The sequence below is a fragment of the Rothia kristinae NBRC 15354 genome, from assembly GCF_001570865.1.
GTDB classification, from domain to species: Bacteria; Actinomycetota; Actinomycetes; order Actinomycetales; family Micrococcaceae; genus Rothia; species Rothia kristinae.
Window position 1 is genome coordinate 169,041 of sequence record NZ_BCSM01000001.1, and the last position, 57,144, is coordinate 226,184.

General features: G+C 72.1%; 48 protein-coding genes and 1 tRNA gene (2 of these 49 running past the window's edge). 14 read left to right on the top strand and 35 right to left on the bottom strand.

Annotation, left to right across the window (positions count from 1 at the left end; genetic code table 11):
* From prfB to glf, 12 genes are all read right to left on the bottom strand, one after another.
* A protein-coding gene (gene prfB, locus KKR01S_RS00795) for a peptide chain release factor 2 (protein WP_058731278.1) crosses the window boundary here: on the bottom strand, positions 1–1,065 show its 5' portion. The gene continues 54 nt to the left of window position 1, outside the view; only the first 1,065 of its 1,119 coding nucleotides appear in the window; its start codon is at positions 1,063–1,065; its stop codon lies beyond the left edge, outside the window.
* 224 nt (positions 1,066–1,289) lie between these two features.
* Complete coding sequence (locus KKR01S_RS00800) at positions 1,290–1,811, bottom strand: pilus assembly protein TadG-related protein (protein ID WP_058743449.1); 522 nt, start codon at positions 1,809–1,811, stop codon at positions 1,290–1,292.
* On the bottom strand, positions 1,808–2,242 hold the full coding sequence (locus tag KKR01S_RS00805; RefSeq protein ID WP_058731276.1) for a hypothetical protein: 435 nt from the start codon (positions 2,240–2,242) through the stop codon (positions 1,808–1,810). Before KKR01S_RS00805 ends, KKR01S_RS00800 begins: the two co-directional genes overlap by 4 nt.
* Entirely contained in the window at positions 2,226–2,696 is a 471-nt protein-coding gene (locus KKR01S_RS00810) for a TadE family protein (protein ID WP_081101431.1), read from the bottom strand. The genes KKR01S_RS00805 and KKR01S_RS00810 overlap by 17 nt, the downstream gene beginning before the upstream one ends.
* Before the next feature lie 2 nt (positions 2,697–2,698).
* Complete coding sequence (locus KKR01S_RS00815; RefSeq protein ID WP_231377069.1) at positions 2,699–2,917, bottom strand: hypothetical protein; 219 nt, start codon at positions 2,915–2,917, stop codon at positions 2,699–2,701.
* 55 nt (positions 2,918–2,972) lie between these two features.
* A complete protein-coding gene (locus tag KKR01S_RS00820) occupies positions 2,973–3,923 on the bottom strand; it encodes a type II secretion system F family protein (protein ID WP_174520359.1) in 951 nt (316 codons plus the stop codon).
* On the bottom strand, positions 3,920–4,777 hold the full coding sequence (locus KKR01S_RS00825) for a type II secretion system F family protein (protein ID WP_058731274.1): 858 nt from the start codon (positions 4,775–4,777) through the stop codon (positions 3,920–3,922). Before KKR01S_RS00825 ends, KKR01S_RS00820 begins: the two co-directional genes overlap by 4 nt.
* Entirely contained in the window at positions 4,774–6,069 is a 1,296-nt protein-coding gene (locus tag KKR01S_RS00830; RefSeq protein ID WP_058731273.1) for a TadA family conjugal transfer-associated ATPase, read from the bottom strand. Before KKR01S_RS00830 ends, KKR01S_RS00825 begins: the two co-directional genes overlap by 4 nt.
* Before the next feature lie 197 nt (positions 6,070–6,266).
* On the bottom strand, positions 6,267–7,046 hold the full coding sequence (locus KKR01S_RS00835) for an ABC transporter ATP-binding protein (protein ID WP_375542932.1): 780 nt from the start codon (positions 7,044–7,046) through the stop codon (positions 6,267–6,269).
* Between the two features lie 15 nt (positions 7,047–7,061).
* Complete coding sequence (locus KKR01S_RS00840) at positions 7,062–7,937, bottom strand: ABC transporter permease (RefSeq protein WP_061225029.1); 876 nt, start codon at positions 7,935–7,937, stop codon at positions 7,062–7,064.
* Positions 7,934–9,979: a glycosyltransferase gene (locus KKR01S_RS00845; protein WP_061225030.1), complete on the bottom strand. Its 2,046-nt coding sequence runs from the start codon at positions 9,977–9,979 to the stop codon at positions 7,934–7,936. Before KKR01S_RS00845 ends, KKR01S_RS00840 begins: the two co-directional genes overlap by 4 nt.
* Complete coding sequence (gene glf, locus KKR01S_RS00850; protein ID WP_058731270.1) at positions 9,976–11,163, bottom strand: UDP-galactopyranose mutase; 1,188 nt, start codon at positions 11,161–11,163, stop codon at positions 9,976–9,978. Before glf ends, KKR01S_RS00845 begins: the two co-directional genes overlap by 4 nt.
* 328 nt (positions 11,164–11,491) lie before the next feature.
* On the opposite strand from glf, the gene KKR01S_RS00855 reads away from it, so the two are divergent.
* Entirely contained in the window at positions 11,492–15,442 is a 3,951-nt protein-coding gene (locus KKR01S_RS00855; RefSeq protein WP_061225031.1) for an FtsK/SpoIIIE domain-containing protein, read from the top strand.
* Here KKR01S_RS00855 and KKR01S_RS10860 read toward each other — a convergent pair.
* Positions 15,380–15,832: a hypothetical protein gene (locus tag KKR01S_RS10860; protein WP_058731268.1), complete on the bottom strand. Its 453-nt coding sequence runs from the start codon at positions 15,830–15,832 to the stop codon at positions 15,380–15,382. The genes KKR01S_RS00855 and KKR01S_RS10860 overlap by 63 nt on opposite strands.
* Positions 15,833–16,112: 280 nt before the next feature.
* Here KKR01S_RS10860 and KKR01S_RS00865 point away from each other — a divergent pair, with 280 nt between their 5' ends.
* Positions 16,113–16,361 (top strand): WhiB family transcriptional regulator, encoded by a 249-nt coding sequence (locus KKR01S_RS00865; RefSeq protein WP_058731267.1) that lies wholly within the window; start codon positions 16,113–16,115, stop codon positions 16,359–16,361.
* Positions 16,362–16,456: 95 nt separating this feature from the next.
* Here the strand turns inward: KKR01S_RS00865 and KKR01S_RS00870 are convergent, their stop codons facing one another.
* The 3 genes from KKR01S_RS00870 to KKR01S_RS00880 all read right to left on the bottom strand — a co-directional run bounded on the left by KKR01S_RS00870 (position 16,457) and on the right by KKR01S_RS00880 (position 20,145).
* On the bottom strand, positions 16,457–18,031 hold the full coding sequence (locus KKR01S_RS00870) for a sensor histidine kinase (RefSeq protein ID WP_058731266.1): 1,575 nt from the start codon (positions 18,029–18,031) through the stop codon (positions 16,457–16,459).
* 69 nt (positions 18,032–18,100) lie between these two features.
* Positions 18,101–19,495, bottom strand: a complete 1,395-nt coding sequence (locus KKR01S_RS00875) for a CpaE/TadZ family protein (protein WP_061225032.1) — start codon at positions 19,493–19,495, stop codon at positions 18,101–18,103.
* The gene (locus tag KKR01S_RS00880) at positions 19,492–20,145 is read right to left on the bottom strand and encodes an SAF domain-containing protein (RefSeq protein WP_058731264.1); all 654 of its coding nucleotides are present in this window, start codon (positions 20,143–20,145) and stop codon (positions 19,492–19,494) included. Before KKR01S_RS00880 ends, KKR01S_RS00875 begins: the two co-directional genes overlap by 4 nt.
* Positions 20,146–20,424: 279 nt before the next feature.
* Here KKR01S_RS00880 and KKR01S_RS00885 point away from each other — a divergent pair, with 279 nt between their 5' ends.
* Positions 20,425–20,646 carry a helix-turn-helix domain-containing protein gene (locus KKR01S_RS00885; RefSeq protein WP_058731263.1) on the top strand — a complete coding sequence of 74 codons (222 nt, stop codon included), beginning with the start codon at positions 20,425–20,427 and terminating at the stop codon, positions 20,644–20,646.
* A gap of 43 nt (positions 20,647–20,689) precedes the next feature.
* Here the strand turns inward: KKR01S_RS00885 and KKR01S_RS00890 are convergent, their stop codons facing one another.
* Positions 20,690–21,259 carry a hypothetical protein gene (locus KKR01S_RS00890; protein WP_061225033.1) on the bottom strand — a complete coding sequence of 190 codons (570 nt, stop codon included), beginning with the start codon at positions 21,257–21,259 and terminating at the stop codon, positions 20,690–20,692.
* 249 nt (positions 21,260–21,508) lie between these two features.
* Here KKR01S_RS00890 and KKR01S_RS00895 point away from each other — a divergent pair, with 249 nt between their 5' ends.
* Entirely contained in the window at positions 21,509–22,447 is a 939-nt protein-coding gene (locus KKR01S_RS00895; RefSeq protein WP_131800563.1) for a hypothetical protein, read from the top strand.
* Positions 22,448–22,569: 122 nt separating this feature from the next.
* Positions 22,570–23,124, top strand: a complete 555-nt coding sequence (locus KKR01S_RS00900) for an Rv3235 family protein (protein ID WP_061225035.1) — start codon at positions 22,570–22,572, stop codon at positions 23,122–23,124.
* A 19-nt stretch (positions 23,125–23,143) separates the two neighbouring features.
* On the opposite strand, the gene secA is transcribed toward KKR01S_RS00900, so the two are convergent.
* From secA to KKR01S_RS00950, 10 genes are all read right to left on the bottom strand, one after another.
* A complete protein-coding gene (gene secA, locus KKR01S_RS00905; protein ID WP_061225036.1) occupies positions 23,144–25,942 on the bottom strand; it encodes a preprotein translocase subunit SecA in 2,799 nt (932 codons plus the stop codon).
* Between the two features lie 259 nt (positions 25,943–26,201).
* A complete protein-coding gene (gene hpf / locus KKR01S_RS00910; RefSeq protein WP_058731373.1) occupies positions 26,202–26,897 on the bottom strand; it encodes a ribosome hibernation-promoting factor, HPF/YfiA family in 696 nt (231 codons plus the stop codon).
* A 187-nt stretch (positions 26,898–27,084) separates the two neighbouring features.
* Positions 27,085–27,909 carry a ComF family protein gene (locus KKR01S_RS11405; RefSeq protein ID WP_061225037.1) on the bottom strand — a complete coding sequence of 275 codons (825 nt, stop codon included), beginning with the start codon at positions 27,907–27,909 and terminating at the stop codon, positions 27,085–27,087.
* A gap of 88 nt (positions 27,910–27,997) precedes the next feature.
* Positions 27,998–29,704: an LpqB family beta-propeller domain-containing protein gene (locus tag KKR01S_RS00920; RefSeq protein ID WP_061225038.1), complete on the bottom strand. Its 1,707-nt coding sequence runs from the start codon at positions 29,702–29,704 to the stop codon at positions 27,998–28,000.
* A complete protein-coding gene (gene mtrB, locus KKR01S_RS00925; RefSeq protein ID WP_061225039.1) occupies positions 29,701–31,434 on the bottom strand; it encodes an MtrAB system histidine kinase MtrB in 1,734 nt (577 codons plus the stop codon). Before mtrB ends, KKR01S_RS00920 begins: the two co-directional genes overlap by 4 nt.
* A 14-nt stretch (positions 31,435–31,448) precedes the next feature.
* Positions 31,449–32,138 (bottom strand): MtrAB system response regulator MtrA, encoded by a 690-nt coding sequence (mtrA, locus tag KKR01S_RS00930; RefSeq protein WP_061225040.1) that lies wholly within the window; start codon positions 32,136–32,138, stop codon positions 31,449–31,451.
* 196 nt (positions 32,139–32,334) lie between these two features.
* Complete coding sequence (locus tag KKR01S_RS00935; RefSeq protein ID WP_061225041.1) at positions 32,335–33,405, bottom strand: hypothetical protein; 1,071 nt, start codon at positions 33,403–33,405, stop codon at positions 32,335–32,337.
* The gene (locus KKR01S_RS00940; protein WP_058731379.1) at positions 33,398–33,790 is read right to left on the bottom strand and encodes a chorismate mutase; all 393 of its coding nucleotides are present in this window, start codon (positions 33,788–33,790) and stop codon (positions 33,398–33,400) included. The genes KKR01S_RS00935 and KKR01S_RS00940 overlap by 8 nt, the downstream gene beginning before the upstream one ends.
* A 10-nt stretch (positions 33,791–33,800) precedes the next feature.
* On the bottom strand, positions 33,801–34,988 hold the full coding sequence (gene mnmA, locus KKR01S_RS00945; RefSeq protein WP_061225042.1) for a tRNA 2-thiouridine(34) synthase MnmA: 1,188 nt from the start codon (positions 34,986–34,988) through the stop codon (positions 33,801–33,803).
* Positions 34,989–35,046: 58 nt separating this feature from the next.
* Positions 35,047–36,252, bottom strand: coding sequence for a cysteine desulfurase family protein (locus KKR01S_RS00950; protein WP_058731381.1), 1,206 nt, complete (start codon positions 36,250–36,252; stop codon positions 35,047–35,049).
* A 184-nt stretch (positions 36,253–36,436) separates the two neighbouring features.
* On the opposite strand from KKR01S_RS00950, the gene KKR01S_RS00955 reads away from it, so the two are divergent.
* A complete protein-coding gene (locus KKR01S_RS00955) occupies positions 36,437–36,901 on the top strand; it encodes a tRNA (cytidine(34)-2'-O)-methyltransferase (protein ID WP_058731382.1) in 465 nt (154 codons plus the stop codon).
* Positions 36,902–37,032: 131 nt separating this feature from the next.
* On the opposite strand, the gene KKR01S_RS00960 is transcribed toward KKR01S_RS00955, so the two are convergent.
* Positions 37,033–38,691: a S1C family serine protease gene (locus KKR01S_RS00960; RefSeq protein WP_061225043.1), complete on the bottom strand. Its 1,659-nt coding sequence runs from the start codon at positions 38,689–38,691 to the stop codon at positions 37,033–37,035.
* Positions 38,692–38,911: 220 nt separating this feature from the next.
* Between KKR01S_RS00960 and KKR01S_RS11410 the strand changes: the two genes are divergently transcribed.
* The 5 genes from KKR01S_RS11410 (at position 38,912) to KKR01S_RS00985 (ending at position 44,653) form a co-directional block, all read left to right on the top strand.
* Positions 38,912–40,984, top strand: coding sequence for a TPM domain-containing protein (locus KKR01S_RS11410; RefSeq protein WP_081101432.1), 2,073 nt, complete (start codon positions 38,912–38,914; stop codon positions 40,982–40,984).
* Positions 40,985–41,117: 133 nt separating this feature from the next.
* Positions 41,118–41,834, top strand: coding sequence for a PspA/IM30 family protein (locus tag KKR01S_RS00970; RefSeq protein WP_058731570.1), 717 nt, complete (start codon positions 41,118–41,120; stop codon positions 41,832–41,834).
* A gap of 88 nt (positions 41,835–41,922) precedes the next feature.
* Entirely contained in the window at positions 41,923–42,861 is a 939-nt protein-coding gene (locus tag KKR01S_RS00975) for an ABC transporter ATP-binding protein (RefSeq protein WP_061225087.1), read from the top strand.
* Positions 42,858–43,745, top strand: a complete 888-nt coding sequence (locus KKR01S_RS00980; RefSeq protein WP_061225045.1) for an ABC transporter permease — start codon at positions 42,858–42,860, stop codon at positions 43,743–43,745. The genes KKR01S_RS00975 and KKR01S_RS00980 overlap by 4 nt, the downstream gene beginning before the upstream one ends.
* On the top strand, positions 43,742–44,653 hold the full coding sequence (locus KKR01S_RS00985; RefSeq protein ID WP_081101433.1) for an ABC transporter permease: 912 nt from the start codon (positions 43,742–43,744) through the stop codon (positions 44,651–44,653). Before KKR01S_RS00980 ends, KKR01S_RS00985 begins: the two co-directional genes overlap by 4 nt.
* Before the next feature lie 190 nt (positions 44,654–44,843).
* Here KKR01S_RS00985 and KKR01S_RS00990 read toward each other — a convergent pair.
* The 3 genes from KKR01S_RS00990 to KKR01S_RS01000 form a co-directional block, all read right to left on the bottom strand.
* Positions 44,844–44,917 (bottom strand) — tRNA-Met (locus KKR01S_RS00990).
* Between the two features lie 162 nt (positions 44,918–45,079).
* Complete coding sequence (locus tag KKR01S_RS00995; protein ID WP_061225046.1) at positions 45,080–48,166, bottom strand: UPF0182 family membrane protein; 3,087 nt, start codon at positions 48,164–48,166, stop codon at positions 45,080–45,082.
* A gap of 230 nt (positions 48,167–48,396) precedes the next feature.
* The gene (locus KKR01S_RS01000; RefSeq protein ID WP_081101434.1) at positions 48,397–49,539 is read right to left on the bottom strand and encodes a YlbL family protein; all 1,143 of its coding nucleotides are present in this window, start codon (positions 49,537–49,539) and stop codon (positions 48,397–48,399) included.
* Between the two features lie 280 nt (positions 49,540–49,819).
* On the opposite strand from KKR01S_RS01000, the gene KKR01S_RS01005 reads away from it, so the two are divergent.
* Positions 49,820–51,241: a zinc-dependent metalloprotease gene (locus KKR01S_RS01005; protein ID WP_061225047.1), complete on the top strand. Its 1,422-nt coding sequence runs from the start codon at positions 49,820–49,822 to the stop codon at positions 51,239–51,241.
* Here the strand turns inward: KKR01S_RS01005 and KKR01S_RS01010 are convergent.
* Positions 51,148–51,819, bottom strand: a complete 672-nt coding sequence (locus KKR01S_RS01010; RefSeq protein WP_081101435.1) for a M48 metallopeptidase family protein — start codon at positions 51,817–51,819, stop codon at positions 51,148–51,150. The genes KKR01S_RS01005 and KKR01S_RS01010 overlap by 94 nt on opposite strands.
* 174 nt (positions 51,820–51,993) lie before the next feature.
* On the opposite strand from KKR01S_RS01010, the gene KKR01S_RS11415 reads away from it, so the two are divergent.
* The gene (locus tag KKR01S_RS11415; protein WP_061225048.1) at positions 51,994–52,755 is read left to right on the top strand and encodes a hypothetical protein; all 762 of its coding nucleotides are present in this window, start codon (positions 51,994–51,996) and stop codon (positions 52,753–52,755) included.
* Positions 52,756–52,872: 117 nt separating this feature from the next.
* Here KKR01S_RS11415 and KKR01S_RS01020 read toward each other — a convergent pair whose 3' ends face one another.
* Both KKR01S_RS01020 and nudC read right to left on the bottom strand, forming a co-directional pair.
* Positions 52,873–54,681 (bottom strand): ATP-dependent helicase, encoded by a 1,809-nt coding sequence (locus KKR01S_RS01020; RefSeq protein WP_081101436.1) that lies wholly within the window; start codon positions 54,679–54,681, stop codon positions 52,873–52,875.
* Positions 54,678–55,799: an NAD(+) diphosphatase gene (nudC, locus tag KKR01S_RS10440; protein WP_081046317.1), complete on the bottom strand. Its 1,122-nt coding sequence runs from the start codon at positions 55,797–55,799 to the stop codon at positions 54,678–54,680. Before nudC ends, KKR01S_RS01020 begins: the two co-directional genes overlap by 4 nt.
* Positions 55,800–55,870: 71 nt before the next feature.
* Here nudC and KKR01S_RS01025 point away from each other — a divergent pair, with 71 nt between their 5' ends.
* Positions 55,871–56,818, top strand: a complete 948-nt coding sequence (locus KKR01S_RS01025) for a phosphotransferase (RefSeq protein ID WP_058731687.1) — start codon at positions 55,871–55,873, stop codon at positions 56,816–56,818.
* Between the two features lie 114 nt (positions 56,819–56,932).
* On the opposite strand, the gene KKR01S_RS01030 is transcribed toward KKR01S_RS01025, so the two are convergent.
* Positions 56,933–57,144, bottom strand: the 3' portion of a protein-coding gene (locus KKR01S_RS01030) for an ATP-dependent helicase (protein WP_061225049.1). It continues 3,430 nt past the right edge of the window; the window shows 212 of its 3,642 coding nt (coding positions 3,431–3,642); its start codon lies beyond the right edge, outside the window; its stop codon occupies positions 56,933–56,935.

The following is a 57,144-nucleotide window of genomic DNA, read 5'->3' on the forward strand; positions in this document are numbered from 1 at the left end:
GAAGTCCTCGATGTTCCCGTCGAACACGGCCGCCGGGTTGCCCTGCTCGTGATTGGTCCGCAGGTCCTTGACCATCTGGTACGGATTGAGCACGTAGGAGCGCATCTGATCCCCCCAGGAGGCCTTGACGTCCCCGGCCAGCTCCTTCTTCTTGGCGTTCTCCTCCTCCCGCCGCTGCAGCAGCAGGCGGGACTGGAGCACGCGCAGGGCGGCGGCGCGGTTCTGGATCTGGGACTTCTCGTTCTGCATGGACACCACGATGCCGGTGGGGATGTGGGTCATGCGCACCGCGGAGTCCGTGGTGTTCACGGACTGCCCGCCGGGCCCGGAGGAGCGGAACACATCCACCTTGATCTCGTTCTCCGGGATCTCGATGGAGTCGGTCTGCTCGATCAGCGGGATGACCTCCACCGCGGCGAAGGAGGTCTGGCGCCGGCCCTGGTTGTCGAAGGGGCTGATGCGCACCAGCCGGTGCGTGCCGGCCTCCACGGACAGCCGCCCGAAGGAGTAGGGGGCCTTGACCTCGAAGGTCGCGGACTTCAGCCCGGCCTCCTCGGCGTAGGAGGTGTCCAGGACCTTGGTGGGGTACCCGTTCTTCTCCGCCCAGCGCAGGTACATGCGCATGAGCATCTCCGCGAAGTCCGCGGCGTCCACTCCCCCGGCCCCGGCGCGGATGGTCACCACGGCCTCACGGGGGTCGTACTCCCCGGAGAGCAGGGTGACGACCTCCAGGTCCGTCAGCGCCTTGGAGATCGAGGCCAGCTCGGTCTCGGCCTCGGCGAGCATCTCCGGGGCGTCCTCCTCCGCGGCCAGCTCCACCATGGTCTCCAGGTCCTCGATGCGCCCGCCCAGTCGGGTCAGCCGCTCCAGTTCGGACTGCTTGTGCGAGAGCTGGGAGGTGACCGCCTGGGCGGCGTCGGGATCATCCCAGAGATCCGGGGCCGCGGCGGCTTCCGAGAGCCGGGCGATGTCCTCGCGCAGGGCCGGGACGTCGCTGACCTGCTCGATCTGGGAGTACGTGTCCCGCAGCTGCTGGATCTCGGCGGTGAAGTCGGTGGAAGCCATAGGGCCCCATTCTAGCCGATGCCGACTGGGCGGGCCCCGAAGACTCCGGGGTCTCGTGGGCGGCCGAGGCGATCAGCACGCTCGTCGAGTCCCCGGCGGGGATCTTTCCGAAGGCGTCATTCACCACCGCCCGTCACCGTCACTGCGAACCGGGATCTGGCGTCGGCGCGCCGGGACGAGCTCACCCGATCCGCTCAGCTGGCCCCTTGCTCCGGAACGACGACTCAGCGGGTGAGCACCACTCGGGCGCTGCTCTCGGCCCGGATCCGCACCCCGTCGGGCACGACCCACCCGACCAGCGGCGGGTGGGCTCGCGCCGTGAGCTCGACCCTCGCGGTGCTCGCGTCCACGGCCCCGGTGCCCGGGGCGATGGCCACGGCATCCACCCCGTGGCCGACTCCTCCGATCACCTCCTGCGTGGCCGTGGTCACCTGTCCCGGATCCAGCATGACCCCGGATTGAGCTCCGTCCGCATCGAAGCCGGCGACCCGAGTGGTGGCGGCGTCCGCGCACTGGTCCGCCAGCAGCTGCAGCTTGCGCTGCTCGATGTACACGGAGCTGACGGCCATGACGGTGACGCTGAGCAGCAGCAGAATCACGCACAGCCCGAGGGCCAGGACCCCGACGGCTCCGCGCTCCGCCTCCTCGCCCCGGGTGCCGGCCCGCCGCCGACTCACCGTGCCTGGCGCCCGCGGTGCTCCGGCACGGCGGCCTCCGGCGGGCGTCATGCGGTCGGTGATGCTCATTCGTACTTCCCTCCCCAGGAGGCCAGCTCCGAGGTCATGGTCATGACACCGCGATCCGAGACCCAGCCGAGCAGCGGGGCATCCACCCCGACGCTGACCCGGACCCGGATGCTGCGCTGGCCCGAGCAGTCTCCGACGCAGGACAGCTCGGCGCTCACCTGCTGCGGGTCCACGCCGTAGTCGCGGGCCGCGAAGCGGGCGGCCTCCTGCGCCGCGGCACCGGAGACCTCCGAGCGATCCCCGGCCTCGATGACCTGCAGGGACTGCTGGGCCGCGGCGACCGCCGCGTAGGCCCCCGACTGGGCGTGGGAGATGGCCAGCAGGGCGTAGACCGTCGGGATCATCAGCATGACGGCGAGGAAGACGAACTCGATGATCGCGTTGCCCCGCTCGGCCGCGTGCCGGCCCCGCGGCTCAGGGGAGGATCGCATGGCCGCTGACCTCGATCCCCTCCGCCGGTCCCCACGGTCCCAGGACGGGCAGGGGCGTGGCGACCGTGATCTGCAGGACGCGCTGCGCGCCGTCGGAGGTCACCGAGGCCCGCACATCCTGGGCGTATCGCTGCGGCAGGGAGGCGCTCAGGATCTCCCGGGTCCGCTCCGCGCCGTCCTGGGGAGTCCGGTCGCGCAGGGCCCCATAGCGCGCGCCCGTCGAGCTGGCGTCCTGCACTGTGTTGCGCACGTGCAGGGCGAAGCCGATCTGCAGGCAGGCCATGAACAGCAGCATCAGCACGGCGCTGACCATGACGAACTCGGCCACGGCCGAGCCGCGCTGCGGGTCACCCGCCGCATCCGCCCCCGGCCCTCCCACACCGCGGCCTGCACGGGGCCGCTGCCCGACGCCGCGGATCCCGCGGGAGGCGGCGCCGGGGCCGCCGCGGACCATGCTCAGCCCACCTTGCTCATGGCGTTGTTGAACATGCCGGTCAGCGCGGGGATGGCGATGGCCAGCAGGGCGGCGACGAGCAGGGCGCTCATCATCGTGATCATCACCCAGCCCGGCACGTCCCCGCGGTCCCGGGATTCCCCGGGCTGGGGACGCAGCCGCAGGCTCAGCGCGTGCACGGCGGCCAGCAGGGTCAGGGTGAGGGTGCGGAGGGTTCTCATGATGTCGTCCTTTCCGGGACAGTCGGGTGATGGATGGGGAAGCTCTGAAGGGGTCTCACAGGCCGATGTCGATCGCTGCGAGACCGGGGAAGACGGCGAAGACCACGGTCAGCGGGAGGATGAGGAAGACGACGGGGGCCATCATCGCGATCTCCTTCTTGCCGGCGACCTCCATGAGGTCGCGCTTGGCCTGATCGCGGACGTCCTGGGCCTGGGAGCGCAGCACATCGGCCAGGGGCGTGCCGCGTTCGATCGCGACGGTGATCCCGTCGACGAAGCGGGACAGGGAGGGCAGGTCGATGCGCTGGGCGAAGGCCTGCATCGCCTCGACCACACCGACCCCCGCCCGGGCGTCGGCCAGCACGCTGCGGAACTCCTCGCTGAGCTCGCCGTCCGAGCTGCGGCAGATCCGCTCCAGGGCCGCCAGCGCGGACTCCCCCGCCGTGACGGACAGGGCCATCAGCTCCGCGATGACCGGGAACTCCCCGAGCATCCGCTTCTCGCGGGCGGTGATCCGGCGGGAGAGCAGGTAATCGCGGATCATGAACCCGCACACCGCGCACACCCCGACCAGGACGAGACCGGGCAGCGCGCCGATCACGTGGTTCGCCCACCCCAGGGCCACCAGGAGCAGCCCGACCCCCGCTGCGGCCGCGGCGCACATCAGCTGCTCTCCGCGGAACTCGACCGGGGAGATCCGCGCCCCGGCCTTGATCAGCCGCCGCTGCAGCGCTCGGGTCTCGGCCGGTCCTCCGCGCAGCAGCCGGCCCGCCGCCAGCCGCTGCACCAGGGGTCGCAGCACCCGGACGAAGGCGTTTCCCAGATCGGAGGCGTCGGGAGCCTCGCTGAGCAGGGAGGAGCGCAGGCCCGCGGAGCGCAGCTGCGGAGCGACGCGCTCCGCGAAGGTGATCCGGCGCCGCTGCGGCAGCCCGGCCCAGATCAGCCCCAGCCCCAGGGCCAGCATCAGCCCCAGCAGGATCAGCGCGGACAGCGGTGTGCTCGTCATCGCAGCACCCTCCGATCCGGGGGCAGCGCTCCGATGCGGAGCATGAGGCGGTAGGCCAGCACGGAGATCCCAGCCCCGCCGAGCATCACCACGTACCCGGTCAGGGAGTTGTAGGCCTGCAGGGCGGCCGGCTGCGTGGTCATGAGCAGCAGCACGATCCAGGGGGCGGCGATGGCCAGTCGGGCGGCGTTGACCGTCCACGATTGGCGGGCCTCCAGCTCGGCCCGGGTGCGGCTGTTCTCCCGCAGGAAACCCGCCAGCGTGCCCAGGAGTCTGCCCAGATCGGTGCCGCCGACCTCGCGGGTGACGCGCAGGGCCTCGACGATGTTATCCGCGATGGGATCCGACATCCGCTCCTTGAAGCGGTTGATGCACCCGTTGAAGTCCCCCGTCGCCCGGTAATCCGTGGCGAAGGCCGCGAACGCCGGCTTCAGCTGCTCCGGACCGCGGTACTGCAGCTGGATCATCGCCTCCGGCAGCGACAGCCCGGCCCGGATCGCGGAGCGCAGATGATCCACCACATCCGGCCAGAGCCGGCGCACCCGGGCATCGCGCTGCCGCGCCTGCCAGGCCACCAGCCCCCACGGGGCCCATGCCCCCAGCACCGCCGCGCAGGCACCCAGGGCATAGATCTGGGTCAGCGCCAGCGCGCCCAGCCCACACACCAGACAGCTTGCGGCGCACAGCCCCAGGAAGCCGCGCACCGAGACCCGATCCACCCCCGCGTGGCGCAGGGCCACGAGGATCCGGGAGGTGCGCACCGGGCGGATCCGCGTCGTCGTCGGGCGCGTCCAGCAGGCGCTCCACACCAGCAGCAGCCCGATGCCCAGCAGCAGGCCGACGGCGGCGCTCATCGGGCCGCCTCCTCGGACAGATCCGCCGCGGGCAGCAGTCCCTCCGTGCCGATCCCGCGGGTCTCGAACTTCAGGGAGCTGGGCACCTCGGCGGCGGTGCACACCAGCTCCGCGGCCATCCCGCCGATCCTGCGGAACATCGGCGAGGTCTCGATGACGCCGTTCTCCACCCGCTGCCCGATCGCCAGGATCTCCTGGACCCGTCGGGTCCCACCCGGTTCCCGCCCGCAGTGCACGACGAGATCGAAGCAGGAGGCGACGGTGGGCACCACGAACTGGCTGCTGATGTTCTCCCCGGCCAGCAGGGGCAGGGTGCAGATCTTGGTCACCGCGTCCCGGGCGGAGTTCGCGTGGATCGTGCACAGCCCCGGCAGCCCCGAGTTCAAGGCGATGAGCATGTCCAGGGCCTCCGCCTCGCGCACCTCCCCCACGATCAGCCGGTCCGGGCGCATCCGCAGCGCCTCCTTGACCAGACGCCGCAGGGGGATCTCCCCGTGGCCCTCCAGATTGGGCTGGCGACACTGCATGTTCACGACGTCGCGCAGCGGGACCTTCAGCTCGAAGATCTCCTCCACCGTGACCACCCGCTCCCGGGCGCCGATGCTGGCCGTGAGGCAGTTGAGCATGGTCGTCTTCCCGGCCTGAGTCGCCCCGGAGACCAGGATGTTCAGCCCCGCCCGCACCGCCGCGTCCAGGAAGCGGGCGGCCTCCGGAGACAGGGAGCCCAGGCCCACCAGATCCTGCAGCCGGCGGGCGCGGGCCACGAACTTGCGGATGTTCACGGACCAGTGCGTGCGGGTGATGTCCGGGATGGCCACGTGCAGCCGGGAGCCGTCCGGCAGGGAGGCGTCCACGAAGGGGCTGGACAGGTCCAGGCGCCGTCCCGAGCTGTTGAGCATCCGCTCCACCAGGTGCCGGATGCCCTCCGGGCTCAGCTGCATCCCGGTCAGCTGCGAATCCCCACCCCGGGAGACGAAGACCGAATCCGGCGCGTTGATCCAGATCTCCTCGACCGTCGGGTCATCCAGGTAGGGCTGCAGCGGCCCGAACCCCGTGATCGCGTCGTTGAGCCGGCGCTGGGCCTCCTCCGCCTCGCCCAGCGGCGGCAAGGTGCTCATCGCCGCCTTCTCCTCGTACTCGCGCACGGCCGTGCGGATCAGCTCCCGCACCCGCTCGGCGTCGCCGAGGGGATCCAGCCCCTGACGGCGCACCATCTCCCGGACATCGGCCTCGACGAGGCCCAGGGCCTCACCCGAGCCCCGGCTCTGAGCTCTGACGGCGGCAGCGACCATGACCTCCCCCTTGTGTCGCCTGGATCACTTGTAGAGAGAAGATACAGGAGATCCGCCGACATTCAAGGGGCCGGTCTCATACCTGTGGACAGTGATCCGGGCTCGACCTCCCCCGTGAGACGGCATCGGGCCCGGCCCCTCCAGCGGGAAGGGGCCGGGCCCGAGAGGCCGTGGCGGCAGCGAAAGGCGCGGGAGGATCAGCCGCGCAGGTGCTTCACCGCCTCCTCGATGGCGCCGTCCTTGACCACGTGGCCTTTCTCCAGGACCACGCCGCGCTCGCACAGCCGGGAGACCATGTCCAGGTCGTGGGAGACCACCACCAGCGTCTTCCCCCGCTCGGAGAGCTCCTTGATCTTGCGGATGCACTTCTTCTGGAAGGGCTCATCGCCCACCGCGAGGATCTCATCCACCAGGAAGATCTCCGGATCCGTGTGCACCGCGACCGCGAAGGCCAGGCGCAGGTACATGCCGGAGGAGTAGAACTTCACCTCGGTGTCGATGAAGTCCGCGATCTCGGAGAACTCCACGATCGAGTCGAAGTTCGCGTCGATCTCCTCCTTGGTCATCCCGAGGATCGCCCCGTTCAGGTACACGTTGTCCCGCCCGGTCAGGTCCGGATGGAATCCGGCGCCTACCTCGATCAGCCCCGCGATGCGCCCGCGGGTGCGGATGTCCCCCTCATCGGGATGCATGACCCCGGAGATCAGCTTCAGCAGGGTGGATTTCCCGGAGCCGTTCAGGCCCAGCAGCGCGACCCGCTCCCCCTGGTGGATCTCCAGGGAGACCCCGTCCAGGGCGCGGAACTTCTCCGAGAGGTCCCCCTTGCGGCCCTTGATCAGCCACACGAAGGCCTCCTTCATCGACCGGGTGTGGCGCAGCACGAACTTCTTGACCACGTGCTCGATGCGGATGACCACCGGCTCGGTGGAGGGGGAATAGGGCTCCCGGGGCGCGGACAGCTCCGGGTCGTCGTCGATCCAAGACACAGCGAATCAGAGCTCCTGGGCGAAGTTGCCCTCGAAGGCCCGGAAGAGCAGGTCCCCCAGGAACACGAAGGCGAAGGCGATCACGAAGGCCACCGGCGTCCAGACGCTGAGCAGGTGCGGATACACGTACCACGACGCCGGATCCGGCCCGTGCAGGGTCGCGCTCCAGAAGGCGTAGTGGAACAGCTCCACCGAGATCGTGATCGGGTTGACCATGTACAGGTGCAGCAGCCAGGCGCTGGCCTTCTCCTGGACCATCGTCCAGGAGTACATGATCGGGGACAGCCAGGTCAGCATCATCACCAGCAGATCCACGATGTTCTCCGAATCCCGGAAGAACACGTTGGCCACCCCGAAGATCAGCCCCAGCCCGTAGGAGAACACGGAGATCAGCACGATGCCGGCCAGCGCCGCGCCGATCTGCTTGGGGCCCGGGTGCCAGCCCACCGCGAAGCAGGCGATGAGCAGGACCAGCAGCTGCGGGACGAAGTGGATCAGCCCCACCCAGATGGTGGAGACCGAGAACAGCTCCCGCGGCAGGTAGATCTTCTTGATCAGCGCCCCGTTGCCCACGAAGCAGCGCGCCCCGTTGCCGAAGGCCTCACCGAAGAAGTTGATGAGGATGATCCCGGAGAACAGGTAGACGGCGTAGTTCTCCAGTCCCTTGTTCAGGCCCAGGAACACCCCCAGCGCCAGGTAGAACACCAGGAACTGGACCCCGGGCTTGATGTAGGACCACACGATCCCCAGCACCGAGCCGCGATAGCGGACCTGGATCTCCTTGTCCACCAGGAGCTTGAGCAGGAATCTGTTCTTGAACACGTCCATCAGCCCCCGGCCGCGGCCGGGGGTCTGGAACTCGCGCGCGCTGATCTCGGTCATCGGGTGATCTCGGAGTCCGTATGCTCGTCGAAGGTCTTCTTCCACGCCTCGAAGGAAGTGATCCGGGGCGCGGCCTCGCGGTACTGCTCGCGCAGCCGGGGCCACTGGCACAGGATCTGGGCGTGCAGGCGGGTGGCCTCGGTCAGCTTGGTGCGCAGCTGCTCCGGCCGACGCCGATACCAGGACACGGCGGTGCCCTCCGCGTTGGAGACCAGCGCGGAGTCGTACTGGGACATCCGCCACCAGCGGTTGTCCTGGTGGGCCACGTGCGCCTGCGGGTGCTCCCGGGTCTCCGGGTCCACCGGCTTGATCAGCTGCTTGGCCACGGTCTTGAGTGCCCACGGCACCAGCGTCTTGTAGGACGGCGCGGAGAAGCCGCGGCCGTTGCGCGGGGGCTTGGCCATGCGCGGCTCGGGGAAGGAATCGATGTCCTCGCTGAACTGCGCGTCCGAATACTCCTTCATCACCGCGCGGATCTGCGGCAGCCGCTGCGGCTGGATCTCGTGCAGCCGATCCGGTCCGGCCAGCACGTCGCGCAGGGCCATGATGCGGCCCTCCTCCGTGAAGTACTGCATGGAGATCAGGTGCTTGACGTCCTGATAGGAAGACTCGCGCAGCAGGCGTCCGCCCCGCTCGTAGGGCGAGTGCAGCAGCGCCGCGATGATGCGGTTGCGGATGTGGAAGTACGCCTGCCAGCCGACGAGGTCGTCCTTGTCGATCCAGGACACGTGCCACACCGCGGCACCCGGCAGGGAGACCGTGTGGTAGCCGGCCTCCTTGGCGCGCACGCCGTATTCGGCGTCGTCCCACTTGATGAACACCGGCAGGGACAACCCGATCTCCCGGATCACCTGGGTGGGGATCAGGTCCATCCACCAGCCGTTGTAGTCCACGTCCACCCGCCGGTGCAGCCACGGCGTCGAGCGCAGGTTCGCGTGCAGGAAGTCATGGCCCAGGACCTGCTCGGCCACCGGCTGATCCGGCTGGAACCGGTACTTGTTCACGATCTCGCCGAAGGTGTGCAGCACCGTGCGGTTGTACAGGTCGAACATGTGCCCACCCACGATGGTGGGCTTGCGGCACAGGTCGGCGAAGGTCAGCATCCGGATGATCGACTCGGGCTCCACCACGACGTCGTCATCCAGCAGCAGCGCGTAGTCCGAGCCGTTCTCCACGGCTTCGTACATGCCGCGGGCGAACCCGCCGGAGCCGCCCAGGTTGGCCTGGTTGATGATGCGCAGCTTCCCCTGCAGGGCGGCCGCGACCTCTTCGAACTCCGCCTGGTCCTGCACCTTGCGGGTGCCCTGATCCACGATGAGGATCTCCTGCAGGTGCTCCAGGATCTGGGGGTTGCTCCCCAGCGAGCGCAGGTTGTTCAGGCAGTAGTCGGGTTTGTTCAGGGTCGTGATCTCCAGGGTGATCCGCCCCGGTGCGCGCCCGATGCTCTGCGCCGTCTGCCATTCCGCCCCGCGCAGGGTCAGCGGCTGCGCCCCGGCCGCGAGGTCGAACCAGTACCAGCCGCCGTCGCCGAAGGGCTTCAGCGGCAGGTCGAAGGTGGACGACGCCGTGCCGGAGACCCGCCGTGAGGCGACCCGCTGCAGCGAGCCGCGGGCGTTGGACTTGTACACGATGATGGTGCCCTGGCCCTCCGTCTCCACGGCCAGGCGCACGTCGGTGACCGTGGTCCACCGCTTCCAGTAGGAGGCGGGGAAGGCGTTGAAGTACGTGGCGAAGGACAGCCGGGTACCCGGTCGCACCAGGGTGGAGCGGCGGTCGATGAAGTCCTCGGCGTGGGCATCCGAGCCCGACCCGGCGGCGGGTGCCGACCCGGAGGACGCCGGAGCCTGCTTGCCGGCGGACTCCGTGCTGCCGAGAGAACCGTTCATCGTGGACAGCTGCACGCCGGCGGTCTGCCCGGAATCCACATACAGGGCGACGGTGTCCATCTGCTCCGGAGCGGGGAAGATGACCCGCTGCAGAGTCGTCATCGGCTGTGCTGCGCGGCGCTTGTGAGCCGCGCCGGACGTGGTTGACTCGCTCATGCCTCGATCCCTCCGCTGACCAGCTTCTGCCCGCCCGAGAAGTGCGGGCGGATCTTGTTGTCGAACATGGACAGGGCCGAGCCGATGGCCATGTGCATGTCCAGGTACTTGTAGGTGCCCAGCCGCCCACCGAACAGCACGTCGGACTCGCCGGCGGCCAGATCCCGGTACTTCAGGAGCTTCTGCCGGTCCACCGAGGTGTTGATCGGGTAGTACGGCTCATCGCCCTTCTCGGCGAAGCGGGAGAACTCCCGCATGATCACCGTGGCGTCCTTGGTGTAATCCCGCTCCGGGTGGAAGTGGCGGAACTCGTGGATGCGGGTGAAGGGCACGTCCGGGTCCGGGTAGTTCATGACGGCGCAGCCCTGGAAGTCCTGCATCTCCAGGACCTCCTCCTCCAGGTCGATGGTCCGCCAGGACAGGTCGCCTTCGGCGTAGTCGAAGTACCGGTCCACCGGGCCGGTGTAGACCACGGGCACCTGGCCGAGCACCTTGGTCCGGGAGAACTCGTGGTCCTCATCGAAGAAGTCGGTGTCCAGGCGCACCTCGATGTTCGGGTGGCTGGCCATGCGCTCCAGCCACGCGGTGTACCCGTCCACGGGCAGGCCCTCGTGGGTGTCGTTGAAGTAGCGGTTGTCGTAGGTGTAGCGCACCGGCAGCCGCGAGATGATCGAGGCCGGCAGATCCTTGGGGTCGGTCTGCCACTGCTTGCCGGTGTAGTGCTTGATGAAGGCCTCGTACAGGGGGCGCCCGATCAGCTGGATGCCCTTGTCGTTGAGGTTCTGCGGGTCCGTGCCCGCCAGCTCCCCGGCCTGCTCCTGGATCAGGGCGCGTGCCTCGGCGGGCCCGTAGGCCGCGCGGAAGAACTGGTTGATGGTGCCCAGGTTGATGGGCATCGGGAAGACCTCATCGTTGTGGCGGGTGTAGACCCGGTGCACGTAGTCGGTGAACTTGGTGAAGCGGTTGACGTACTCCCAGACCCGCTCGTTGGAGGTGTGGAACAGGTGCGCGCCGTAGCGGTGCACCTCGATGCCGGTGCGCTCCTCCTTCTCGCTGTAGGCGTTGCCCCCGATGTGGGAGCGGCGGTCGAGGATGACCACCTTCAGCCCCAGTTCGGAGGCGGCCTGCTCGGCGATGGTCAGGCCGAACAGGCCGGACCCCACGACCACTAGATCTGCGTTCACGCGAAACTCCTGTCGCTCTGGCTGCTCCGGGCACGTCCCCCGCCCGCGAAGAGGTGGGAACCCGCCGGAGGCCGGTGTCTTCCGTCCCTGTCCCGTCCGACCGCGCACCGGGGCGCGGAGCAGGACAGCACTCCTACACGACTCTAATGGACCGGGCCGCGTGGGTCTTCCCGGGCGCCTGCGCCCCGCAGTTATCTCCCATCCCGGATGCCGGGCGTCATCGCAGCCGGTGGAGGAGGACACCTGTCAGCACGGGTCATCCACACCGGGCCCGGGCGCCCACCGACAGCCTGCCTCTCGGGGCCGCGCGGTGTGCTCCCCTGGTCCCATGCAGCTGCATCTGACGACCTTCGATCCCGTCTCCGCCCGCTCGGTGCGCCTGCGGGTGCAGGCCCCGCCCGCCTGCTCGGGCGCCGCGCTGGCCGAGGCCCTCGACGCCCATTTCGGCACGACCGGGGACTGGTCGGCCGACGGACGGATGCTGCGGCACCTGCAGGTGGGGACGGAGCCGCTGGTGGACGGGGCCGTGGTGACCCGCGGCCCGGCCGAGACCCTCCCGGGGGACGGACTGCTGGCGGTGGTCACGGAGGGCCCGGCCACGGGGGCCCACGCGACGCTGAGACGCGGCGTCCTGGAGATCGGCAAGGACGCCGCCCGGCTGTGCCTCGAGGACCCCTCGCTGCGTCCCGTGGAGGGCAGGCTGCGGGTGGATCCGGACGGTGTGGCCTGGGAGGACGCCGACGGCCGACGCCGCGTCCTGACCCCGAAGGACTCCTGCCCGATCGGCCGCTCCCGCCTCACGCTGACGGATCCCCGCGCGCCCGCTCCCCAGCGCACCCGCCGGGGCCCGATGCCGGTGCGCCCGGTCGAGCTACACCCGCCCGGCTCCGGATGGCGCACCCTCGCCGTGACGATGGCCCTCCCCCTGCTGATCGGGGGTCTCATGGCGTGGCTGCTGGACCTGTGGATAATCCTGATCTTCTGCGTGATGAGCTCCGCCATGGCCGCGGCGCACTGGCTGAGCCGGGGCAGCTCGACGGCGAAGAACCGACGTCTGTTGGAGCGGGCGTGCGCACGGGACCTCGGCGACTGCGCCGCGGCCGCCCCGCCGTGGGGCGCCCGCCTGTTGCCGGGCGTCCCGGCACAGCCGCCCGAGGAGGGTCCTCCCTGGGTGCGCTGGGGTCGCGGGCGCCGCGCCGCGCACCTGCGCCCCGAGGGACAGCGCCACCAGCAGGTGCCCCTGATGGAGGCCGTGCCCATCCTCTCCCGCCTGGACCGACCTCACGTGCTGCTGGGCCCGCCGGCGGTGCAGGACGCCCTGATCGCGCAGATCCTGCTGGCCGGCTGGGAGATCCAGATCCGCACGCGCCACCCGATGCCCTCCTCCCACCCGCTGCTGCGGTGGAGCGCGCACCCCGGCGTCGCGGTGGTCCACGCCGAGGCCCCCGAGCCGTCGAGCCCCCGGACGGTCCTGGTCCTCCTGGAGGCGGCCCCGGCCCCGAGCACGGCGCTGCCGCGCGTGCGCATCGCCGACCCGGCCCGCGGGGTCAGGCTGCCTCCGGAGCCCGAGGCCATCACCGTGCGCCAGGAGGAGGCCGGGCTGCGACTGAGCGGACCCGAGGCCGCGGCGGAGAGCCTGCCCGGGCTGCTCGGGGAGCACCCCGTCCTGTGTACCCGCCCCGATGGCCTGGCCCGCAGCGCCCGAGCCGAGCTGATCCGGCGAGCCCGCGGGCGAGGACTGGCGGGATCCGAAGGCTCGGCGCTGCTGTCCGCGCGGGAGGACCTGTGCCTGGAGGCCACCGCCGACCGGTGGCAGAGGAACCTGGACAGCTGGGCACTGGTGGCCGAGCTGGGCCGACGCACCGATGCGGCGCCCGGGGATGATCCTGCCCTGCGGGTGGATCTGAACGAGCACGGCCCGCACTGCGTGATCGCCGGCACCACCGGCTCCGGGAAATCCGAGTTCTTCCGGGCCCTGCTGGCCGGTCTCGCCCTGCGCTACAGCCCCGAGCGGCTGAGCATGGTCCTCATCGACTTCAAGGGCGGGGCCAGCTTCGGGGAGCTGGCCCGCCTGCCCCACGTGCACGGCCTGCTGACCGATCTGGAGGAGGCCACCGTGACCCGGGACCTGACCTACCTGCGCGCGGAGCTGCGCCGCCGCGAGCAGCTGTTCCGGGAACTCGGGGTCGGGTCCTGGATGGAGTTCGTGCGCGGTCCCGCGCACCGGGATCTGAGCGAGCCGCTGCCGGAGCTGCTGATCTGCGTGGACGAGTTCCGCATGCTCGTGGAATCCCTGCCGGAGGCGATGCAGCAGCTGCTGCGCATCGCGACCGTGGGTCGCTCCCTGGGGGTGCATCTGGTCATGTCCACCCAGCGCCCGCAGGGGGCGATCTCCGCGGACATCCGGGCCAACGTCGGCATCGACGTGTGCCTGCGCGTGGCCTCGGAGGCGGATTCGATGAACGTCATCGGCTCCGGGGAGGCCGCGCGCATCCCGAGCACCCGGCCGGGTGCCGGATTCCTGCGCGCCGACGGCGCGCTCTCCGCCTTCACCAGCCTGTTCGTCGATGCCTTCCCGCGGCGCCGTCTGGACACCGGCCTGCGGATCCTGCCCGAGCAGATCCTCGAGCCGGCGCAGCCGGAGTCCCCGGGCCGCGGAGAGCCGGGGACGGGTCTGCGCGAGGACATCCGGCGGCTGCGCCGGCTGCATCCCGGCACACCCCCGGTGGTGCCTCCCGCGCTGGGCGAGATCCAGCTACCCCCGGATCCCGACGGCGGGCTGGCCCTGGGCCCGGCCGAGGTGCCCTCCCTCGGGTGGCAGGGCCATCTGTCCTGGCGGCCCGAGCGCCACGGACCGATCGACGTGCGCGCCGGCCTGCCGGAGCAGCGTCGGTGGATCCAGCACCTCGTGGATGAGGCGCGGGCCAGCGGCCTCCCGGTCTACGCGCTGGTCGCGGATCGCTCGGCGCTCGAGGATCTCGTGCGGGCTCAAGCGCAGGGCCTGGATCTGCGCGGGCTGGCCGGTGCCCCGCATCGGGAGTTCAGCGCCGAGCTGATCACCGGGCTGCTGGCCGTGCTGCGTCGGAACCAGCAGGAGGCCGGGCCCCTGCCCCCGGCCCTGCTGATCGTGCAGGGCACGGAGAAGATCGTCGAGGACCTGGCCCGCTCGGGGGCGGCCCCGGAGGCGGCGGTGGAGGAGCTGCTGGCCCTGGCGGGTCGGTCCTGGCACCTCTGCCTGCTCGGCGCCAAGGCTCCTCCGCGCACCCTGCAGGGGCTGTGCCCCAATCGGGTACACCTGGGCGACGGTCCCCGCGCCGAGTTCCTGCTGTCCCATCCCCGTCAGGCCAGAGACCTGGTCGGCGGACTGGCGATCGTGGAGGGCCCGCTGGCCCCGGGCAGCGAACCCGCCGGACTGCTGCCCCCGGGAGTCGGCCCCGATCGATCGACGTCGGACCTTCCGCGACCGGGCTCGGCTCTGCCCTCCCCAGGAGCCGCACGGCGCCGGCGCCCGGTCGACGGCCTGCCGCGATTCGTCGATCTGCCGTCACGGCTGCAGTGGCCGGTCGGCGAGGCCGCGGATGGGCATCAGCGCCAGATCCGGCCCTCGCGCCACGTGCTGACCCGGCGCGACCGCTGGTTCGCGGTGCTGGGCGTGCAGGCCCCCTCGGGGGCCGAGGCTGGACTCGAGATGCGCCCGGGCGACGTCGTGGGGATCTCCTCGCGCTCCGCGGCCGAGTCCGAGGCGGCGCTGGCCGCCCTGCTCTCCTTCAACCCCCACCTGGGCTTCCGTGTGCACCGGCCCCCGGGCCCGGGTGATCCGACGGCAGCGCCCCGCGGCCCACGCTCCCGCCCATCGGCCTCCCCCGACCCGCACAGGCCGGAGATCGCCGTCGTGTGCGATGCCCACCTGTGGCCGAGCTCGCTGTGGCCGGCGCTGGAGGAGACGGTGGACGCGGCCGACGCCGCGGTGCTGCTGTTCGATCCGGGGCGCTTCTCGGCCTCGCGCACCCCGTGGGCTGCCCGGCTGCGGGCGGCGCCCTGCGGCGTCGTGCTCGGCCCGCGCAGCGGCTTGGAGGCGGACTTCCGCGCCGAGGTCTGTCCGCCGCACCCTGGCACACCCCCGGCGCTGACGGGGCTGCTGCTGCGACCCGACGGGGTCGTGCGCCTGCGCCTGGCCCAGCCGGTGCCCGCGGAGCGGGAGCCCGCGGGGGCAGGATCAGTCGCGCTCGGCCTCGGCGTCGCCGCCGATGCCGGCCAGCAGGTGGCGCTGGACCGGTGAGGAGAACAGCAGCATGAGGATCACCGCCCCCAGCACCCCGAGGAGCACCGCCAGGAGGCGGGAGGACGGGAAGATCAGCTGGATGGACACGAGGATCAGGAAGACCTGGGTGAGCAGGATCAGCGCGCGGGACCACAGCCTGCCGGCCCGCAGGCCGCGCGCGGCCGCCATCAGCCACACCCCGTAGCCCAGGTAGAGCAGCCCCATCAGCACGATGGCCCCGGCGGGCATCACGTGCGGGGAGAGGAAGGCCTGCACCGCCTGGATCAGGCCGACGACGATCAGCGCCGCCGCCTCCAGGGCCACCAGCGCGCACAGCAGCAGCACGGTCCGCGGCGGTCGGACTCGGGGGGCGTCGGCGGCTGAGGGGGTCGGGGGCGAGGTGTTCATGGATCCAGCCTAATCAGCCCGCCCCGACCGCCGACGACCCCCCGCTCCGACGAGCCTCGGCGCCGCTTTGCTTGTGCTGTCAAGGAAAAACCGATGTGAGATAAAACATCCGAGCGCATCGCCCGACCCTGGGCACACCCCTTGTTCACGCACTGTTTACGTGCGAACCTGTAACGAGTCACCGCACGAGGCCCCCGACCTGGCTTGGGGGCACTTCTGTCTGCCCTCCCGCCGCGCATCGCCTCCGTCGGGACGGCGTCTTCACACAAGGAGCGTTCATATGGATTGGCGCAGTCGCGCAGCCTGCCTCGACAAGGATCCCGAGCTGTTCTTCCCGGTGGGCAACACCGGACCCGCCCTCCTGCAGATCGAAGAGGCCAAGACCGTCTGCCGCAGCTGCACCGTCATGGACACCTGCCTGCAGTGGGCTCTGGAGACCGGCCAGGACTCCGGGGTGTGGGGTGGGATGAGCGAAGACGAGCGCCGCGCCCTCAAGCGCCGCGCAGCCCGCGCCCGCCGCGCCTCCTGAGATCCGCCCACCTGCATCGGGCAGTCTGAGGGCCGCCGACGGTCACCGCAACCGTCGGCGGCCCTTCGCGTCCGTCCGGGCCCTGCCCGGGCGGCTCAGGTCCCAGCCTCCCCCGGCACCTGCGCCGTGATGGTCACCGTCGTGCCGCCCCCGGGACGCGGCTGCCAGCGGATCGACCCGCGCAGCTCGCTGGCCACCAGGGTGCGCACGATCTGCATCCCCAGCCCCTCCCCGCGCTGCGGCGGGCGGTAGGCCGAGACCCCGGATTCCTCGATGGGCGCCTCGCCCATTCCCACGCCGTCGTCGCTGACGGTCACCACCAGCTCGGCCTCCTCCCCGGGGAGCTCCCGACGTCGGCCGTTCAGGGTGACGGTGCCGGACTCCCCGTCCAGACCGTGCTCCACCGCATTGGCCACGATCTCGTTGATGATCAGCGCCAACGGCGTCGCCAGCTCGCTGGGCAGCTGGCCGAAGCGGCCCTCCTTGCGCGTCGTCACGCTCTGCCCCGGGGAGGCCACCTCCGCGGCCAGGCGGAACTGTCGGGCGATCAGTTCGTCGAAGTCCACATCCTGGCTCAGCCCCTGGGAGAGCACCTCGTGCACCATGGCGATCGTGGCGACCCGCCGCATGGCCTGCTCGAGGCCCTCCCGGGCTTCCGTGGAGGTCATCCGCCGCGCCTGCAGGCGCAGCAGCGCGGAGACCGTCTGCAGATTGTTCTTGACCCGGTGGTGGATCTCGCGGATCGTCGCGTCCTTGGTCATCAGCTCCAGCTCGCGACGCCGGATCTCCGTGACGTCCCGGCACAGCAGCAGCGCTCCGAAGCGCTCCTCCCCGCGGCGGGTCTGCCTTTTCAGCGGGATCGAGCGGAAGGTGATGCTGACCTTGGCCGTGGCCAGCTCGCTGCGCCACGGCATCCGCCCGGTCAGCACCAGAGGCATGACCTCATCGGCTTTGTCGGTCTCCGGCAGCAGCCCCCGGGTCATCTCCGCCAGCGCGGCCCCGATCAGCGGGCCGGAGTATCCCAAGCGGCGGTACACGGACACGGCGTTGGGGCTGGCGAAGGTCACCCGCCCCTCGGCGTCCAGGCGGATGACGCCGTCGGAGACCCGCGGGTTGCCGTGCGTGGCGCCCACGGGCGCTGCGAATTCTGGCCAGGCTCCGCGCGAGACCATGCTCAGCAGCTCCCGCGCGGTCTCCCGGAACACCGAATCCAGCCGTCCGTACATGCGGGAGGCGAAATCTCCGCTGTGCAGGGTCAGCACGGCGATCGTGCGCCCGTGGCGCACCAGCGGATACACCACGACCTTCTGCAGGAACTCCCCGCCCCATTGGATCTCCTCCAGGGACTGCACGGTCTGGTCGAACCAGCACCGCAGCGCCGCCTCGCCGATCTGCGGGTCCATGGGTCGGCCCACCATGTCCCGGTCGAAGACGGTCTGGGCGCTGGAGGGCCGCACGTGGGCCAAGCCCTGGAATCCGCTCAACGGAGCCGGCCCGCCCTGGGCATGACCCGACAGGTCCACCGAGACGAAGTCCTCCGGGAACCACAGCACCAGGTCCCCGCGTGCCAGATCGGCCACCAGCTGCCAGTCCCCGACCAGCAGATGCAGCCACTCGGAGTCCCCGGGGCCGAATTCGCCGGTCTTCAGAAGCGGTTCTGCAAGCGTCATGGGAGCCTCGCTGACGGTGGTCTCGTGGCGATGGGGTGGGCCCTCCCATCGTAGGCACGGCCGGTGCGCTCAGCGCCGATGCCGCCGCGGCCTGCGTTGCCCGGCGCCGCGACGACCCCCGGAAGCCCTCGACTGCTCGGCGGCCTCGGATGGGGTCTGGCCACCGGTACCCTCCGGCAGCGGGCGGACCAGGGCCGCCAGATCGCGCAGGTCCGCCGTCAGCGGCGAGCGCGGGGCCTCCTCCGTGAGGGTCCTGCCGCGCATCAGGGCCCGGTCACAGGCCGGAGGGTCCCACCGCAGGAACGCAGCGATCGGCTCCCCCGGTCCGAAGCGCGCCCAGGCCCGGCCGATCTCCTCCGCGGCGCGCTCCTCCGCGGCACCGGCGGCCTCGGCGCGCAGCTTGTTGACCACGACGGTCGGGGACGGCATGCTCGGCTCGAGCTCACGCAGCCGCTGCAGGTCCTCGACGCCGCGCACCAGCCGGGGCAGGCCGATCGGATCCGCCTGCCCGACGGCCAGGATGCGATCCGCATCGGCCAAAGCAGTCAGCGTCGCGGTGCTGCGCTGCGGCGCCCCGGGGTCCAGGACCCAGGACTCCTCCTGCTCCAGGCTGTAGCCGACGTCGACGATCACCGCGTCGTACTCCTGCCGGGCCAGGCGCAGCACCTTCAGCAGGGGTGCCCGGCGCACCTCGATCCAGCGTTCGGGCCGGGTGATCCCGGTGAGCACCTCCAGCCGACGTCGGCCGATCCGCACGACGTCGACGCATTCGGTCAGGCTCCCCGCGTCCAGCACGTCGCGTTCGGCGGCCCGGCAGGCCCGGGAGAGTCCGGAGCTCTCCTCGAGCAGGCCGAGGAAGGCCGCGATGCCGGCGCCGAAGGTGTCCGCGTCCACGAGCAGGGTGCGGTGCCCGGCCGCGGCCAGCTCGGCCGCGATCCCGACGGCCGCCGTCGTCGTGCCCGGGGCCCCGAGCGGCCCCCACACCACGGTGCTCTCGCCCCGGGCAGGGCTCTCCCGCTCCGCCGCGGGCATCTCGGTCGAGGAGCTCGCCGCGGCCGGCTCGGACGGGAGCAGATCCTCGGAGCCGAGGTCCTCGGGCACCGCGGGCTCGGCCGTGGCCGAGGCGATCTCCGGCACCGGGGTCTCCAGGGCTTGGCGGATCACTTCGGCGGAGGCGGAGGCGGGGATCGTGACCAGCCCCCAGTCCCCTTCCCCGGCGTCGGCTCCCATGAGCACGACGGCGGCCCCGGCAGAGCGCAGGGTCTGGACCAGGGAGAGGGTCAGATCCGGGGTGGGGCCCACGATCAGCACGGCATCGGCCAGGCCGCCGGAGACCGTGGCCAGGACCTCCGAGAGCTCGAAGCAGCTGCGCACCACGGTCAGCCCGGAGCGGCTGTCCTCGATGCGCGCGAGCACCTCGCCCTCGTCGTCACCGAGCAGGACCACCGACCATCGGGCGCTCACGGCAGGCTCCGGTACGTGGGCACGAGGGTCACCCGGGCATCCGAGGCGGAGGCCCGGATCAGCGAGGGCAGGTCCTCCTCCTCGACCAGGACCTGCACGGTGACCTGGTCGGATCCGCCGATCGCGGTGTCATCTCGGGTGATGCGCGCGATCTCCGATCCGGTGACCGCCCGGGCGGGATCGGGGGTGTCCTGGCCGGCCTGCGCCTGATCGGTCACCCACACATCCACGCTCTGCCCGACCTCCAGACCGCCGGTCTGGTCCCGGGGCAGCGTCAGGGACATGGGTTTGCGGTGCAGGGCGTCGGCGGCACCGATGCTGCTGCGCGGGATGAGCTGGCCGGTGAAGATCGGCTGCGTGGCCACCGCCCCCTCGGCCAGCTGGGCATCCCGGGGCAGATAGCCCTCGCCGGCGTCGGCGAGGCTGACGTCCACGGTGCGCAGATCCTCCGGTTTGACGGTCTCACCGACCCGGATGTCGTGCGCGGCGGCCAGATAGGCTTCGGTCCGATCCCCGGCCCGCACGATGCCGACGACCGCGATGACGGAGACGAGCACCAGCAGGATGCCCACGAGGAGGCGGGGATCCCGCCAGGTGGGTCGCTGCAGGCGCGGGGAGAGGGCGGCGGTGGGAGTCGGGTGATCGGGCACGGGATGGTCCTTCGCTCGGTCGGTGCCGGACAGGGGCGCCCGGACTCACCCGGGCGGCGCGGGGTGTGTCCCCTTGCCCGGCATCCTAGCGGGTATGTGAGACCGGACACCGTTTTCGTCCACAGGCTGGGTCGGTCCGCTCCTGGCGCCTCCGGTCCTTCCGGTCCGGCCCAGTCCAGCGCCCGGGCTGTGGATGGACGGCGACTAGACTGGGGAGCCGTGCGATGATGGGGCCCAACCCGGGCCCGACCGGAGACCGGTGAGAAAGGACTGCCAGCCGTGAGCGCTCCTCGCTTCCTGACGCTGACCGACGTCGCGGAGACCCTGAACATCTCGATGTCCCAGGCCCGCGCGATGGTGCGCTCCGGAGAGCTGCCCGCGATCCAGGTGGGCGGGCGCGGTCAGTGGCGGGTGGAGAAGTCCGTGCTGGAGGATTACATCGAGCAGGCCTACCGTCGCACCGCGGCGAGCATCCGCGAACACCAGGACACGCAGGGCTGACGCGGCAGACGACGCCGCCGGCTCGGCATCTCCTCTGCCGGGCTCAGCGCCCATCGGCCTCGGTGCCGCGAGCGGGCACCGCGAGCGCAGCGATCGCGCGGAAGGGATAGACCCGCCGACCCCGACCTGACCGGGTCGCGCCAGCGTGCTCGGCGCTGAGCCTGAGGATCAGGTGGTCGGCGCCGACCCGCTCGATCACCCCCTCGCACTCGACCTCCTCGGCCCCGCGCAGGCTCAGCAGCCGCACCGGCTCCCGGTGCGCGGCCAGCGCCCGCAGCGCCGTCGTGAAGCGCAGCGCACCACCTGAGGCGCCGCGTCGGGGCGGTGAGGCGGGCTCCCACCAGGTGATCGCGCGGATCGGGATCAGGTGCTCCTCTCCGCGCTGCAGGACCAGCACCCAGTCCGCCCCGACGCTCTCCAGCACCCCCGCGACCGTGCGGCCGGTGGCGGTCATGAGTCGCAGCGCCGCACCCTGATGGGCGCCCAGCAGCTCGGTCATGGTGGTGCGCGCGACGATGAGCCGGGATTCCTCCGCCGCATCCTCCTCGATGCCGCGCTGGCGCTGCGCGGCCCATCGGCTCTCGAAATCCTCGAACAGGCGCTGCCATCTCATGGACCGATCCTAGGGCCCTCCGCCCCGTCCGCGCCCGCCTCGAGACCCGACGACGGAATCGGGACAGCCGACCCCTTGACAGCCTCTCGACCCTGGGAGAGACTTCCAAACATCACCAAACGTCATCAAATGGAAGCATCGGTGATCATCATGGAACGTCTTCAGGGTTCCGGACCCCGTGGGTTCTGGCGCGTCGGGACGCTGCTGTGCCTGTTCGGGGCCATAGCAGCCGCGTCCTCAGCCGCACTGGTGAGCCTGCTGGGAAGCCTCTCCTGGGCCGAGCTGGCCTCCCCCGCCGCGGATCCGGAGCGTGTTCTGGTGCGATTCCTGCTCCTGGCGGCGCTGAGCCTGGTGCTGTGGTGGTCCTGCGGCGCTGTACTCCTGGCGGTGCGCGGCCTGCGCGCCCGGGACCCGGGCAGCCCGGATCTGCGTCCGGCCCACCACCGCCTCCCGCGCCCCGTCGCCTTTCCGGGGCCGGTGTACCGGGTGGTGCTGCTGGCCCTGGGGATCAACGCCGCGCTGCTGCCGGCGGCCCACGCCCAGCAGGGCGAGGCGAGTCCCTCGATGCTCCCGCAGCCTTCCGGGGCCGCGGAGCCCTCCGGGCCCACGGACCCGGTCGAGACCCCGGAGGCCGGGACCTCCGCTCCGAGCACCTCCGCCGATGCCGCCGCGCAGACCGCCGCGGATGCGCCCGCCTCGACCCCGTCCGAGGGCCCGGAGACGCAGCTGAGCCCGCTGTTCCCGGCCACCGCCGCGATCCTGCCGGCGGCTCAGGCCGAACGGCTCGCGGCCCCGAGCACGGCCTCCCCCGTCGCCGTACGCGAGGCCGCCGAGCTCACGCCCCTATTCGGCGCCGCCCGCGCCGATACACAGTCCAGCAGCACCGACGTCGAATCCCCTGCGGACCAGGCGCCCCCGAGCTCACCGGACCGGACGGCGGCCGAAGCCGCCGACGAGGCTCTTCCAGCCTCCGACTCCTCGGTCTCCGGTGACGCGTCCACGTGGGTGGTGCTGCGCGGACACACGCTCTGGCAGATCGCCGCGACCTGCACCGGAGACCAGGACGATGCCCGCACGGCCCGCGCCGTGCAGCGGATCTACGCCGCCAACGAGCACATCCTCCGGGACGGACCCGACTTCCTGCTGCCCGGCCTGGTCCTCACGATTCCACCGGAGGTCGCCGGCTGAACCGCCGAACGCCCCCGCCTCCCCGCTCCCGACCGAATGCTCAGCGGAGCCGACCGCCGCCGTGACGGATCCGGTCGGGCTCCCCACCCCGACGACGACCACCCATCGAAAGGACTCCCGCCATGTCCGCCACCCAGCTGCCCGCCCCGACCATCAGCCCGCGCACCACCGCCCCGATGCCGAGGGTGCCGCACACCGGCACGGTCCTGTCCATCCGCTCCGTGCCCGGGACTCCCGGGGCACATCCTGCCGGGCCGCCCCCGTACTACCAGTGGCGGCGTCGGACCGTGGATCCCGAGGAGGAGCTGCGTCGCGTGCACGCGATCGCCGGCGCGGTCGGGGCCGCCATCGCGGAGGTCGTCGCCGGGCGGCGCCAGCTGCACCAGCTCTCCCGCTGGGTGCATCCCATGATCATGCATCGGATCAGGGAACGGCGCGACCTGGAGGCTGGGACCCCGGTGGCCCCCAGCCCCACGATCGTGGCGCTGGAGCAGGTCCCGCGCGGGTCCCGCTTCGCCTCCCCCGCCCGTCCCCAGCGGGTCCGGGCGGTGTGCGCGGCCCCCGACGAGTACGAGGCCGCCGTGGTCGTGCGGGTGGAGGATCGCTGCCGGGCCCTGGCCCTGCGCATCCACCGAGTCCGCGGTCAGTGGCAGATCGTGGCCGCGGAGATCGGCTGAGGCGCGGGGCCTCCGGCACTCACCGGCGTCGTGTGGAGCGTGCCGAACCGCGGCGGGCCCGGCGGGCCGCGCGGTTGCCGGTCGGCTGGCCCTCGCTGGCCTCCCCGTCGGCGGATCCGGCAGACCCGGAGGCATCCGCCCCGGCACCGGCGCCCTCCGACGCGGCGCGGTCGGCACCCGCAGCCTTGCCCGCCTGCTCCTCGGCAGAGCTCTCGCCGGTCGCCTCGACGCGGCTGAGCTGCTCCCCGGACTCCCCCGGGGCGGTGAAGCGCAGGAACTTCGGCTGCTGCGGCACCTCCAAGGCCTGTGAGGACATGCGCGTGCGCTGCTTGGACAGGTCCAGCTTGAACAGGTAGGCGACGGTCTCCTCGCGGATCGCGCCCATCATCTCCTGGAACATCGCGTAGCCCTCGCGCTGGTACTCCACCAGGGGGTCGCGCTGGGCCATCGCCCGCAGCCCGATGCCCTCCTTGAGGTAGTCCATCTCGTACAGGTGCTCGGGCCAGTGCCGCCCGATCACCGAGAGCACGACGCGCCGCTCGATGGTGCGCATCGCCTCCGAGCCGACCTGCTCCTCGCGCTGCTCGTAGATCACGCGGGCATCGGAGAGCACCTCGTCGATGATCATCTGCTGGGTGATCTTCCCGCGCCCACCGGCGGCCTCCTCGAGGTCCGCGACGGTGATGCTGATCGGGTAGATCCCGGCCAGCAGCTCCCACAGCTGCTCCAGATCCCAGTCCTCGGCGTGGCCATGGGAGGTCTTGTCCTCGATCGCGGAGGTCAGCACCTCGGTGACGAACTTCTGGATGTTCTCCGCGATGTCGTCGTCCTCGAGGATCCGGGCCCGATCGGCGTACATGGCCTCGCGCTGGCGGTTCAGGACGTCGTCGTACTTGAGGATGTTCTTGCGCTGTTCGGCGTTGCGCGCCTCCACCTGGTTCTGCGCCGATGCGATCACCCGGGAGACGATCCGGTGCTCCAGGGCGGTGTCGTCCGGGGCACCCGCCATCAGTCGGGCCGCCGCCGCGCCGTTGAACAGGCGCATCAGGTCATCCGAGAGGGACAGGTAGAACCGGGATTCCCCCGGGTCCCCCTGGCGCCCGGAGCGTCCGCGCAGCTGGTTGTCGATGCGCCGGGACTCGTGCCGCTCCGTGCCCAGCACGTACAGCCCCCCGAGCTCCTTGACCTCCTCGTGCTCCTTCTTCGTGGCCTCCTCGCAGGCGGCCAGGACCTCGGGCCACTTCGCCTCGTACTCCTCGGGCTTCTCGGCCGGATCCAGACCGAGCTCGGCCATCTTCTCCACGGCGTCGAACTCGGCGTTGCCGCCGAGCATGATGTCGGTGCCGCGCCCGGCCATGTTGGTCGCCACGGTCACCGCGCCCTTGCGCCCGGCCTGGGCGACGATGGCGGCCTCCCGGGCGTGGTTCTTGGCGTTGAGCACCTCGTGGCGCACGCCCTGCTTGGCCAGCAGCTTGGAGAGGTACTCGGACTTCTCCACGGAGGTGGTGCCCACCAGCACGGGCTGGCCCTTCTCGTGGCGCTTCGCGATGTCCTTGACCACTGCGGCGAACTTGGCGACCTCGTTCTTGTAGACCAGGTCCGGCTGGTCGATCCGCTGCAGCGGCTTGTTCGGGTCGATCACGGCGATGCCGAGGTCGTAGGTGTTCACGAACTCGGCCGCCTCGGTCTCGGCGGTGCCGGTCATCCCGGAGAGCTTGTCGTAGAGGCGGAAGTAGTTCTGCAGGGTCACGGTGGCCATGGTCTGGTTCTCCGCCTTGACCTCCACCTTCTCCTTGGCCTCGATGGACTGATGCACGCCCTCGTTGTAGCGACGTCCGGGCAGGATGCGCCCGGTGTGCTCGTCGACGATGAGCACCTCGCCCTTGAGCACCACGTAGTCCTTGTTGTTCGCGAACAGCTCCTTGGCCTTGATCGCGTTGTTGAGGAACCCGATCAGGGGGGTGTTCTCCGACTCGTAGAGGTTGTCGATGCCGAGGTGGTCCTCGACCTTCTCGATGCCGGGCTCCAGCACGCCCACGGTCTTCTTCTTCTCATCGACCTCGTAGTCGCGGTCGCGCACCAGGTCGCGGGCGACCCGGGCGAACTCCCCGTACCAGCGGTTGGCCTCCCCCGCGGCAGGACCGGAGATGATCAGCGGGGTCCGGGCCTCATCGATGAGGATCGAGTCGACCTCGTCGACGATGGCGAAGTGGTGTCCGCGCTGCACCCGCTCGTCCACGGACCAGGCCATGTTGTCGCGCAGGTAGTCGAAGCCGAACTCGTTGTTGGTGCCGTAGGTGATGTCCGCGGCGTACTGCTTGCGTCGCTGCTCGGGGGTCTGCTGGGAGAGGATGACCCCCGGCTCCATGCCCAGGAAGCGGTACACCCGCCCCATCAGGTTGGCCTGGTATTCGGCGAGGTAGTCGTTGACGGTGACCACGTGCACGCCCTTGCCGGTCAGGGCGTTGAGATAGGCCGGCAACGTGGCCACCAGGGTCTTGCCCTCGCCGGTCTTCATCTCGGCGATGTTGCCCAGGTGCAGGGCGGCCCCGCCCATCAGCTGCACGTCGTAGTGGCGCTGGCCGAGGGTGCGGGCGGAGGCCTCGCGCACCGCGGCGAAGGCCTCGGGCAGCAGTCGATCCAGCTGCTCGCCGTCCTCCAGACGGGCCTTGAACGCGTCGCTCTCGGCACGCAGCTCGGCGTCCGTGTAGGCCTTGAAATCCTCTTCGAGGGAGTTGATCGCCTCGGCGTAGACCCGCAGCTTCTTGAGCAGCCGCTTGTCTCCGGTGCGAAGGATCTTTTCCAGGAAGGATGCCACGAGCGATGAACTCCTAGTCACGACGGCGGATGAGGGCGCCGGGAGGCACCCGTGCGGCGGGCGCTCGCCCGCGGTCCCGGGTCCGTGCGCGGCGTCGGCCGCCGCGGGGCGGGTGTGCCGGGCGGACCCATCAGCGCAGTCTACGCGATGCGCCGCACCGCGTCCGGTTCTCGCGCATGGGAATCCGCTGGGAGCGCGCGAACGGGGCCCGGGGAGGCGCCAGCCGCACCCCGGGCCCCGCGAACACGGTGACGGGTCCTCAGGAGGCCTGGTAGACCCGAGTCTCGGTGGTGCCCTCCTCGGGCGCGTCCTCCCCGAGGGTGATGACCCCGTAGGTCCAGCCCTTGCGACGGTAGACGGCGGCCGGACGGCCCAGCTCCTCGTCGATGAACAGGTAGAAGTCGTGGCCGACCAGCTCCATCCGGTCCACGGCCTGGTCCACGCTCAGCTGCTCCGCCGGGAAGGTCTTGCGCCGGATCTGCACCGGGGAGATCTCCGCGGTCAGCGGGTAGTCCTGGTCGAAGGCCGCCTCCTCCACGGGGACCTCCTCGGCGGAAGCCTCCTCCGCGGGCAGCTCGATGCGGGCCTGCTGCTGCCCCGCCTCGATCACGGGCAGGGCGCCGGTGGCCTCGGAGACCGACTGGGGGCGGGCATGCCCGCGGCGGATCTTGCGCCGGTCACGGGCGCGGCGCAGGCGCTCCAGCAGCTTGCCGTAGGCATCGTCGAACACGGCGAACTTGTCCGCGCCGGTGGCCTCGGCCCGCAGCACCGGGCCGGGCCCGTGCACGGTGATCTCGACGGTGATGGACTGGGGCCCGCTGCCGACCTTCGCGACCTTCACGTCGATGGATTCCACCCGGTCGTTGAGCTTCTCGAACTTCTCGACCTTCTCCTCGACGTATTCGCGCATGCGCTCGGGGACCTTGACGTTGCGGCCGTAGACGGTGAGTTCCACGATGACCTCCCTGAGGGAAGAGGCGGGGTGCGGTCGGCCTGCCAGGGGCCGTCACGCCGGACCCGACAAGGGCCGCCGCACGAGGAGCGGATCTGACCGACTCCCTGTCCCCACCCTACCCGGGCGACGTCGGGCAGGTCACACCATGACGCCGCGAGATCCACCGCCCCGAGCCGCAGGAGGCGCCTCAATCGGGCAGACGGACCGCCGCGACCACGGCCGCCCCGAGCACCACGCCCCCGGCCTCGAGGATCGCCCGGCGGGCTTCCTCCAGGCTGGCCCCGGTGGTCAGCACGTCGTCGACCAGCACGCAGCGGGCACCGTCCAGCCGCACCGAGAAGCCGCACCAGGACCACGGCGGGCTGACGGCGGCGACCATGGAGTGATGGACCCGGGCCCGACGCTGCCCGGCCCCCAGACCCTTCTGCCCGCCGCGGGCGGCACCCCATGCGAGCTTCCCCGGGGGCCGCCCCCGACGGCGCAGGCACGGGACCAGTCGCAGGCGCACCCCGTCGGGACCGCCGCCGCGCCGCAGCTCGGCCAGCGCACCCCGCGCGAGGGCCTGTGCCGGGACGAAGCCGCGGCGGCGGAACGCCGCGGCGGAGGAGGGCACGGGCACGATCAGGACCTCGCGCGTTCCCGGCGCATCCGCCAGGGCCTCGGCCAGGGTCGCGGCCAGCGCGCGGGCCAGGGCCCGGGCGAGCACCGGCTGGGCGTCCGTGCGCCCGCCGTTCTTCCACGCCAGCAGCAGCCGTGCGGCCTCGTGGCGGTAGGCCCCGGCGGCCGCACAGGGCAGCGCATCCGGCCACCGCGGGGCCCAGGCCGCGGCATCGCACGGACGGGCCGTGAACCGGTGGAACAGCGCCGAGCACACCGGACACAGTCCCCGGATCCCCACGCCGCAGCAGGCGCAGGAGCGGGGCAGCAGCGCCTCCAGCGTCTGCCCGACCCAGTCCCCCGCCCGCAGGGCCCAGGCATCCAGGCGGCGCGAGACCGCAGCGTCATCGTCCATGCACCGAGACTGTGCCGCATCGACGCACCCCGGACAAGCCCTGCCGGCTCGCCTGTGGATGACCCCGCGGATCCCACCGGGGGCGGGCTCAGCCGGGGTAGGCCAGGTCTCGCACCGCCGTCTCGACGCGGGACCACGAGGCGCCGGAGAGACGATAGACGTCGGAGGAGGTCTGGGCGTAGACGCTCTGCACCCCGTCCCCGCCGCTGATCGCCTCGATCCCGGACAGCCCGTCCAGCTGATCCGAGCGGCCGGTCAGGTGCATGACCTCCACCCCGTCTCCGGCCGTGTCGGCGATGACCGCGGCCGAATCCGAGATCCACCGGGCTTGGGCGGGGTGCACCGTCGTGGAGACCCGCAGCGGATCGAGCAGGCGGGTGGGCGCCCCATTCTCCTCTCGCACGACGCCGGCCACCCACAGCCGGGCGGCAGAACCCTCCCCTGTGACCACCAGGGCCCGGGTGCCGTCCCGGGAGATCCGCAGGGAGGAGACGCTCTGACCCCGCAGCCAGTCGGCGGTGACGGTGCGCGGCTGCTGCCCATCCCGATCCCCCAGCACCGCGTGCACGGTGCCGTCGGCGGAGGCGGTCCAGACCCACCGTCGGAAGTCGATGCTGGGGCGGGTCAGCCGCCCCGGCAGGTCCAGGTCCAGGGCAGTGCCGTTCTTGGCGCGCACCCCGAGGTGGCCGCGGTCCTCATCCAGGTAGGCGTAGACCGAGCGGCTCGGATCCGTCCCCGGCTGGCGCGGTGCGCTCAGCGGCGCCTGCAGGTCGGAGATGGCGCGGACCTGGTCCGGCGCGTAGGAGACCAGCTCGTCCTCGCGCACCCCCACCTGCTGCTCGCCGACCTGGGGATCCTTCTGGGGCTCGCGGTAGTCGGAGACCTGGCCGACGTCGATCTTCTTGTCGTCGATGCTGATCGCCGCGTCCGAGATCGCCGTGATCCCGGAGAGGGTCTGGCGCAGCTGGGAGTGCATCCGCTCCAGGGTCAGCTGCCCGGCCTTCGAGATCTCACCTCCGGTCAGTCCCACCTGGGCCACACCCCCATCGACCGGCACCGAGGCTCGCTGCAGGGAGGTCCCCGCCGGGATCGGGGAGACCACGGCCCCGGTCAGGTAGGGGGCGGGACCCTGCAGCAGAACCCGCACCAGGGAGGTCGCCACGGTGGGCCGGCTGACGAACCAGCGGATGTCGGGCACCGCGTAGGTGTAGGTGGGGTCGTAGAAGTAGAGGGAGAAGGAGCGGAACAGCCGCTCGAACTGCGTGCGCGTCAGGGCCGTGCCGTTCGGGATGCTGCTGATCCGCCACTGCCCGTCCACCCGGGTGAAGCCCACGTGCAGGGTGCGGGTGTCCGGCTCGTCATAGGAGGTCGCGATGCCGCGGTCATCCACATGGGTGGCCACCGGGATCTCGGCTCGGAGCCGGTCCTGACCGCCGTCGCCCTCCACGGTGATCCCGTCCCGATACACCCAGGTCTCGTCCTCCGGGGACCAGCTGGCCGCCAGGTCCCGGGTCAGGAAGGAGCGTGCTACGGCGTAGTCGTCCTCCACGCCGGTGCCTGCTTCGAAGAAGCCGCGCAGGATCTGCTCCGGATCGTCTCCCTCTCGGGGCCCGGCGGGACTGTAGGCCGGGGTCGGGGTGGCGCTGGAGGTCTCGCCTTCCGCGTAGTGGTAGACCTGCCCGTCCGTGGGGATGCGGCCGCAGGCGGTCAGTCCCAGGATCAGGGCCAGCAGGGCCAGCAGGATCCTCCGGACACGCGGACGGCGTCCTGTCGGGATCGGGCGGGCGGTGATCATGCTCGGTCCTCCGTTCCGGGGTCGACGGGGCTGGAGTCGACGGGGCTGGGATCGTGAGCGGCCCCGCTCGCGGCGTCGGCCTGCGCATCTGCTGGGTCCGCCGTAGCCGACGGCGCAGGGTCCGGGATCCCATCCGGGGGCAGGCCCAGCGGGGAGTCGCCGGCCGTCTCGCCCTGGTGCAGCGGCAGGGTGAGGCGGAAGCAGGCGCCCTGACCCGGCTCTCCCCAGGCTTCCAGCCGGCCGCCGTGCAGGCGCACGTCCTCGGCCGCGATGGACAGCCCGAGTCCGGTGCCGCCCAGCGTGCGCTTGCGCGAGGGGTCGGCCCGCCAGAAGCGGTCGAAGACCCGCTGGGACTGCTCCGCGGTCATTCCGATGCCGTGGTCGCGCACCGCCACGGCGGCGTCGTGGGTCCCGGCGGCCAGCCAGATGTCCAGGGGCCGGCCCTCGGAGTGCTCGATCGCGTTGACCAGGAGGTTGCGCAGCACCCGCTCGATCCGCCGGGGATCCATCTGCACCGCGCAGCGCAGCTGCTCCCCGTGCAGGCGCACCGTCAGACCGGCGCGGTCCAGGTGCGGGCGCACGGATTCGATGGTGTCCTCCACGAGATCGGCCAGGTCCACCGTGGACACGTCCAGGGTCGCGGAGCCTGCGTCGAAGCGGGAGATCTCCAGCAGATCAGCCAGGAGGGATTCGAAGCGGTCCACCTGGTGGTACATCAGCTCGGTGGAGCGCTGGAAGGACGGCTCCATCCGCTCGCGCCCGTCGTAGAGTAGCTCCGCGGCCATCTTCACGGTCGTCAGCGGGGTGCGCAGCTCGTGGGAGACGTCGGAGACGAAGCGCTGCTGCATCTTGGACAGGGTCTCCAGCTGCTCGATCTGGTGCTGGATGGAGTCGGCCATCTCGTTGAACGACGCGCCGAGCACGGCCGCCTCGTTCTCCCCGCGGATGACGACGCGATCGTCCAGGTCCCCGTCGGCCAGACGCTCGGCGGCCGCCGCGGTCTGGGAGATGGGGCGGATCACGGAGCGGGTCACCCACCAGACGATCGTGGCGACGAAGACCAGCAGGATCGCGAAGCCCACGGTGATGACGAACTGGATGTAGTCCAGGGTCTGCTGGGAGGAGGAGAGGTCGTAGACCAGGTACAGCGCATACCGATCCCCCTGGTTCAGGTGCACCGTGGACCCGACGATCAGCACCGGCACCGGGGTGCCGTGCTCATCCACCGGCAGCGAGGCGGACTTCCAGAACACCCCGTCGCCTCCGGTGACCTCCTCCTGCAGGTCCTGCGGCACGCTGGAGGGGCTCATCCACCGGTTCTGCGCCTGGGCGCCCACACCGGCCTGATCCGAGCCTGCGCCGACGGGGATGAGGATCCATTGGCGCTTGGCGTCGGCCCCGTGGGTCTCGAGGATGGTCAGGGAGCTCTGGATGAGCTTCTGGATCTCCGCCTGGCTGGAAGCGTCCGAGCTGTTGAGGATGCCCTGCACATCGGAGAAGCCCTTGGAGGACTCCTCCAGCGCCTGGCTCTGCGACTCCCGGAACAGGCTGCTGGCGATCTGCGTGGACAGGAAGGAGCCGGCGAACAGGAAGGCGAGCAGGGACAGGGAGGTGGCCACCACGACCGCGGAGAACTGCAGGGAGGTGCGCCAGCGCTGGCGCAGGGCGCGCCAGAGTGCGGGCACGACGCCGAGGACGCGGCGCAGCGGGCGGCTGAGGTGACGGGCCATGGGGCGGGCGGCGGTTAGCGGCGGACCTGGTGGGCGTTGGCTTTGTAGCCCACCCCGCGCACGGTCTGGATCAGCTCCGGATTCTCCGGGTCCTTCTCGATCTTGGCGCGCAGACGCTGGATGTGGACATTGACCAGGCGGCGGTCGGCATCGGAGTCTATGCCCCAGATCCGATCCAGGAGCGTGTCCCGGGAGAGCACCTGCCCGGGCTCCTGGGCGAGGTTGACCAGCAGGTCGAACTCCAGGGGGGTCAGGCGCACGGTCTGCCCCTCGCGGGTCACGGCGCGTCCGGCCAGGTCCACGTGCAGGTCCCCGATCTCCAGGCGGTCCGCGGACCGGGTTTCCCCGATGCGCAGCCGGGTGCGGATGCGGGCCAGCAGCTCGGCCGGTTTGAAGGGCTTGGCGATGTAGTCATCGGCGCCTGCCTCCAGCCCCCGCACCACGTCCTCGGTGTCGGACTTGGCGGTGAGCATGATGATCGGCACATCCGAGGTCTCCCGGATCTTCTCGCACACCTGGATCCCGGTCATCCCGGGCAGCATGAGATCCAGCAGGATCAGGTCCGGGTCGTAGCTTTCGAAGGCGGAGACGGCGCGGTCCCCGGTCTCGCAGAAGGTCGGCTCGAAGCCCTCGTTGGACAGCACGATCCCGACCATCTCGGCCAGAGCCTCGTCGTCGTCGACCACCAGAATCCGCGCTTTCACTCGCGCCCCTTTCCCGCTCGATGCCGCTGTCGCCTCCCGGCCGCGGCCTGGCCCGGTTCCGCGGCGCACGGGAGCACTCCAACCCTACGTGATCCGCAGGGCTGACTCGGTACGATGCCGTGCCGAGACCGCTGCGGCGACGGCGCTCAGATGACGGCATGCGATAGCGACGCGAGAACCGCTGGCTGCGGATGGCCTACGCGGCGTCCTCGGCGGCCAGCTCCGCCAGGATCTGCGCGGTGCGCGCCCCCACGTCCAGCAGCGACGCGACCCGTTCCGGGGCCACGGGATCCAGATCCGCCCGCTCCTCCAGCGCGATCCCCCGCAGGTGCTCCTGCCCCAGGCCCAGGCTGCGCCAGGTGCGCCACAGGGCTGCGGCCTCGCGCCCCGGGTCCGGCAGCCGTCCCCGGGTGTCCGGACCGGTGAGCACCCCCAGGCGCAGACCGAGACCGGTATCGTGCGCGGCGGCCGCGGCTTCCCAGTCCCGCGGGTCGGTGCTCGCCGGACGCACGGCCACCGCATCGAATTCCGCCCGCAGGTCCGGATCGGGTACGGGCCCGCCCTGATCGAGGATCGTGCCCAGGCCCAGCGACCGGGCCGCCAGGGCCAGCTCGCTCAGGGCCGCGCGGGCCTCCCCGCGGGGCACGGCGCGCAGGGTGCGCAGACCGGAGGCGGTGGGCACCCGGCCCGCCAGCACCTGCTCGGCGCGGAGCTCGCGCACCCGCAGGACCAGGTCCTCCCCCTCCACCGCGGTGCGCAGGGCCCGGACGTACTCGGCCAGACCGGCCCGCTGGGCCTCCCGCAGATCCCGGCGCGCCCCGTGATCGGCCAGGACGGCCCGCCCCTCCCCGAGGTGCAGCTCCGCGGCCAGGCTCAGCGGCCCGATGAGGTCCACCACGGTGGTGCCGCGGTGCCCGGCGGATTCCGCGCCGATCGCGTCGGCCAGTGCCTGCACATCCGAGCTCAGCCGCGCAGCGGCGGTGCGGGCCTCCCGGCCCGGGCTCTCCCGCAGCCGCCACCCGGCAGCCTGCAGGTCAGCGGACAGGCCGCCCAGGGTGGCCACCGTGCGCGCCAGGCGGGTTCCGGCCCAGCCGGTCTCCGGCAGCACGGGCAGCGCCCCCTGGTGCGGGTCACCCAGCTCCCCGCGCAGCATCCGCAGGGACTCGGGCATGTCGGTGCCCGGCAGGGATCCCCGGGTGCCCGCGCTCAGCCGCGCCGCGTCCAGCCGAGGCAGCGGGTCGGTCTCGGTCGGACCGGGTTCAGTCATTCCGGGCGCGCTCCTTCTCGTGCTGCTCCGCGATGCGCTCGTGGTGGCGGATCACCTCGCTGACGATGAAGCTCAGGAACTTCTCGGCGAAGGCCGGGTCCAGGTGGGAGTCCTCGGCCAGGGCCCGCAGGCGCCGGATCTGGGCGGCCTCCCGGTCCGGGTCCCCCGGAGGCAGGCGATGCTCGGCCTTCAGATGCCCCACCCGCTGGGTCGCGCGGAAGCGCTCGGCGAGCAGGTGGATCAGGGCGGCGTCGATGTTGTCGATCGTGCCGCGCATGGCCAGCAGCTCCTCGAAGACCTCGGGATCGATGTCGCTCAGGGAGCTGGCCCGCTCGTCGAAGGCGGGGGCGGCGGGGGTCTCGTCCTCGGTGTGGTGCGCGTTCATGCAGGGCAGTCTACGGGGCCGGAACCACGTCGGGCCGGTCCAGGGAGTAGGCGCGGTGGATCGTCGCCTGACCCAGCACCCGGGTGCCCTGGTAGATCACCAGGGTCTGCCCGGGGGCCACCCCGCGCAGCGGGCCGCGCAGGCGCACCACCAGCTGCACGGCCGTGCGCCCGTCCACCTCGGCCTCGCGCAGCCGGGCCGTGGCCGGCACCGGATCCGCGTGGGCGCGCACCTGCGCCATGACCTCGAAGGCCTCGGAGGCCTCCGGGGCCTCCCCGCGCGCACGGGCCTGCAGGAAGGCCTGCGCCTCGGGCACGGGGCGTCCGGCCCAGCTCTGCCGGATCCCGAGGATCTCCTCCACGGCCAGCATCTCCTTCGGCCCGACGACGACCTCGTTGGTCTTCGGGTGGATCTCCAGGACGAAGCGGGGCTTCCCGTCCGGGGCGGGCCGCCCGATCGCCAGGCCCTTGCGCTGGCCCACGGTGAAGGCCCGCGCCCCACGGTGGGTGCCCAGCACCTGCCCGGAGGTGTCCTTGATCGGCCCTTCCTGCAGGTCGATGCGCTCCTTGAGCCAGCTGCGGGTGTCCCCGTCGGGGATGAAGCAGATGTCGTGGGAATCGGCCTTCTTCGCGATCGCGAAGCCGCGCTCGGCGGCCTCGGCGCGCACCTCGGCCTTGGTGGGGGTCTCGGCCAGGGGGAACATCGCGTGCTCCAGCTGGGCCTCGGTGAGCACGCCGAGCACGTAGGACTGGTCCTTGGCCCAGTCCGCGGCCCGGTGCAGCTCGGGGCGTCCGTCGGGATCGCGCACGATCCTGGCGTAGTGCCCGGTGCACACGGCGTCGAATCCCAGCGCGAGAGCCTTCTCCAGCAGGGCCGCGAACTTGATCTTCTCGTTGCAGCGCATGCAGGGGTTGGGGGTGCGTCCGGCGGCGTACTCGCCGATGAAGTCATCCACCACGTCCTGCTTGAACCGCTCGGAGAAGTCCCAGACATAGAAGGGGATGCCGAGCTTGTCGCAGATGCGCCGGGCGTCCATCGAGTCCTCGATGGTGCAGCACCCGCGCGAGCCGGTGCGCAAGGTCCCGGGCATCCGGGACAGGGCCAGGTGCACCCCGACGACGTCGTGCCCGGCATCCACCGCGCGCGCGGCCGCCACCGCGGAGTCCACTCCCCCGCTCATCGCCGCCAGGACCTTCATGCTCCGCTCCTCCTCATGCTCGTCCGTCAGTTCCGCTGCCTATCTCTCAGACCCGGCCTCACCAGGCGCCACCCGGGACATGATCGGCCATCCCGGCGGCACTGGCCTGCCGATACGCCTGGGGCAGGGCCTCCAGGAGGGCCCGCACGTCCTGCTCGGTGCTGGTGCGGCCCAGGGTGAACCGCTGGGCCCCGCGCGCCTCGGCCTCCGTCAGGCCCATGGCCAGCAGGACCTCGGAGGGGCGGGGGACCCCGGCGTTGCACGCGGAGCCCGTGGAGGTGCGCACCCCGGCCATGTCCAGCAGGAACAGCAGGGAGTCCCCCTCGCAGCCGGGGAAGGTGAACAGGGCGTTGCCGGGCAGGCGGGAGTCCGCCCCGAGGTCCGCGGGTCCGCGCAGCACGGCCTGCGGGACGCGCTCGCGCACCCCGGCCACCAGGCGATCGCGCAGGCCGCGGATCCTCGCGGCCTCGGCCTCCAGATCCGCCAGCCCGGCCGCGGCGGCCCCGAAGCCCGCGGCACCGGGGGCATCCACCGTCCCCGAGCGCACCCCGCGCTCCTGCCCGCCGCCGTGGATCAGTGCCTGCAGGGGGGCGGTGCGCACGGCCACCAGGGCGCCGACGCCGGAGGGCGCGCCGATCTTGTGCCCGGACACCGCCATGGTGGTCGCGCCCACGGCGCGGAAGTCCACGGGCAGGCTGCCGTAGGCCTGCACGGCGTCGGTGTGGAAGGGCACCTGCGCCGCGGCGGCGATCTGCGCGAGCTCGGCGACCGGCTGGATGGTGCCGACCTCGCTGTTGGCCCACATCACCGCGACCAGCGCGTGCTGTCCCGGGTGGGCGGCCAGGGCCTCGCGCAGGGTCTGCGGGTGGACCCGACCCTCGGCGTCGACCTCCAGCCAGTCCAGTGCGGCACCCTGGTGCTCGGCCAGCCATTCCACGGTCTCGCGCACCGCCTGGTGCTCCACCGCGGAGACCGCGATGCGGGTGCGGCGGGGGTCCTGCTCGCGCCGGGCCCAGTACATGCCCTTGACGGCGAGGTTGTCGGCCTCCGTGCCGCCGCCGGTGAGGATGACCTCGGCCGGATCCGCCCCGAGGCTGGCGGCGATCTGCTCCCGCGCGGTCTCCACGGCGGAGCGGGCCGATCGCCCGGCCCCGTGCAGGGCGGAGGCGTTGCCGCCGGCGCGCAGCTGGGCGAGCATGGCCTCCAGGGCGCGCGGATCCACGGGCGTGGTGGCGGCGTGGTCGAGGTAGGCCTCCCGGACCATGGCGGGCTCCTTCCCGGCGGATGCGGCGTGTGCGGCGGGTGCCGTGGATGCGGCTGGTGCGGTGGATGCGACGGATGCTTCGGCGACGCCGGGGGCGCCGCGGCGGACACCCCATGCTACGCGCGCCGTGCGCGTCCCGGGCAAGAGCCCTGCGTCACCGGGCGGGGGCCTAGACTGTGGGACCGTGTTCGACATCCTCTTCCACACCCCGGAGATCCCCGGCAACACCGGCAACGCGATCCGCCTGGCCGCGGTGACCGGGGCGCACCTGCACCTGGTGGAGCCGCTGGGCTTCGACCTCTCGGATGCGCACCTGCGCCGCGCCGGCCTGGACTACCACGACCTCGCGGTGATGACGGTGCACCCGGACCTGGATTCCGCGTGGGCGGTGCTGGCCGGGCGCCGGATCTTCGCCTTCTCCACCACGGCCCGGGTCAGCTACGCGGACATCGCCTATGAGGAGGGGGATGTGCTGATGTTCGGTCGGGAGTCCGTGGGCCTGCCGCGGCAGGTGCAGGAGGATCCGCACGTCACCGAGCGGGTGCGCATCCCCATGCTGCCCGGGCGCCGCTCCCTGAACCTGGCCAACTCCGCCTCCATCGCGATCTACGAGGCCTGGCGCCAGCACGACTTCGGCGGGGTGCTCTAGCGCACAGTCCCGCGGGCCCGCATCCCTCGGGGTGGCCCCGCAGGGTTCGGCCGCGCACGCGAGACGACGCCGCGCCGGCCCCGGAAGGATCGGGGCCGGCGCGGCGTCGTCGGGTGAGGTCAGCCGCCGGCTCAGCGGCTGGAGGAGGAGCTGTCCGAAGCGCTGCCCAGGGTGACCTCCGCGGTCTTCTCGCTGCCGTTGCGCTGGTACTTCACGGTGACCTTCTGCCCGGCCGCGGCCTCGCGCACGCTGGCGGTCAGGGATTCGGCGTCGGTGATCTGGCGCCCGTCCAGCTCGGTGATGACGTCGCCGGTGGACAGCCCCGCCTGCTGGGCCGGGCCGTCGGAGCTCAGCCGCTTGATGACGGCGCCGTCGCTGAAGGTCTGGGACTTGTCCCCATCCGCGGGGCTGGAGGCCACCGAGGCCCCCAGCAGCCCGTGGGTCGCGTGCCCGTCGTCGATGATCTCCTGGGCCACCCGCTTGGCGTAGTCCACGGGGATGGAGAAGCCGACGCCGATGTTGCCGGTGGAGCCGCTGGATTCGGAGCCGCTGCTGGACCCGGCCGAGGCGATCGCGACGTTGATGCCGATGACCTCGCCGTCCTTGTTGACCAGGGCCCCGCCGGAGTTGCCGGGGTTGATCGCGGCGTCGGTCTGCAGCACCGCCAGAGAGATCGTGGAGTTGGACTGGGTCGTCTGGGTGCGCCCGTTCTTATCCGGGAACTGGAACTGGAAGGGCGAGCCCTGGGATGAGTCCTCGGTGTCGCCGCCCTCAGGGGCCGCGGAGGAGGCCACGGAGATCGTGCGGTTGAGGTTGGAGACGATGCCGTCCGTGACGGTGCCGCTCAGGCCCAGCGGGGAGCCGATGGCCACGGCCGTGTCCCCGACGTTGAGCTTGCTGGAGTCGCCCAGGGTGGCCGGGGTGAGGTCCAGGCCGTTCGCGTCGATCTTCAGCACGGCCAGATCCGAGGTGGGATCCGTGCCCACCACCTGCGCGGAGCGCACGGAGCCGTCGGACAGCTGCACCTCGGCGGTCGCGTTCGCGGTGGCCCCGTCCAGGGTGGCCACGTGGGTGTTGGTGAGGATGTGGCCCTGTTTGTCCAGGATCACCCCGGAGCCGGTGCCGGACTCCCCGCTGCCGGTGACGGCGATGGTCACCACGGAGGGCGAGGCCTTCTGCGCCGCGGCGGTGACCTCGTTGACCGAGCTGTGGTCGTTGACGATGGTCGTGCCGCCGCTGCCGGAGGAGGAGCTCGTGGAGGCGGAGTTCGCCTCGATCAGCCCCGTGGTCCCTGCAGCAGCACCCCCGCCGATCAGCGCGGCCACCGCCATCCCGGCGATCAGGGTGCCGGCGCCGAACCGGCGGCGATCCCGCCGCGGTGAGGCGGGCTGGTAGATGGGCTGGCCCGCGGTGCCCCAGCCGCCGTCGCCGCCGCCGTATCCGCCCTCGCCGTAGCCGTATCCGTAGGCCGCGGGCTGGGCCGCGGTCTGGGTGGCCTGGGTGGGCTGCTCGGCGGTGGCGGCCGCCTGCTCCTGGGTCCTCGCCCCGGAGGCCTGCCCGGCCCAGGTGGGGTAGGCCGCGGTGCTCTCCTGCGCAGTGCCCTCCTGCCCGGAGCCTGCCGGGCGGGTGCCTTCCTGTGTGGTGCCTGCGGGGCGGGTGCCCTCGATGCGCTGCGCGCCGGCGTCGGCGCCGATCGGGCGGGTGGACGGCTCCTGTTCGGCCCACGGGTGGGGCCGGGTCCGGTCCTCGTGACCGTCGGGCTGGTGGGGGTCCTGGGGCGGGGTGGTCATCCTCGAGCCTTTCATGCCGGGTCCTGCTGATGGGGGGGGCGGTGCGACCGCGCCGGTGCGCACGGCGCCCCGATGCTCGCTTCCACTGTGCTCCGCTCGGCTGTGCCCCCTGTGTGCGGATTCTGGACGTTTCCTGATCGTCACCTTGCCGCGTCGGCCTCGTCTGCGCCGACGGTGGATAACCCGTGATCCCCGCGCCGCCGTGGCCTAGTCTGGTGCCATGGAGCATCCAACCCGCCCCACCGCCGAGAGCCGAGGACGCCACCGGTCCGCCCTGCTGGTGCTGGCCGCCGTCGGCGCGAGCACCGCGCTCGGCGCCGCGCCCGCTCTGGCGCAGGCCCCGATGGATGTCTCCCCCGGACAGCGCGTGGTCGACGAAGCCGGGGTCCTGGGCTCGACCCAGACGCTGGATTCATCGATCGACCGGCTGGCCGAGGACCAGCACCTGACCCTCTACGTCATCACGGTGGATGAGTTCACCGACCCCTCCGGTGCCGATGCCTGGGTGAGCCGCTTCTCCGAGCTGAACGACCTCGGCGCCACCGACGCCGTGCTGGTCATCGCCACCCAGGCCCGCCAGGCCAAGTTCGAGGCCAGCTCCTCGGGCCCGATCACCCAGGAGCAGCAGCAGCGGATCTACCAGGATCGGATCTTCCCGAAGCTGCGCGACACCGACTGGACGGGTGCCGCCGAAGCCGCGGTGGACGGGATGCGCGAAGCCGCGCAGTCCTCGCGCGCCTCCAGCGGCGGGGGCGGCGGCAGCCAGGGACTGATCAGCGGCGGCTGGCTGCTGGCCGCCGGCGGCGCGGGGGCCGTGGGTGTGTGGGCGTGGCGGCGGCGTCGTCGGCGCGCCAACGGAACGAGCGCCGGCACCCCCGGCACGCCGTCTCAGGCCGCGGGTGCCCCCGGTGCCGCCCGGGTCCCGGGCGCTGCCCCCGCGGATCCGCTGGACGCGATGGACCTCGCGCAGCTGCGCGCCGAGGCCGGACCCCTGCTGGTGGCCGCGGACGACGCCGTCGCCCGCAGCGCCGAGGAGCTGGAGTTCGCCCGCGCCCAGTACGGCGACGAGGCTGTGCGACCCTTCGAGACCGCCCTCGCCCAGGCCCGGGAGAGCCTGACCCGCAGCTTCCAGCTGCAGCAGCAGCTGGACGACGACATCCCCGACACAGAGCAGCAGCAGCGCTCCTGGCTCACCGAGATCATCCGCGGGTGCCGCGCCGCCCAGGCGAGCCTGACGGCCAAGCAGGAGGAGTTCGCCCGGCTGCGCCGACTGGAGGACTCCCCCGCCGAGGCGATCTCCGCGGCCGGGAGCGGCGTCGAGCAGGAGCGCGCCCGGCTGGAGCGCACCCGCCCGAGGATCCGCGAGCTGACCGGACGGTTCGCCGTCGGCGCGGTGGAGCCGATCCTGGACTCCCTGGACGAGGCCGAGCGGCGGCTGGAGCTGGCCGCGGAGTCCGTGGGTCAGGCCCGCACCCACCTGGAGGCCGGGGAGGTCTCCGCCGCCGCGCTCGCGGTGCGCGGCGCGGAGGAGGCCACCGGGCAGGTCCGCTCCGTGATCGCCGCGGCCGAGCGCTCGGCCGGCGAGCTGGAGCAGGCCCGGGCCTCCCTGGAGGAGGCGCTGGAGCAGGCCGAGGCCGACGTCGCCGAGGCGCAGGCCCTGCTGGGCCGGGGCGGCTACGCGGATCTGAGCGGGGCGGCGGCCCGCGTGCGCCAGGCGGTCTCCGCGATCCGCGCTGAGCTGGCCGCAGGCCCCGTGGATCCGCAGGCCCAGGCCCGGCGCCTGCGCGAGGCCCGCGTGCAGCTGGATGAGGGCCTGGCCAGCGTGCGCGATGCCCACGCCCGGGATCGCTCGGCCCGCCAGACCCTCGCCCACACCCTGATCTCCGCGCAGACGGCCGTCGCTGCGGCCACCGACTACGTGGCGGCCCGCCGCGGCGGCGTCGGCCAGCAGGCCCGCACCGCCCTGCACGAGGCGCAGCGGCACCTGGCCGAAGCGCAGCGGCTGCGCGACGCCGAACCCACCGCGGCCCTCACCGAGGCCAACCAGGCGCTGCTGCGGGCCCAGCAGGCCCAGTCCGGGGCTGATGCGGACGTGCGCAGCTTCCGCACCGGCCCCGGGGCCGGCGGATCGAACCGGAACTCCGCCCTGCTGGGCGGGCTGCTGCTGGGCACCCTGCTCGGCGGCGGGAACCACGGCGGCTTCGGCGGCGGTGGCTCGGGGGGCTTCGGCGGCGGCAGCTTCGGCGGCGGCGGGGGCGGCTTCGGCTCCGGCGGGGCCGGAGGAAACTTCTGACACCAGCTCCTGAGCCGAGCTCCGGACCCGAAGGGACTCTCGACCGAGGACCCGCCGCGGAAAGCACCGAGGTTCCGCCCCACAGACCAGCACACAGAACACAGCCACCCACCACGACCAGGAGGAACATCCCATGGTGAAGCAGTCCATCTTCGGCCGGATCGCGCAGCTGGCGAAGGCCAACGTGAACGCGATGATCGACGCGGCCGAGGACCCGCAGAAGATGCTGGACCAGATGGTCCGGGACTACCGGAACAACATCGCCGAGGCGGAGCAGGCGGTGGCCCAGACCATCGGCAACCTGCGCCTGCTGGAGGAGGACCACGCCGAGGACCTGAAGGAGGCCCAGGAGTGGGGCCGCAAGGCCCTGGCCGCCTCCCAGACGGCGGACCGGCACCGGGAGCAGGGCGATGCCGCGAGCGCGGACAAGTTCGACGGCCTGGCGAAGATCGCGCTGCAGCGCCAGCTGGCCGCGGAGCAGGAGGCTCAGGCCGCCGAGCCGCAGATCGCCGCGCAGACGGAGGCGGTGGACAAGCTCAAGGACGGGCTGAACCGGATGCGCTCCAAGCTGGATGAGCTGACCCGCAAGAGGGATGAGCTCTCGGCCCGGCAGAAGTCCGCGGCCGCGCAGAACCAGGTCAACGACGCCCTCAAGGCCTTCGACGTCATGGACCCGACCAGCGAGGTCAGCCGCTTCGAGGAGAAGGTGCGCCGGGAGGAGGCCCGGGTGCGCGGGGCGCAGGAGCTGTCCGCTTCCTCCCTGGACGCGCAGTTCGAGTCCCTGGAGGATCTGTCCCGGGAGTCCGAGGTGGAGGCGCGCCTGGCCGCGCTGAAGAAGTCCCAGGGCTGAGTGGCGGGGCCGGCGTCGCGGCCGACGGCCTCCGGCGCGTGCCTCCGGGCGGGTGACGCCGGGATCATGGTCGGCTATGATGTGGATCATGCCTGCCCCCGCCCCTGCCGCCGTCGCCTCCGGTCTGACCAAGGCCTTCGGGCGGTTCACGGCGGTGGACGGCATCGACTTCCGGATCGAGGCCGGGGAGGCCTTCGGGCTGCTGGGCCCCAACGGGGCGGGCAAGTCCACGACCATGAAGATGCTCGGGGCCACCTCCCGGCGCACGGGCGGGCACCTGGAGGTGCTCGGCGCGGACCCGGACGTTCAGGGGCCCAGCATCCGGACGCGCATCGGCGTCGTCCCGCAGGAGGACCGGCTGGACCTGGACCTGACGGTGGCCAAGAACATGGCCGTGTACGGCCGGTACTTCGGTCTGCCCCGGTGGTACCTGCGGGAGAAGATCCCCGAGCTGCTGGACTTCGCGCAGCTGACCGACAAGCGCGACGTGCGCGCGGATGACCTCTCCGGCGGGATGAAGCGGCGCCTGACCATCGCCCGGGCGCTGGTCAACGAGCCCCGGCTGCTGATGCTGGATGAGCCGACCACGGGCCTGGATCCGCAGGCCCGGCACCTGCTGTGGGAGAAGCTGTTCCGACTGCGCGAGAGCGGGACCACCCTGCTGCTGACCACGCACTACATGGACGAGGCCGAGCAGCTGTGCGATCGGATCGTGGTGATCGACCACGGCCGGATCATGGCCGAAGGCTCCCCCGCCGCCCTGATCCGGGAGCACGTGAGCCGGGAGGTGCTGGAGCTGCGCCTGGATCGAGCGGTCCTGGACGAGCAGGCCGCGCTGCTGCGCGAGCGCGGCGGGTTCCGGCGGGTCGAGCGGCTGCCGGACCGGCTGCTGATCCACGCCGAGGACGCCGATGCGGCCCTGACCCGCAGCCACGACCTCGGGGTCCCCGTGCGCTCCAGCCTGGTCCGGCGCGCCTCCCTGGAGGATGTGTTCCTGACCCTGACCGGACGGAGCCTGATCGAATGAAGGACGCCGTCGCGGATCCGCAGCCCACCGCGCAGTCGTACTCCCCGGCGGCCCGACGAGCCGGCCTGGACGATCCGCAGGTCGCGGCCCGACGCCGCCGCACCGCCTTCTGGGGGGTGACCGAGCACATGCTGTGGGTGTACTGGCGCTACCGGCTGACCCTGCTGACCTCCGCGCTGGGTGAGCCGGTCCTGTACCTGCTGGGTATGGGGCTGGGACTGGGCGCCCTGATCAGCCACGGCACGGGGGCGGACACCTACGGGGTGTCCTACGTGGTGTTCGTCGCCCCGGCCTTGCTGGTCTCGGCGGCCGTGATGGTGGGCGTGGAGGAATCCACCTACCAGGTGCTCGGCGGCACGCAGTGGGACGCCAAGACCTACTACACGATCTACCAGGCCGCCGTCTCCCCCGGGCAGCTGACCCTCGGGGTGCTGCTGGCGATCCAGGTGAGGGTCGCCGCGGTGGCGGGGCTGTACTGGATCGCGATGCTCGTCTTCGGGGTGCTCCCGCAGCCGGGCACGGGGCTGGCGATCCCGCTGGTCGCGATGCTCGGGGCCCTGGCCTTCGGGGCGCCGGTGGCCGGGTACTTCGCCGGTCTGGACCGGGAGGGCGGCAGATCCACCATGGTGCGCCGCTTCGTGCTGATGCCGCTGGTGCTGTTCTCCGGGGTGTACTACCCGCTGAACGTGCTGCCGTGGGGCATCCAGTGGATCGGATGGATCTCCCCCGTGTGGCACGCCGCCGAGCTCTCCCGCGGACTGGCCTTCGGCCATGCCGAGCCGGCGTGGCTGGTGGCCGCGCACCTGCTGGTGCTCCTCGGACTGTCGGTCCTGGGGATCCTGTGGCTGCGCCGGTCCTTGACCCGGAAGCTGGAGGACCGATGAGCCGCCCGCCCGCCCACATCCCCGGCATACGCTCCCGCGCCGGTTCCCGCTCCCACGGTGTGACGTCGGCCCCCGCCCGGCCCGCAGCGGGGGCCCAGACGCTGCTGGCCCACCGGCGTCCGGCGCCCTTCGCCCAGACCGTCTACTCCGGCAACGCCCGCTCGGTCTTCGAGCACGGGCTGGCCACCTCCTACGGGTCCAACTGGCTGATCATGGTCTCCGGGGTGCTCGAGCCGATGCTGTACCTGCTGTCCATGGGCATCGGCGTCGGCGCCCTGGTGGGGGCGGTGCAGTACCAGGGGCAGGACCTGCCGTACCCGGCGTACATCGCCCCGGCCCTGCTGGCCACCTCCGCGATGAACGGGGCGATCTACGACTCCACGTGGAACGTGTTCTTCAAGCTGCGCTTCTCCAAGGTGTACCAGTCCATGCTGGCCACGCCGCTGGGGCCGCTGGACGTGGCCCTGGGCGAGATCTCCTCGGCGCTGTTCCGCGGGATGCTCTACTCCTGCGCGTTCATGGCGCTGATGAGCGTGCTGGGCTACAGCCTGGCTTGGACTGCCGTGCTGGCGATCCCGGCGTGCCTGCTGATCGCCTTCGGCTTCGCGGCCCTGGGCATGGCCGTGACCTCCTACTGCCGCACCTTCGTGCACATGGACTGGATCATGGTGGTGCTGCTGCCGATGTTCCTGCTCTCCGCGACCTTCTTCCCGATCACGGTGTACCCGCCGGCCCTGCAGTGGGTCATCATGGCCTTCCCGCTGTGGCACGCGGTGGAGATGGTGCGGATGCTCAGCACCGGGCTGCTCACCCCGGTCTTCGCGGTGCACGTCGGCTACTTCGCGGTGCTGGCCGGCGTCGGCATCGTGCTGGTGACCCGGCGGCTGAGTGCCCTGTTCCTGCGCTGACCCGCCCCGTCCCTCGGCCGCGGCCAGCCGCGGCCCGGCCGGTTTGGGAGGGGTTTCGGTGTGTGGGTGTGTCCTCGGGGCTCCCAAACGCCGAAACCCCTCCCAAACCGGCCGGGGGGGGCGGGGCGAGGCCGCACATGCGACGAGGCCCGGTTCCTGGTGATCCAGGAACCGGGCCTCGTGCTTCTCGTTGCGGGGGCAAGATTTGAACTTGCGACCTCCGGGTTATGAGCCCGGCGAGCTACCGAACTGCTCCACCCCGCGGCGACCTGTTCAACTATACGGACCCGCCCCACCCTGCGCAACTCCGATCGGGCATCTGTGGCGCAGAACATAGAATGACGCCGCGGCCGCCCCTCCGCGAGGGAGGGTGCGTCCGCGGCGTCGGCCAATCACGCGGCCCGGACGATCAGCGCCCTGGCCGGCTCACCGGTCCGCCGAGGCGCTGGCGGACGGCGACGGGCTGGCCGAGGCCGTCGCGCCCTCGGCTTCCATGGCCTCGTCCAGGGCCTTCTGCAGGCGGTCCTGGGCCTCGCCGTACTTGGCCCAGTCGCCGTCCTTGCGGGCCTGGTCGGCGTCCTTCATGGCCTGGCTGGCCTTCTCCAGCGCGGAGCCCAGATCCCCGGAGGCGCTGCTCCCGGAGCCCTGCTGGCCGCTCTCGCCGTCCTGGGCGTCGGCCTCCTGGGCGTCCACCCCGGCGTCCTGGGTGGTCTGCGCTCCGGAATCGCCGCCGAACACCTGGTTCAGCGCCTCGTCGAGGGTCGGGGCGTAGCCGACCTTCTCGCCGAAGCCCACGAGCACGCGGCGCAGGGTCGGGTAGGCCGAATCCCCGCTGGACTGCACGTAGACGGGCTGGACGTAGAGGATGCCGTCACCGACGGGCAGGGTCAGCAGGTTGCCCTTGACCACCCGGGAGCCGCCCTGGCTGAGCAGGTTCAGCTCGGAGGAGACCTCGGTGTCCGAGTTGAAGTTGTTCTGCGCCTGACCGGGCCCGGGCACCACGGAGGAGCGCGGCAGCTCCAGCAGCCGCAGCTTCCCGTAGTCCGGGGAGCGCTCCCCGTTCTTGCCGGTGCCGGCATCCCCGTTGGCCGCCAGGTACCCGTACATCACGTTGCGGGTGGAGCTGTCCGACTGCTGCGGGATGAAGGAGCTGGTCAGGGAGAAGGAGGCCTTGTCCTCCCCCGGCATCTGCAGGGAGAGGTAGTACGGCGGCAGCTCGGTGTCCGAATCGGTCGTGGGATCGTTCGGGACCTTCCAGACGTCGTCCCCGGCGTAGAAGGAGTTGGCATCCGTCACGTGGTAACGGTTCAGCAGCTCCCGCTGCACCTTGAACAGGTCCTCCGGGTAGCGCACGTGCGCCATCAGGGCCGCGGACATGTCCTTGTAGGACTTCACGGTGTTCGGGAAGACCTTCTGCCAGGACTTCAGCACCGGGTCGTCCTCGTCCCACGCGTACAGCTGCACCGAGCCGTCGTAGGCGTTCACGGTGGCCTTGACCGAGTTGCGGATGTAGTTGACCTTCTCATCCGGCAGGGCCTGGGCCTGCCCGTTCTGGGTGCGCGAGTCCTGCGTGGCGCTGCCCAGGGAGGTGGGCGCGGAGTACGGGTAGGAGGACGACGTCGTGTACGCGTCCACGATCCACTGCACCTTGCCGTCGATGATCGCCGGGTACGGGTTGCCGTCCACCGTCAGGTACGGGGCGACCTTGCGCACCCGCTCGGCCGGGTCCCGGTCGTAGAGGATCTGGGACTCCGGGCGCACCCCGTCGGAGAGCAGCAGGTCGGAGGACTGGTACTTGATGGAGTAGGCCAGGCGGTTGAACCAGTTGCCGACGTTGGGCCCGCCGTTCCCGCTGAAGGTGGTCTTGGCGTCGTTGGAGTCGGAGTCGTCCGTGGTCTGCGGGCGGTCCAGCTCCAGGTGCTCGTCGCCTTCCGAGCCGCCGACGATCGAGTACTCGGGGGAGGACTGGCCGAAGTAGATCCGCGGCTCGTAGTTCTCCGAGATCTCGCCGGTGGCGTTGATGCCGGACTGCATGAACTTGGGCTTGCCGTCGGCCTCCACCTGGTTGCCGTAGGCGGCGACGACGCCGTAGCCGTGGGTGTAGACCACGTGCTGGTTGTACCAGCCCTGGTCCTGGTTCTGCCCCGGGTTCAGCTCGCGCGCGGAGATCACGGTGTCCTGGGTGGTGCCGTCGATGTCGTAGCGGTCCACGGACAGGGTCTTGCCGAACTGGTAGTAGGGACGGAACTGCTGCAGCTGGGCGAAGGCGGAGGAGACCACGTTCGGGTCCAGCAGGCGGATGTTGGAGATGGACTGCGAGTCGTTGCGCAGCGCGCCCTTCGCGGAGTCCACCGTGGCGTCGTAGTTGGTGGATTCCAGGTCCGAGAGCCCGTAGGCGTCCCGGGTCATGTCGATGTTGCGCTGGATGTACGGGTTCTCCATGGACTGCTCGGTGGGCTGGACCTGGAACCGCTGCACGATCCACGGGTACAGCCCGCCGGCCACGAGGGAGACCACCAGCAGCATCGCGGTGCCGATCATCGGCAGGCGCCACCGGCCCACCACCGCGCCTACGATGCACATCACCGCGACCAGCACGGCCGCGATGGCCAGGATCGCCTTGGTGGGGATCACGGCGTTGACGTCGGTGTACATCGCTCCGGTCCAGTCCCCGGAGTCGTTCTGCAGCGTCGCGTAGCGGCCCAGCCAGAAGTTCGCGCCCACGACCAGGAGGATCGCGGCGGCTGTGATGCCCATCTGCACGGTGAAGGCGCGCGAGACCCGCAGGCCCCGCTCCCCCACCGAGATCCCGCCGTACAGGTAGTGCACGACCAGCGCGGCCAGGCCCGCGAAGATCAGGGTGGTCAGCACGAAGCCGGTAACCAGGCGCAGGAACGGCAGGGTGAACATGAAGAAGGACAGGTCCAGGCCGAACTGCGGATCGGTGCGCCCGGAGGGCTCCTGGGCGAAGAACAGCACGACGGTGTCCCAGCGGGTGAGGAACGTGGCCGCGCCGAACAGCCCGATGACCAGGGGCACCGCGATCAGCAGCACCCGGCGCATCGGCTCCAGGGCCTGCTGGTAGCGGGCCATGTTCTGTTCGAAGGCCGCGCGCAGATCCGCCATCGGATCCTGTCCGGCCCCCTCCCGGCGGGCCTGCTCCCGGGCGGCGTCGCGCCCGGCCCGCGAGCGTCCGGCGGCCGGACGCGCGGGACGGTGGCGCCAGGCCAGGCGCATGCTCAGCCACACGACGAAGGCCATGAGCACCGCGGCGGCGAGGAAGACCCCGACCTTGATGCCGTTCTCCCGCAGGAACACGGTGAGGTAGCCGACCTGGTCGTACCAGAGCACCTCGGTGTACACCTGGGTCGCGGCCACGAAGGCGATGATCAGGGCGATGACGATGATCGCGGTGATGATCAGGGGACGACGCCGCGAGGAGGCGGGGCCGCGCGCGGCACGGTCGGGGCGGGAGGATCCTCCCGCATCGGGCTGGTGGGGTCCTTGGCTCACGGATGTCCTCGAGGTCGCAGGCGGTGGATGCGGGCCCCGCGCCGCCCCGGGGTCGCTCGCCCGCGCTGCCGAGGCGGCTGCGCGGGTGCTCCCGGTGCGGGTCAGGGGCCGTGGACGCCGCGCGAGCAAGCCCGGCCCGGCGTCGTGCCTCCCATTGTGCCCGGAAAGGGGTGCCGCGGACCATTCCGGTCAGGGATGCGAAGCGCCTGAGGCCCCCGGACCCGGAGACCTCAGGAGCCGCACTGCGGGTAGGAGGCGGGGTCCTTGCCCTCGCCGACGCCGCGCACGGCCTCCACGGCCTCGTCCAGCGTGGAGACCTTGACCACCGACAGCCCGTCGGGGATGTGCCCGGTGACCTCGTCGCAGTTGTCCGCCGGGGCCAGGAAGAGGGTGGCCCCGGCCTGCCGGGCCCCGATCATCTTCTGCCGGATCCCGCCGATGGCCCCGACCTTCCCCTGGGCGTCGATCGTGCCGGTGCCGGCCACGTGCTTGCCGCCGGTCAGGGAGCCGGGGGTCAGCTCGTCGATGATCCCCAGGGCGAACATGGTGCCCGCGCTCGGCCCGCCGACGTCCTGCAGCCCGTAGTCCACGGTGAACGGGAAGTGGTAGTCCGGCTTCAGGTACAGCCCCAGCACCCACCGACCCGAGGCGTCGTCGCGCCGCGGGGTCAGCCGCACGGTGCGCTGCTCGTCCTTGCCCCCGGGGCGATAGACGACGTCGACGGCCTTGCCCTCGGTGCGCTGCAGGGCGTCGGTGAGGTCCTGGTAGGTCTTCAGCCGGGTGCCGCCCACGGCCACCAGCACGTCGCCCTCCGCCAGGGGCCCGGCCGCGCTCTGCGGGGCCCGCCCGGCGACCCGCAGGGTCACGGAGTAGTCGATGCCCAGGTGCTCGGCGGCTGCGGCCTGGGCGGCGGACTGGGAGTCGGTCATGTCCGCGCTGTTGCGCGCGGCGACCTGCGCCGAGCTGGTGCCGGGGGCGTAGAGGGCGTCCGCGGGCAGCGCCGTGCGCCCGGGGTCCAGGAACGCGCCGAGCACGGCCAGCGGGTTGGTCTGGGAGTTGGGCCCGCCTGCGACGGAGACGGTGGTCATGTCCAAGCTGCCGCTGACGGGATAGGTCTTCGCGCCGTCGATGCGGATCAGCTGGTGCCCGTTCCACTCGCCGATCGTGTTGAAGGTGGGGCCGGGCGCCTCGGTGACGAACGGCGGGGCCAGCAGCGCCCCCGCGGCCAGGATCCCGACGGTGGCCGCACCGCACAGGCCGGTCAGGCGGGCCCGACGCCGCTGGGCGCGGCGAGGCCGCAGCGTGGGGGTGCGCGGGGCGGACCCGGTCTGCCCCGCGGAGTCGGGGTCGTGCTGCTGCGGGGTCTCGGGCATCCTGGGGCTTCCTGCTCGGGCGTGGCCCGCGCGGGGCTGCCGGCGACGCGCGGGGGCGGGGGCAGCCGGGCCGGGACGGCTCACGGGCGTGGCCCATCCTAGCCCACAGCGGCCTGGGCGGATCCGGCGCTGATCCGGCGTCGGTCCGGCGTCGGCCCGGCGGGTGGGACTGTGCCAGGAGCGGACACGGGCTGACGGGCGGGCCTGGGCTGGCCTTTAATGGGGGCTGAGCCCGCGCGGCGGATCGCACCGTCGCCTCCGACCGACCCTTCGAGGTGCCATGAACTCCCAGAACCCCGACGACCGCGAGTCCCACGGCGAGGGGGGCGGCAACCCCTTCGAGGAGCTGTTCCGCCGCCTGTCCTCCGGGCAGGGGCTGAACCCCGAGGACCTGCGGGGGATGTCCGTGCCCATGGACCCGGCGATGATGTCCGGGCTGTTCTCCCAGATCCAGGCCATGATGTCCGGGATGAGCCGGGACGGCTCCGTGAACTGGGAGGCGGCCCGGGATCACGCCCGCCAGCTGGCCGCCGCCGAATCCGACCCCTCCCTGACCGGCAGCCGCAAGGCCGCCGTGCGCGATGCGATGCAGCTGGCCGGGCTGTGGCTGGACGCGCAGACCCAGTTCTCCCGTCCGGCCGTGCCGGAGGATGCCTGGGTGCGCGTGGAGTGGGTGGACCACTGCTTCGACACGTTCCGCCAGATCGCCGAGCCCGTGGCGGCGTCGGTCTCGGAGGCCATGGGCCAGGCGATGACCCAGCAGATCCCGCAGGAGCTGCAGGCCATCCTGGGGCAGGGCGCGTCCATGCTCAGCGGGATCAGCGGGATGATGTTCGCGATGCAGCTGGGTCAGGCCGTCGGGCAGCTGTCCCGCGAGGCCGTCTCCTCCACGGACATCGGCATCCCCCTGGCCCCGGAGCGCTGCGCCCTGGTACCCACCAACATCGCCGCCTTCGGTGAGGGCCTGGACCTGCCGGAGCAGGAGATCATGCTGTTCCTGGCCCTGCGCGAGGCCGCCCACCAGCGGCTGTTCCACGCCACCCCGTGGCTGCGTCAGGACATCCTGGAGCTGATCCGCCGCTACTCCCGCGGCATCCACGTGGACATGGACCGGATCGAGGAGGCCACCCGCAGCCTGGATCCCACCGACCCCGAGTCGATGCGCACCATTCTGTCCGGGGATCTGTTCACCCCGCAGCTGACGGAGGACCAGGAGGTCACCCTGCGGCGCCTGGAGACCCTGCTGGCCCTGGTGGAGGGCTGGGTGGACGACGTCTGCGCACGGACCGCCGGCAACCTGCCTTCCGCACCCGCGCTGACCGAGACCCTGCGGCGTCGTCGCGCCGCGGGCGGACCTGCGGAGAAGACCTTCGGGTCGCTGATCGGCCTGGAGCTGCGGCCGCGGCGCCTGCGCGAGGCCTCCGAGTTCTGGCGCGCCTACGGCGAGCAGCACGGGGCCGAGGCCAGGGACGCCCTGTGGGAGGCCCCGGAGAACCTGCCCACGGACGAGGACCTGGATCACCCGGAGCAGTTCGAGCCCACCCACGACCTGCTCCACGCCACGGATGAGGAGATGGACGCCGCCCTGGAGAAGCTGCTCTCCGGCGGCTACGAGGACGGGGCGGACTCGGAGGATCCGTCCTCCGGGGAGGACGGGGAGGATTCCTCCGGGGAGTCCTCGAACGGCTCCTCCGGGTCCTGACCCCTGCCGTGGGCGTACCCGGCCAGGTACGCCCGGGCCGTTTCGGCGTGGGGGTAGCGGGCCTCCAGGCGCCGGAAGCGGGGGCCGTGGGAGGCCTCGATGAGGTGGCACAGCTCGTGATGGATCACGTAGTCCAGCACGTAGTCCGGCACCTCCCACAGCTGGTGTGAGATCCGCACGCTACCGCGGGCGGGGGTGGTGGATCCCCAGCGGGTGCGCTGGTTGGTGACCCAGCGGATCGAGACGGGCCGCACCCGGTCCCCCAGCAGCTCCCGGGCCAGGCGTCGGGCCCGCTCGGCGAGGAACGCATCCGAGCGGCGCCGGGAGGTCGGGTCCCCCTCCCCCGCCCCCTGGCGGGCCCGGGCCCGCAGCAGGCGCGGCAGGAGCTCCTCGGCGTGGCGCAGCGCCCGATCCGTGCCCATGCTCGCCGGGATCTGCAGCAGCACCCGGTCCCCGTCCCAGCGGGCGGAGACGGTCTTGCGGCGACGCGCCGAGCGGCGGATCACCAGCGCGGGCCGATCCCCCTCGGCGCGCAGATGCTCATCGGGGAAGGACGGGGCGGGGCCGGGACGGGGCATGAGAGGATCCTAGCCCGACGACGCCGCGCCGGGGCGCCTGCCCGCCGCACGAACCAGCGCGCCGCACGATCCTCCCCGCCGTCGCTCGCGTCGAGGACCTGCCTGCACCGTCCGGGACGAGGGGCCTGTGGATGAGCGGGGATCCGCGCCCACGCATCTGCCAGGGTGGGTGGCATGGACCACTCCTCCGCCGTCGCCCCGCCCATCGTCTCCGTCGAGCACGTGCTCGCCGGCATCCCCCGCGGCGCCCGGGTGCTGTGCCTGGGGCTGGCCGGTCCCGCCGCCCTGATCTGCCGCGGGCTGACCGAGCGGACCGGGGACGAGCTGCCGTGGCTGCTGGACCGGCACCCGGTGACCTCCCGGGATGTCGAGCAGCGGGGGTACCGGAACCAGGACGTGGGCCTGGCCCGGGATCGGGCCCTGTGCGCGGACATCGCCCGACGCACCGGGCGCGCGCTGCCGCTGGGGCAGGGCAGCCACCCGGAGTCGGAGCTGGTGCACCGGGTGTGCCGTGAGCGGCGGCGCCGGGAGCAGGTGATCACCGAGCTGCTCGGCCGGGACGGGCAGCCGTTCTGGCCCGGTCAGGTTCCGGCGGAGCTGGACCCGACGACGACGCCGGGCGCCCCGCGGCGCACCGCCCGGGACCCCGGGTGGCTTTCCGGCCTCGTGGCCCGCTTCGACCGGGTGGTGCAGACCGTGGACGCACACGAGGAGGAGCACTGGGAGCCTCCGCTGGCCCCCGGGACCCCGGTGCTGCAGCTGGTCCTGGATGTCGCCGGGGACCTGCGCGCGGTGGAGGGGGCGGAGAGGACCGTGCCGTGGTGGGCGCGGCGGTGCCGGGACTGCCAGCTGGCGGCGATCCGCGTCGAGGCTGACCCGGACTGCCTGTGCCGCCTCGCCCTGCACCCGGAGATCCGCGAGATCCGCGCCGGCTGAGACCGGACGCGGCGGGCGCAAGCCCGAGCTGCGGGACCCTCAGGACGCTCCACGCCCGCGGGGACGGCGAGTTCCGCGGGGCCGGGCGGTGGCGACGTCGGGGGCTCGGCTCAGGGCTCAGCCCAGGTGCGCCGAGCGCGGGGCGAGCCCCTCGAGGAAGCGGGAGCGGCGCCGGTGGGCCCGCCCGCCCGGGGTGCGGGCCAGGGACCAGGACAGGAACAGCCGCTGCCGGGCCCGGGTGATCCCCACGTACAACAGGCGCCGCTCCTCGTCCAGCTCATCCCCGGTCTCGGCGAAGCCGATGGGCATCAGCCCCTCGGACAATCCGCACAGGAACACCGCGTCCCATTCCAGGCCCTTCGCCGAGTGCAGCGAGGCCAGGGTGACCCCGGACATGACCGGCGCGTCCTGATGGGCGACCCGGCGGGCCAGCTCCTCCACCAGATCCGGCAGGGTCAGCTCCCCCTGCTCCTCGGTCCGCGCCGCGGCCAGCCGATCCGTGAGCGAGACCAGGGCCGCCAGGGACTCCCACGTCGCGCGCACCGCCCCGGTGGAGGCCGGGGGCCGGTCACGGTAGCCGAGGGAGGAGAGCAGGTCCCGCACCAGGCGCGGGGCCGGGGTCTCGGCGTCGGCGCGGGCGGCCGCGCGGATCTGGGCGATGGCGTTCTTGACCTCGGGGCGGTTGAAGAACTGCTCCGTCCCGCGCAACCGGTACCCGATCCCGGCATCGGCCAGCGCCTGCTCGATGACCTGGGACTGTCCGTTGGTGCGGAACAGCACGGCGATCTGCGCGGGGTCCATCCCGTCCTTGTCGATCAGGTCCCGGATGTCCTCGGCGATGCCGGCGGCCTCCTGCTCGTCATCGGCGTACTCGAACCACTCCGGCTCGGGTCCCTTGGGTCGCTGGGCGCGCAGCTCCAGGGGTGTGGCCCAGGCCCCGGGGGTGGAGTCCTTGGCGGGGCGGCGGGCGGCCAGCAGGCGGTTGGCCAGGGTCACCACCTGCGGGGTGGAGCGGTAGTCGCGCACCAGCCGCACGACCTTGCCCTGCGGATGGCGGGAGGGGAACTCCAGCAGGTGCCGGGCGGTCGCCCCGGTGAAGGAGTAGATGGTCTGGGAGGCGTCGCCCACCACGCACAGCTCCTCGCGTCCACCCAGCCAGTTGTCCAGGAGGCGCTGCTGCAACGGGGAGACGTCCTGGTACTCGTCCACCACGAAGTGCCGGTACTGCTGGCGCACGGCCGCGGCGACGGCGTCGTCCTCCTCCAGGATGGCGACGGTGGCCAGCAGCACGTCCTCGAAGTCGATGGCGTTGCGCTCGGTCTTCAGGTCCTCGTAGGCCCGGGCCACCCGCGCTAAGCCCTGGGGAGTGAATCCGGTAGGCAGCTCCTTGTTCCCCAGGTTCTCCTCGAGGGTGTCCGGGGTGAGCATGGAGACCTTGGACCACTCGATGATCGCGGCCAGGTCCCGCAGGATCGCCCGGTCCGTGGTGAAGCGCAGCCGGGAGGCGGCCTCGGCGAGGTACTGGGCCTTCCCCGACAGCAGCTGCGGCGGGGTCCCGCCGACGGCCTGGGGCCAGAAGTACTGCAGCTGGCGCAGGGCCGCGGCGTGGAAGGTGCGGGTCTGCACCCCGGCCGCGTCGAGCCCGTGCAGGCGGGCGCGCATCTCGTTGGCCGCGCGCGCGGTGAAGGTCAGGGCCAGCACCTGCTGGGGCACGTAGCCCCCCGCGGCGATGCCGTAGGCGATGCGGTGGGTGATCGCGCGGGTCTTGCCCGTCCCCGCCCCGGCCAGCACGCACACGGGCCCTGTCAGGCTCGTGGCGACCTCCCGCTGCTCGGGGTCCAGGCCCTCCAGGATCCGGTCCGGGCTCGGGGCGGGCTCCTGCGGGCGCGCTGCTTCGGCGGCGGATCCGCTCCGGGCGGGGGTCATCGTGTGCTCTCGTCCTCCGGGTTCTGGGGCAGGGTCTCGGGTGCCTTCTCGGGCGGGTTCTGGGGCGCCTTCTCGGGCAGGGTGCCACCGTACCAGTCGGCGATCAGGTGGTGGGCGATCGAGACTGGTCCGGGCAGGCGCACCCGTCCGGCGCGGACCTCCCCCGCCAGCTCCCTGCGGGTGAACCAGCGGACCCGGGCGATCTCCGTGCCGTCCGGGCGGGCCGCGCCCGGTTCGGCAACGACGGCGCGGAAGCCGAGCATCAGCGAGCGCGGGAAGGGCCAGGGCTGGGAGCCGCGGTATTCGGCGCGCACCACCCTGACTCCCGCCTCCTCGCCGACCTCCCGGGCGACGGCGGCTTCCAGGCTCTCCCCGGCCTCCACGAAGCCGGCGAAGGTCGAGTAGCGGTCCGCGGGCCACCGGGCGGAGCGGCCCAACAGGATCCGCTCCTCCCCGTGTTCGTCGGTGTGCACGACGGCGGCGATGATCGCCGGATCGGTGCGGGGGAACAGCTCGGTGCCCTCGGCGGCGCAGGTGCGGGCCCAGCCGGCCCGGGTGGGCTCGGTGGGGGCACCGCACCGGGGGCAGTGCCGGGCCTGCTCGTGCCAGCGGTACAGGGCCAGCCCGGCGGTGAACCACCCGGTCTGCTCCGGGTCCAGCATCTCCGCGGCCTCGCGCAACCCGAGCCGCCGCGATGGTGCCCCGGCCGCGGTTCCGGACGTGGTGGCGGTGGAGGCCTCGCCGGGGGTCTGTGCGGTGGGCAGGGCCAGCAGGACGGGGGCGCCGTCGGCGGCGAGCCCCAGGTGGGCCAGGGGGCCTGCGACCGGCGCGGTCCCGGCCCAGGCGATCTCGGCGCGGGCGCCACCCCGGGTGGTCGCTGGGGCGGCGTCGCGAGCGGGGGCGGCGTCGGCCGTCGCAGCGTCGGCGGGATCCGGCAGGCACCGGATGGGCGCCCGACCCTCGGCGTCCAGAGTAAGCACGCGGGTGCGCGGGTCCCGGAGCGCGGCGGGCAGCAGCGCGGAGGTGTCGGCTTCCAGGTCGTTGCGGCGCAGCGGGTGGGTCCCCAGCAGCAGCGCCCCCAGGGGCGGGAGGATCCCGGGGTTCTCGGCGGTGCTCATGCGCTCAGCGTGCTCCCGGGGGTCTCTTGTAGTCTGTGGGGGTGACTTCCACACCGCTAACGTTAGCCGCTATGGCCTCGGCCGGGGTGCCCGGGCTCTTCCCCGTGGCCGTCGACGCGTATGAAGTCGAGAACCCCGAGTACGTCGGCGCGGTGGTCCTCGACTCCGCGCGCCAGCGGTGGATCGTGCGCTGCCCGCGCACCCAGGAGGCCAGCGTCCGGCTGGAATCCGAGCACGTCATCCTGCATTCCTTCACCCCGGGGCTGCGGGCTCGCCTGCCCTTCCAGCTGCCCACCGTCGTCGGCTCGGCGGACCGGGACGGGCTGCGGACGTTCGTGTACCCGGAGATCCCGGGTGAGGTGGTGGACATCGAGGAGCTGGTGCGCCGCTCCCACGTGGTCTCCCCGGAGCGGGAGCCGCTGAGCACCCAGCTGGGCAAGGCCCTGGCCACGATCCACACCCTGCCGATCGAGATCGTGCGGGAAGGGGATCTGCCGACCTACACGGCCCAGCGCTGCCGGGACCGGATGCTGGCGGAGCTGGACCGGGCGGCAGGCACCGGCAAGGTCCCGGCGCCGCTGCTGCGCCGGTGGGAATCCCGCCTGGAGGACCCCCGGCTGTGGCGCTTCCGCCCGACCGTGATCCACGGGGACCTCTCCGAGGAGAACCTGGTGCTGGACGGCACCCGCCTGGCCGCGGTGCGCGGCTGGCACGACATGCAGGTCGCGGATCCCGCGGCGGATTTCGCGTGGCTGATGAGCTGCCCGGACCAGGACTTCGCGGACGCGATCGTGGAGGTCTACACGGTGCAGCTGCCGCACACCCCGGATCCCCACCTGCTGCGCCGGGCCTACCTGCACGCCGAGTTCGCGCTGGCCCAGTGGCTGGTGCGCGGCACCGAGCAGGGGGACGAGGCCACGGTCAGCGAGGCCCAGGCGATGCTGCGCACCCTGGAGCGGGACCTGCGCGAATCCGGCGCCCTCGACGAGCCCCGGGATGCCGACGCACCCGCCGACTGACGCCCGCTCCCTCGACTGAACCGCGCTCCCGACGACGGGCGAGCTCCACTCAGTCTGTCCGCCTCGGGCGCGCCGAACCGACCGATCCGCCGTCAACCCCCGGGCGCCCTGTGCTCACCGCGGGGCGTGTCCCAGCCGGGCCAGCAGCGCGCTCAGCTCCTCCTCCCCCGGCAGGTGCTCCGGGGTGATCTCCCGGTTCTGGGCGATGTAGTGGAAGCTGGCGCGCACCGTCGCCGGGTCCAGATCCCGCAGGCGGGCGAAGGCCAGCCGGTACACGGCCAGCTGCACGGACCGGTCCGCCAGCTCCCTCCCGGTGGGCACCCGGC

Coding starts and splice junctions, on each gene's coding strand:
- KKR01S_RS00820 (WP_174520359.1), bottom strand. CDS start 3,923: ATGACGAGCACACCGCTGTCCGCGCTGATCCTGCTGGGGCTGATGCTG.
- KKR01S_RS00985 (WP_081101433.1), top strand. CDS start 43,742: ATGAGCCGCCCGCCCGCCCACATCCCCGGCATACGCTCCCGCGCCGGT.
- KKR01S_RS01005 (WP_061225047.1), top strand. CDS start 49,820: ATGAACTCCCAGAACCCCGACGACCGCGAGTCCCACGGCGAGGGGGGC.
- KKR01S_RS00825 (WP_058731274.1), bottom strand. CDS start 4,777: ATGAGCGCCGCCGTCGGCCTGCTGCTGGGCATCGGGCTGCTGCTGGTG.
- KKR01S_RS00855 (WP_061225031.1), top strand. CDS start 11,492: ATGCAGCTGCATCTGACGACCTTCGATCCCGTCTCCGCCCGCTCGGTG.
- KKR01S_RS01010 (WP_081101435.1), bottom strand. CDS start 51,819: ATGCCCCGTCCCGGCCCCGCCCCGTCCTTCCCCGATGAGCATCTGCGC.
- KKR01S_RS00935 (WP_061225041.1), bottom strand. CDS start 33,405: ATGACTGAACCCGGTCCGACCGAGACCGACCCGCTGCCTCGGCTGGAC.
- KKR01S_RS01025 (WP_058731687.1), top strand. CDS start 55,871: ATGGCCTCGGCCGGGGTGCCCGGGCTCTTCCCCGTGGCCGTCGACGCG.
- KKR01S_RS10860 (WP_058731268.1), bottom strand. CDS start 15,832: ATGAACACCTCGCCCCCGACCCCCTCAGCCGCCGACGCCCCCCGAGTC.
- KKR01S_RS00865 (WP_058731267.1), top strand. CDS start 16,113: ATGGATTGGCGCAGTCGCGCAGCCTGCCTCGACAAGGATCCCGAGCTG.
- KKR01S_RS00840 (WP_061225029.1), bottom strand. CDS start 7,937: ATGACCGAGATCAGCGCGCGCGAGTTCCAGACCCCCGGCCGCGGCCGG.
- mtrB (WP_061225039.1), bottom strand. CDS start 31,434: ATGGCCCGTCACCTCAGCCGCCCGCTGCGCCGCGTCCTCGGCGTCGTG.
- KKR01S_RS00830 (WP_058731273.1), bottom strand. CDS start 6,069: ATGGTCGCTGCCGCCGTCAGAGCTCAGAGCCGGGGCTCGGGTGAGGCC.
- KKR01S_RS01000 (WP_081101434.1), bottom strand. CDS start 49,539: ATGCCCGAGACCCCGCAGCAGCACGACCCCGACTCCGCGGGGCAGACC.
- KKR01S_RS00920 (WP_061225038.1), bottom strand. CDS start 29,704: ATGATCACCGCCCGCCCGATCCCGACAGGACGCCGTCCGCGTGTCCGG.
- mnmA (WP_061225042.1), bottom strand. CDS start 34,988: ATGAAGGTCCTGGCGGCGATGAGCGGGGGAGTGGACTCCGCGGTGGCG.
- KKR01S_RS00950 (WP_058731381.1), bottom strand. CDS start 36,252: ATGGTCCGGGAGGCCTACCTCGACCACGCCGCCACCACGCCCGTGGAT.
- KKR01S_RS01020 (WP_081101436.1), bottom strand. CDS start 54,681: ATGACCCCCGCCCGGAGCGGATCCGCCGCCGAAGCAGCGCGCCCGCAG.
- KKR01S_RS00975 (WP_061225087.1), top strand. CDS start 41,923: ATGCCTGCCCCCGCCCCTGCCGCCGTCGCCTCCGGTCTGACCAAGGCC.
- KKR01S_RS00870 (WP_058731266.1), bottom strand. CDS start 18,031: ATGACGCTTGCAGAACCGCTTCTGAAGACCGGCGAATTCGGCCCCGGG.
- KKR01S_RS00970 (WP_058731570.1), top strand. CDS start 41,118: ATGGTGAAGCAGTCCATCTTCGGCCGGATCGCGCAGCTGGCGAAGGCC.
- KKR01S_RS00800 (WP_058743449.1), bottom strand. CDS start 1,811: ATGAGCATCACCGACCGCATGACGCCCGCCGGAGGCCGCCGTGCCGGA.
- KKR01S_RS11415 (WP_061225048.1), top strand. CDS start 51,994: ATGGACCACTCCTCCGCCGTCGCCCCGCCCATCGTCTCCGTCGAGCAC.
- KKR01S_RS00805 (WP_058731276.1), bottom strand. CDS start 2,242: ATGCGATCCTCCCCTGAGCCGCGGGGCCGGCACGCGGCCGAGCGGGGC.
- KKR01S_RS11410 (WP_081101432.1), top strand. CDS start 38,912: ATGGAGCATCCAACCCGCCCCACCGCCGAGAGCCGAGGACGCCACCGG.
- KKR01S_RS00890 (WP_061225033.1), bottom strand. CDS start 21,259: ATGAGATGGCAGCGCCTGTTCGAGGATTTCGAGAGCCGATGGGCCGCG.
- KKR01S_RS00815 (WP_231377069.1), bottom strand. CDS start 2,917: ATGAGAACCCTCCGCACCCTCACCCTGACCCTGCTGGCCGCCGTGCAC.
- nudC (WP_081046317.1), bottom strand. CDS start 55,799: ATGAGCACCGCCGAGAACCCCGGGATCCTCCCGCCCCTGGGGGCGCTG.
- KKR01S_RS00900 (WP_061225035.1), top strand. CDS start 22,570: ATGTCCGCCACCCAGCTGCCCGCCCCGACCATCAGCCCGCGCACCACC.
- KKR01S_RS00845 (WP_061225030.1), bottom strand. CDS start 9,979: ATGAGCGAGTCAACCACGTCCGGCGCGGCTCACAAGCGCCGCGCAGCA.
- KKR01S_RS00940 (WP_058731379.1), bottom strand. CDS start 33,790: ATGAACGCGCACCACACCGAGGACGAGACCCCCGCCGCCCCCGCCTTC.
- KKR01S_RS00980 (WP_061225045.1), top strand. CDS start 42,858: ATGAAGGACGCCGTCGCGGATCCGCAGCCCACCGCGCAGTCGTACTCC.
- KKR01S_RS00960 (WP_061225043.1), bottom strand. CDS start 38,691: ATGACCACCCCGCCCCAGGACCCCCACCAGCCCGACGGTCACGAGGAC.
- KKR01S_RS00810 (WP_081101431.1), bottom strand. CDS start 2,696: ATGGTCCGCGGCGGCCCCGGCGCCGCCTCCCGCGGGATCCGCGGCGTC.
- KKR01S_RS11405 (WP_061225037.1), bottom strand. CDS start 27,909: ATGGACGATGACGCTGCGGTCTCGCGCCGCCTGGATGCCTGGGCCCTG.